Origin of the sequence: Streptomyces cyaneochromogenes, assembly GCF_003963535.1 — a bacterium.
In the GTDB taxonomy this organism is placed as follows: Bacteria; Actinomycetota; Actinomycetes; order Streptomycetales; family Streptomycetaceae; genus Streptomyces; species Streptomyces shaanxiensis.
Genome location: NZ_CP034539.1, coordinates 2798703 through 2855624 on the forward strand (window position 1 = coordinate 2798703; position 56922 = coordinate 2855624).

52 protein-coding genes, 3 pseudogenes and 1 riboswitch (2 of these 56 running past the window's edge) are annotated in these 56922 nt (G+C 69.8%); of the genes and pseudogenes, 24 read left to right on the forward strand and 31 right to left on the reverse strand.

From position 1 onward, the window contains the following. Positions 1 to 135, reverse strand: partial view of a MacS family sensor histidine kinase gene (gene macS, locus EJ357_RS12440; RefSeq protein ID WP_126391563.1) — the 5' portion only. It extends 1095 nt beyond the left edge of the window; the window shows 135 of its 1230 coding nt (coding positions 1-135); its start codon is at positions 133 to 135; its stop codon lies beyond the left edge, outside the window. Positions 136 to 178: 43 nt separating this feature from the next. Continuing rightward, the gene (locus EJ357_RS12445) at positions 179 to 910 is read right to left on the reverse strand and encodes a lysophospholipid acyltransferase family protein (protein ID WP_126399400.1); all 732 of its coding nucleotides are present in this window, start codon (positions 908 to 910) and stop codon (positions 179 to 181) included. A 136-nt stretch (positions 911 to 1046) separates the two neighbouring features. Here EJ357_RS12445 and EJ357_RS12450 point away from each other — a divergent pair, with 136 nt between their 5' ends. The 4 genes from EJ357_RS12450 (at position 1047) to EJ357_RS12465 (ending at position 4312) form a co-directional block, all read left to right on the forward strand. Beyond that, positions 1047 to 1826, forward strand: coding sequence for an alpha/beta hydrolase (locus EJ357_RS12450; RefSeq protein WP_126391565.1), 780 nt, complete (start codon positions 1047 to 1049; stop codon positions 1824 to 1826). Continuing rightward, positions 1819 to 2460: a hypothetical protein gene (locus tag EJ357_RS12455; protein WP_126391567.1), complete on the forward strand. Its 642-nt coding sequence runs from the start codon at positions 1819 to 1821 to the stop codon at positions 2458 to 2460. Before EJ357_RS12450 ends, EJ357_RS12455 begins: the two co-directional genes overlap by 8 nt. Positions 2461 to 2670: 210 nt before the next feature. Then, positions 2671 to 3294 carry an RNA polymerase sigma factor gene (locus tag EJ357_RS12460; protein ID WP_126391569.1) on the forward strand — a complete coding sequence of 208 codons (624 nt, stop codon included), beginning with the start codon at positions 2671 to 2673 and terminating at the stop codon, positions 3292 to 3294. Then, a complete protein-coding gene (locus EJ357_RS12465) occupies positions 3287 to 4312 on the forward strand; it encodes a CU044_5270 family protein (protein ID WP_126391571.1) in 1026 nt (341 codons plus the stop codon). The genes EJ357_RS12460 and EJ357_RS12465 overlap by 8 nt, the downstream gene beginning before the upstream one ends. On the opposite strand, the gene EJ357_RS12470 is transcribed toward EJ357_RS12465, so the two are convergent. From EJ357_RS12470 to EJ357_RS12495, 6 genes are all read right to left on the reverse strand, one after another. Continuing rightward, on the reverse strand, positions 4313 to 5071 hold the full coding sequence (locus EJ357_RS12470) for an endonuclease/exonuclease/phosphatase family protein (RefSeq protein ID WP_126391573.1): 759 nt from the start codon (positions 5069 to 5071) through the stop codon (positions 4313 to 4315). Between the two features lie 146 nt (positions 5072 to 5217). After that, positions 5218 to 6171 (reverse strand): ROK family glucokinase, encoded by a 954-nt coding sequence (locus EJ357_RS12475; RefSeq protein WP_126391575.1) that lies wholly within the window; start codon positions 6169 to 6171, stop codon positions 5218 to 5220. Between the two features lie 101 nt (positions 6172 to 6272). Further along, on the reverse strand, positions 6273 to 6779 hold the full coding sequence (locus EJ357_RS12480; RefSeq protein ID WP_126391577.1) for a DUF5304 domain-containing protein: 507 nt from the start codon (positions 6777 to 6779) through the stop codon (positions 6273 to 6275). A 57-nt stretch (positions 6780 to 6836) separates the two neighbouring features. Beyond that, positions 6837 to 8015: an ArsA family ATPase gene (locus EJ357_RS12485; protein ID WP_126391579.1), complete on the reverse strand. Its 1179-nt coding sequence runs from the start codon at positions 8013 to 8015 to the stop codon at positions 6837 to 6839. A 148-nt stretch (positions 8016 to 8163) separates the two neighbouring features. Continuing rightward, positions 8164 to 8604: an SRPBCC family protein gene (locus tag EJ357_RS12490; protein WP_126391581.1), complete on the reverse strand. Its 441-nt coding sequence runs from the start codon at positions 8602 to 8604 to the stop codon at positions 8164 to 8166. 143 nt (positions 8605 to 8747) lie between these two features. Next, the gene (locus tag EJ357_RS12495; RefSeq protein WP_175647813.1) at positions 8748 to 9503 is read right to left on the reverse strand and encodes a metallophosphoesterase family protein; all 756 of its coding nucleotides are present in this window, start codon (positions 9501 to 9503) and stop codon (positions 8748 to 8750) included. Positions 9504 to 9841: 338 nt separating this feature from the next. Between EJ357_RS12495 and EJ357_RS12500 the strand changes: the two genes are divergently transcribed. Continuing rightward, positions 9842 to 11638: an AMP-dependent synthetase/ligase gene (locus tag EJ357_RS12500; protein WP_126391584.1), complete on the forward strand. Its 1797-nt coding sequence runs from the start codon at positions 9842 to 9844 to the stop codon at positions 11636 to 11638. Positions 11639 to 11665: 27 nt separating this feature from the next. On the opposite strand, the gene EJ357_RS12505 is transcribed toward EJ357_RS12500, so the two are convergent. Together EJ357_RS12505 and EJ357_RS12510 are read right to left on the reverse strand one after the other, a co-directional pair. Next, positions 11666 to 13288, reverse strand: coding sequence for a GMC oxidoreductase (locus EJ357_RS12505; protein ID WP_456114838.1), 1623 nt, complete (start codon positions 13286 to 13288; stop codon positions 11666 to 11668). 140 nt (positions 13289 to 13428) lie between these two features. Further along, positions 13429 to 14571 (reverse strand): glycosyltransferase family 4 protein, encoded by a 1143-nt coding sequence (locus EJ357_RS12510; RefSeq protein ID WP_126391587.1) that lies wholly within the window; start codon positions 14569 to 14571, stop codon positions 13429 to 13431. A gap of 121 nt (positions 14572 to 14692) precedes the next feature. On the opposite strand from EJ357_RS12510, the gene EJ357_RS12515 reads away from it, so the two are divergent. Beyond that, positions 14693 to 15928, forward strand: coding sequence for a glycosyltransferase 87 family protein (locus tag EJ357_RS12515; RefSeq protein WP_126391589.1), 1236 nt, complete (start codon positions 14693 to 14695; stop codon positions 15926 to 15928). Here EJ357_RS12515 and EJ357_RS12520 read toward each other — a convergent pair. Further along, complete coding sequence (locus EJ357_RS12520) at positions 15889 to 17211, reverse strand: MATE family efflux transporter (protein WP_126391592.1); 1323 nt, start codon at positions 17209 to 17211, stop codon at positions 15889 to 15891. The two genes, EJ357_RS12515 and EJ357_RS12520, sit on opposite strands and share 40 nt — an antisense overlap. 90 nt (positions 17212 to 17301) lie before the next feature. Between EJ357_RS12520 and EJ357_RS12525 the strand changes: the two genes are divergently transcribed. Beyond that, positions 17302 to 17832: a PadR family transcriptional regulator gene (locus tag EJ357_RS12525; RefSeq protein WP_126391594.1), complete on the forward strand. Its 531-nt coding sequence runs from the start codon at positions 17302 to 17304 to the stop codon at positions 17830 to 17832. On the opposite strand, the gene EJ357_RS12530 is transcribed toward EJ357_RS12525, so the two are convergent. From EJ357_RS12530 to EJ357_RS12550, 5 genes are all read right to left on the reverse strand, one after another. Next, positions 17811 to 19010, reverse strand: coding sequence for a hypothetical protein (locus tag EJ357_RS12530; protein ID WP_126391596.1), 1200 nt, complete (start codon positions 19008 to 19010; stop codon positions 17811 to 17813). The two genes, EJ357_RS12525 and EJ357_RS12530, sit on opposite strands and share 22 nt — an antisense overlap. A gap of 63 nt (positions 19011 to 19073) precedes the next feature. Beyond that, a complete protein-coding gene (locus EJ357_RS12535) occupies positions 19074 to 20087 on the reverse strand; it encodes a C40 family peptidase (protein ID WP_126391598.1) in 1014 nt (337 codons plus the stop codon). A gap of 231 nt (positions 20088 to 20318) precedes the next feature. After that, the gene (locus tag EJ357_RS12540) at positions 20319 to 21353 is read right to left on the reverse strand and encodes a C40 family peptidase (protein ID WP_126391600.1); all 1035 of its coding nucleotides are present in this window, start codon (positions 21351 to 21353) and stop codon (positions 20319 to 20321) included. A gap of 211 nt (positions 21354 to 21564) precedes the next feature. After that, positions 21565 to 22908, reverse strand: a complete 1344-nt coding sequence (locus tag EJ357_RS12545) for an NYN domain-containing protein (protein WP_126391602.1) — start codon at positions 22906 to 22908, stop codon at positions 21565 to 21567. A gap of 97 nt (positions 22909 to 23005) precedes the next feature. Then, a complete protein-coding gene (locus EJ357_RS12550) occupies positions 23006 to 23245 on the reverse strand; it encodes a hypothetical protein (RefSeq protein WP_007493071.1) in 240 nt (79 codons plus the stop codon). A 168-nt stretch (positions 23246 to 23413) separates the two neighbouring features. On the opposite strand from EJ357_RS12550, the gene EJ357_RS12555 reads away from it, so the two are divergent. The 3 genes from EJ357_RS12555 to EJ357_RS12565 all read left to right on the forward strand — a co-directional run bounded on the left by EJ357_RS12555 (position 23414) and on the right by EJ357_RS12565 (position 24906). Further along, entirely contained in the window at positions 23414 to 24214 is an 801-nt protein-coding gene (locus EJ357_RS12555) for a rhomboid family intramembrane serine protease (RefSeq protein WP_126391604.1), read from the forward strand. Positions 24215 to 24255: 41 nt separating this feature from the next. Next, positions 24256 to 24537 carry an Lrp/AsnC family transcriptional regulator gene (locus EJ357_RS12560; protein WP_048585175.1) on the forward strand — a complete coding sequence of 94 codons (282 nt, stop codon included), beginning with the start codon at positions 24256 to 24258 and terminating at the stop codon, positions 24535 to 24537. A gap of 75 nt (positions 24538 to 24612) precedes the next feature. Beyond that, the gene (locus EJ357_RS12565) at positions 24613 to 24906 is read left to right on the forward strand and encodes a small secreted hydrophilic protein (protein WP_126391606.1); all 294 of its coding nucleotides are present in this window, start codon (positions 24613 to 24615) and stop codon (positions 24904 to 24906) included. Between the two features lie 276 nt (positions 24907 to 25182). Here the strand turns inward: EJ357_RS12565 and EJ357_RS12580 are convergent. After that, positions 25183 to 25677: pseudogene (locus tag EJ357_RS12580) on the reverse strand (HAMP domain-containing protein); the annotation flags it as partial. Between the two features lie 6 nt (positions 25678 to 25683). Here EJ357_RS12580 and EJ357_RS49280 point away from each other — a divergent pair. Together EJ357_RS49280 and EJ357_RS12590 are read left to right on the forward strand one after the other, a co-directional pair. After that, positions 25684 to 25920: pseudogene (locus EJ357_RS49280) on the forward strand (two-component sensor histidine kinase); the annotation flags it as partial. Further along, a pseudogene (locus EJ357_RS12590) lies at positions 25910 to 26431 on the forward strand (glycerate kinase); the annotation flags it as partial. The pseudogenes EJ357_RS49280 and EJ357_RS12590, both read left to right, overlap by 11 nt. On the opposite strand, the gene EJ357_RS12595 reads toward EJ357_RS12590, so the two are convergent. The 6 genes from EJ357_RS12595 to ctaE form a co-directional block, all read right to left on the reverse strand. Beyond that, positions 26386 to 27768 carry an aminotransferase class V-fold PLP-dependent enzyme gene (locus EJ357_RS12595; protein WP_126391610.1) on the reverse strand — a complete coding sequence of 461 codons (1383 nt, stop codon included), beginning with the start codon at positions 27766 to 27768 and terminating at the stop codon, positions 26386 to 26388. The pseudogene EJ357_RS12590 and the gene EJ357_RS12595 overlap by 46 nt on opposite strands. Before the next feature lie 145 nt (positions 27769 to 27913). Continuing rightward, a riboswitch (SAM riboswitch) is annotated at positions 27914 to 28030 on the reverse strand. Between the two features lie 85 nt (positions 28031 to 28115). Beyond that, positions 28116 to 29180 (reverse strand): anthranilate phosphoribosyltransferase, encoded by a 1065-nt coding sequence (trpD, locus tag EJ357_RS12600; protein ID WP_126391612.1) that lies wholly within the window; start codon positions 29178 to 29180, stop codon positions 28116 to 28118. Positions 29181 to 29322: 142 nt separating this feature from the next. Beyond that, entirely contained in the window at positions 29323 to 30960 is a 1638-nt protein-coding gene (gene qcrB / locus EJ357_RS12605; RefSeq protein WP_126391614.1) for a cytochrome bc1 complex cytochrome b subunit, read from the reverse strand. Beyond that, complete coding sequence (gene qcrA / locus EJ357_RS12610; protein WP_126391616.1) at positions 30957 to 32006, reverse strand: cytochrome bc1 complex Rieske iron-sulfur subunit; 1050 nt, start codon at positions 32004 to 32006, stop codon at positions 30957 to 30959. The genes qcrB and qcrA overlap by 4 nt, the downstream gene beginning before the upstream one ends. Continuing rightward, a complete protein-coding gene (gene qcrC / locus EJ357_RS12615) occupies positions 32003 to 32815 on the reverse strand; it encodes a cytochrome bc1 complex diheme cytochrome c subunit (protein WP_126391618.1) in 813 nt (270 codons plus the stop codon). Before qcrC ends, qcrA begins: the two co-directional genes overlap by 4 nt. A 79-nt stretch (positions 32816 to 32894) precedes the next feature. Then, complete coding sequence (gene ctaE, locus EJ357_RS12620) at positions 32895 to 33515, reverse strand: aa3-type cytochrome oxidase subunit III (RefSeq protein WP_126391620.1); 621 nt, start codon at positions 33513 to 33515, stop codon at positions 32895 to 32897. A 145-nt stretch (positions 33516 to 33660) separates the two neighbouring features. On the opposite strand from ctaE, the gene EJ357_RS12625 reads away from it, so the two are divergent. Next, positions 33661 to 34062 carry a response regulator gene (locus EJ357_RS12625; protein WP_126391622.1) on the forward strand — a complete coding sequence of 134 codons (402 nt, stop codon included), beginning with the start codon at positions 33661 to 33663 and terminating at the stop codon, positions 34060 to 34062. A 124-nt stretch (positions 34063 to 34186) separates the two neighbouring features. On the opposite strand, the gene EJ357_RS12630 is transcribed toward EJ357_RS12625, so the two are convergent. From EJ357_RS12630 to ctaC, 4 genes are all read right to left on the reverse strand, one after another. Further along, a complete protein-coding gene (locus EJ357_RS12630) occupies positions 34187 to 35452 on the reverse strand; it encodes a L,D-transpeptidase (RefSeq protein WP_126391624.1) in 1266 nt (421 codons plus the stop codon). A gap of 131 nt (positions 35453 to 35583) precedes the next feature. Continuing rightward, positions 35584 to 35982 (reverse strand): cytochrome c oxidase subunit 4, encoded by a 399-nt coding sequence (locus tag EJ357_RS12635; protein ID WP_126391626.1) that lies wholly within the window; start codon positions 35980 to 35982, stop codon positions 35584 to 35586. Beyond that, the gene (gene ctaD / locus EJ357_RS12640) at positions 35979 to 37715 is read right to left on the reverse strand and encodes an aa3-type cytochrome oxidase subunit I (protein ID WP_126391628.1); all 1737 of its coding nucleotides are present in this window, start codon (positions 37713 to 37715) and stop codon (positions 35979 to 35981) included. Before ctaD ends, EJ357_RS12635 begins: the two co-directional genes overlap by 4 nt. Further along, positions 37712 to 38677 carry an aa3-type cytochrome oxidase subunit II gene (ctaC, locus tag EJ357_RS12645; protein WP_126391630.1) on the reverse strand — a complete coding sequence of 322 codons (966 nt, stop codon included), beginning with the start codon at positions 38675 to 38677 and terminating at the stop codon, positions 37712 to 37714. The genes ctaD and ctaC overlap by 4 nt, the downstream gene beginning before the upstream one ends. A 288-nt stretch (positions 38678 to 38965) precedes the next feature. Between ctaC and EJ357_RS12650 the strand changes: the two genes are divergently transcribed. Continuing rightward, entirely contained in the window at positions 38966 to 40342 is a 1377-nt protein-coding gene (locus EJ357_RS12650) for a cysteine desulfurase/sulfurtransferase TusA family protein (protein ID WP_126391632.1), read from the forward strand. A 121-nt stretch (positions 40343 to 40463) separates the two neighbouring features. On the opposite strand, the gene EJ357_RS12655 is transcribed toward EJ357_RS12650, so the two are convergent. Further along, positions 40464 to 41438, reverse strand: coding sequence for a carbohydrate kinase family protein (locus tag EJ357_RS12655; RefSeq protein WP_126391634.1), 975 nt, complete (start codon positions 41436 to 41438; stop codon positions 40464 to 40466). 130 nt (positions 41439 to 41568) lie between these two features. Between EJ357_RS12655 and EJ357_RS12660 the strand changes: the two genes are divergently transcribed. Together EJ357_RS12660 and EJ357_RS12665 are read left to right on the forward strand one after the other, a co-directional pair. Then, positions 41569 to 41778 carry a hypothetical protein gene (locus EJ357_RS12660; protein WP_126391636.1) on the forward strand — a complete coding sequence of 70 codons (210 nt, stop codon included), beginning with the start codon at positions 41569 to 41571 and terminating at the stop codon, positions 41776 to 41778. A 169-nt stretch (positions 41779 to 41947) separates the two neighbouring features. Then, positions 41948 to 43744 carry a hypothetical protein gene (locus tag EJ357_RS12665; protein WP_126391638.1) on the forward strand — a complete coding sequence of 599 codons (1797 nt, stop codon included), beginning with the start codon at positions 41948 to 41950 and terminating at the stop codon, positions 43742 to 43744. Positions 43745 to 43838: 94 nt separating this feature from the next. Here EJ357_RS12665 and EJ357_RS12670 read toward each other — a convergent pair whose 3' ends face one another. Beyond that, positions 43839 to 44195: an iron-sulfur cluster assembly accessory protein gene (locus tag EJ357_RS12670; protein WP_030582488.1), complete on the reverse strand. Its 357-nt coding sequence runs from the start codon at positions 44193 to 44195 to the stop codon at positions 43839 to 43841. A gap of 337 nt (positions 44196 to 44532) precedes the next feature. Between EJ357_RS12670 and nadA the strand changes: the two genes are divergently transcribed. After that, a complete protein-coding gene (gene nadA, locus EJ357_RS12680; RefSeq protein WP_126391642.1) occupies positions 44533 to 45717 on the forward strand; it encodes a quinolinate synthase NadA in 1185 nt (394 codons plus the stop codon). Between the two features lie 19 nt (positions 45718 to 45736). Here nadA and EJ357_RS12685 read toward each other — a convergent pair whose 3' ends face one another. After that, the gene (locus tag EJ357_RS12685) at positions 45737 to 48070 is read right to left on the reverse strand and encodes a protein kinase domain-containing protein (protein WP_126391644.1); all 2334 of its coding nucleotides are present in this window, start codon (positions 48068 to 48070) and stop codon (positions 45737 to 45739) included. A 213-nt stretch (positions 48071 to 48283) separates the two neighbouring features. Here EJ357_RS12685 and EJ357_RS12690 point away from each other — a divergent pair, with 213 nt between their 5' ends. From EJ357_RS12690 to EJ357_RS12710, 6 genes are all read left to right on the forward strand, one after another. Next, positions 48284 to 48730 carry an SseB family protein gene (locus EJ357_RS12690; protein ID WP_228473032.1) on the forward strand — a complete coding sequence of 149 codons (447 nt, stop codon included), beginning with the start codon at positions 48284 to 48286 and terminating at the stop codon, positions 48728 to 48730. Continuing rightward, positions 48727 to 49368 carry a hypothetical protein gene (locus EJ357_RS12695; protein ID WP_126391648.1) on the forward strand — a complete coding sequence of 214 codons (642 nt, stop codon included), beginning with the start codon at positions 48727 to 48729 and terminating at the stop codon, positions 49366 to 49368. The genes EJ357_RS12690 and EJ357_RS12695 overlap by 4 nt, the downstream gene beginning before the upstream one ends. Continuing rightward, positions 49368 to 50462: a putative T7SS-secreted protein gene (locus tag EJ357_RS49285; RefSeq protein ID WP_228473033.1), complete on the forward strand. Its 1095-nt coding sequence runs from the start codon at positions 49368 to 49370 to the stop codon at positions 50460 to 50462. Before EJ357_RS12695 ends, EJ357_RS49285 begins: the two co-directional genes overlap by 1 nt. Next, positions 50438 to 54043 carry a DUF6531 domain-containing protein gene (locus EJ357_RS12700; protein WP_228473034.1) on the forward strand — a complete coding sequence of 1202 codons (3606 nt, stop codon included), beginning with the start codon at positions 50438 to 50440 and terminating at the stop codon, positions 54041 to 54043. The genes EJ357_RS49285 and EJ357_RS12700 overlap by 25 nt, the downstream gene beginning before the upstream one ends. A gap of 86 nt (positions 54044 to 54129) precedes the next feature. Next, positions 54130 to 54507 carry a barstar family protein gene (locus EJ357_RS48235; RefSeq protein ID WP_267132847.1) on the forward strand — a complete coding sequence of 126 codons (378 nt, stop codon included), beginning with the start codon at positions 54130 to 54132 and terminating at the stop codon, positions 54505 to 54507. 430 nt (positions 54508 to 54937) lie between these two features. Next, positions 54938 to 56113, forward strand: coding sequence for a DUF1266 domain-containing protein (locus EJ357_RS12710; protein ID WP_228473035.1), 1176 nt, complete (start codon positions 54938 to 54940; stop codon positions 56111 to 56113). Here EJ357_RS12710 and EJ357_RS12715 read toward each other — a convergent pair. Next, complete coding sequence (locus EJ357_RS12715) at positions 56094 to 56330, reverse strand: hypothetical protein (RefSeq protein WP_228473036.1); 237 nt, start codon at positions 56328 to 56330, stop codon at positions 56094 to 56096. The two genes, EJ357_RS12710 and EJ357_RS12715, sit on opposite strands and share 20 nt — an antisense overlap. Positions 56331 to 56590: 260 nt before the next feature. Between EJ357_RS12715 and EJ357_RS12720 the strand changes: the two genes are divergently transcribed. After that, positions 56591 to 56922, forward strand: the beginning of a protein-coding gene (locus tag EJ357_RS12720; RefSeq protein WP_126391657.1) for a helix-turn-helix domain-containing protein. The gene runs 514 nt beyond the window's last position; 332 of the gene's 846 nt are visible here — the first part of the coding sequence; the start codon lies at positions 56591 to 56593; its stop codon lies beyond the right edge, outside the window.

The window sequence follows — 56922 nt, forward strand, 5'->3', positions numbered from 1 at the left end:
GGGCCTGGCGACCTCGTCGTACGCGCTGATGAACAGCCCGATCGCGTACACCATGGTCAACACCCGGTAGCCGGTCAGCGCACGCCACAGCGGCTGCTCGACGGACATCCTCATGACCCGCTCACGCTCGGCCACTTGCCCCCACCCCTCGGCCCCCTCGGCTCAGCTGCGGCCGACTCTATTCGGGCTGTTCCTTTTTCTTGCGCGCCTGTTCCCGCTCGGCCTTCGCCGCCTCCGCGATCTGCCGCTTGGCGGCGGTCGCGTAGATGTCGACGTACTCCTGGCCGGAGAGCTTCATGATCTCGTACATGACCTCGTCGGTCACCGCGCGGAGCACGAACCGGTCGTGCTCCATGCCCTGGTACCGGCTGAAGTCCAGGGGTTCGCCGATCCGGATGCCCGGACGCATCAGCTTCGGCATGACCTTGCCGGGCGGCTGGATCTTCTCCGTGTCGATCATCGCGACCGGGATGACCGGCGCTCCGGTGGCGAGCGCCACGCGTGCGAGGCCGCCGGGCTTGCCCCGGTAGAGCCGGCCGTCGGGCGAGCGGGTGCCCTCCGGGTAGATACCGAACAGCTCACCGCGTTCCAGGACGTCTATCCCGCTCTTGATGGCCGCCTCGCCCGCCCCGCGCGCTCCGGAGCGGTCCACGGGCAGCTGGCCGACGCCCTTGAAGAACGCGGCCGTCAGCCGGCCCTTGACGCCCGGAGTGGTGAAGTACTCGGCCTTCGCGATGAAGGTCACCTTGCGGTCGAGGACCGCGGGCAGGAAGAACGAGTCGGAGAAGGAGAGGTGGTTGCTCGCGAGGATCGCGGGGCCCTCGGCGGGAATGTTCTCCAGGCCTTCCACCCAGGGCCTGAAGGCGACCTTCAACGGTCCCCCGATGGTCACCTTCATCGCGCCGTACAACAACCGAGTGCCTCCTGTGTCTGTCGATCAGACCTTAACCCGGAGCGCTGTCAAAGAGTCCGACGACCCTGGTCGGTGTCAGTACGGTCGCGTACGGTGAAGCACACCGTCCCTCTCACGAACAGGAGACCGTAAGGTGCCGGTCCTTCCTGGAGCCGAGCCATACCGCCATGAGGGCGGGGAGGTCGGGGTCCTCCTCTGCCACGGCTTCACCGGTTCCCCGCAGTCGCTGCGCCCCTGGGCGGAGTATCTCGCCGAGCGCGGGCTCACCGTCGCGCTGCCGCTGCTGCCCGGGCACGGCACGCGCTGGGAGGACATGGCGCTCACCGGCTGGCAGGACTGGTACGCCGAGGTGGACCGCGCCCTGCGCACCCTGCGCGACCGCTGCGAGCGGGTCTTCGTCGCCGGCCTCTCCATGGGCGGCGCCCTCGCGCTGCGGCTCGCCGCGAAGCACGGGGAGGACATCGCCGGCGTGGTCGTCGTCAACCCGGCGAACAAGGTGCACGGCCTGTCCGCGTACACCCTTCCGGTCTCCCGCCACCTCGTCCGCACGACGCGCGGGATCGCCAGTGACATAGCGAAGGAAGGCGCCGTCGAGCTCGGCTACGACCGGGTGCCCCTGCACGCGGCCCACTCCCTGCGGAACTTCTTCCGCCTGGTCGACGGCGAGCTGCCGCAGGTCACCCAGCCGCTGCTGCTCCTGCGCAGCGACCGGGACCACATCGTGCCGGCCGCCGACTCGGCCCGGATCCTGAGCAGGGTGTCGTCGACGGACGTAACGGAGGTCGTGCTGGAACAGAGTTACCACGTGGCGACGTTGGACCATGACGCGGACCGGATCTTCGAGGAGAGCCTCGGCTTCATCGGCCGGCTCGCAACCGGCGTGGGCAAAGAAGGGACGACCGCACGTGGCTGAGCACGACTCCGACCGCGAGAGGCGCGAGGACCGCGACGATCGCGAGCCGGAAGAGCAGCACGTCCCGTTCGACGAGGACGCCGCCTGGGCCGCGATCGTCGCCGGGTACGGCGACGAGCCGAAGGACCCGCCGGGCGCGAAGCCGTTCAAGTCGGTGGAGGACCTGGCGCTGCTGGAGTCCGACCCGGACGACGAGGAGGCGGGCGACCGGTCCGAGGACGCCAAGGGCAGCCGGGACGAGCAGGACGACAAGGACGGGAAGTCCAAGGAGGACAAGCCGGCCAGGCCGCTGGGCAGCTCCGTCTCCTTCGCGCCCGGCGTCGGCGCCGGACCGCGGGACTACAGCGCGCCGGAGCCGTCCGAGGACGACTTCGACATCGACGACGAGGGCCACTTCGTACCGCCGGAGCCGCCGCCGCTGCCCGCCGCCGACCCGACCGCGAAGTTCGCCTGGCTCGCCGTGGTCGGCGGGCCGGTGCTGCTGCTGCTCGCCGTCCTGTTCGGCTGGGACATGACGTGGTGGCTGGCCACGCTGGGCATCGGCGGGTTCCTCGGCGGATTCGCCACGCTGGTGATGCGGATGAAGACGGACGACGACGAGGACGACGACCCGGGACGCGGCGCGGTCGTCTGACACAGCCGGTGAGGGCCCGTCCGGAGACGCTCCGGACGGGCTTTCGCGCGTGCGGAGACGCTCCGGACGCGCCCTCGCGGGCACCTCGGACATCTGCGAACCGCCCCCCACCGAAAAAGGGAACTCGATTGCGGCGACCGGCGAAGTAGAGGTGAACAACCCGAACAAGCCCAAGCCTTCGAGGCGTTCAGAGGAACGAAAGGAGCCCCGATGACCGTCGGACCACCGGGCGTCGGCACCCGCGACGAGGATCGCGAGGAGAGTGATGCCCGAGTGATCGCGCGGTCCCGGGACGAGCCCGAGCTGTTCGCCGCGCTCTACGACCGGTACGCCGACGCCGTGCATCGTTACGCGGCCCGGCGGCTCGGTCCCGAGGCGGCGGAGGATCTGACGGCGGAGACCTTCATCACCGCCTTCCAGCGGCGCCACACCTACGACCTGGGGCGGGACGACGCCCGCCCCTGGTTGTTCGGCATCGCGACGAACCTCGTGGGCCGGCACCGCCGGGCCGAGGCGCGCCGGTTCAAGGCGCTCGCCCGGCTGCCGGAGCCGGTGGAGCACGAGGAGCCGGTCGCCGACCGGGCGGTTTCCAGGGCCGGTGCCACGGGGGTGCGCCGGGAACTGGCAGCCGCGCTGTCCGGGCTGTCCGCCCGGCACCGCGATGTCGTACTGCTGGTGGCCTGGGCCGGCCTCGACTACGAGGAGGCGGCCCAGGCCCTCGGCGTGCCCGTCGGCACGGTCAGATCCAGGCTGCACCGGGCTCGCAGCAGATTGCGCGAAGCACTGGGCGGATCCGATCCGACGGCATTCCGAGAGGCAGACGCCCATGCGTGACATCGACGAACCGCAAGAGCTGTACGAACTGAGAGAACTGAGGGACTTCGACCCGGGGGCCCCGCCCCTCGACGACGCGACCCGGCAGCGGGTGCGCTCCCGCCTGCTCGCCGCGATGGACCGGCCCGCTCCGGTCGTACGGCCGCGCCGCCCGGTCCTGCGCATCGCCCTGACCGGCGCGCTCGCCGCGGCCGTCGCCGCCGGGGTCCTGGTCGCCGTACGCGACGACGAAGGCGCGGGGCGGGGCCGGACGGCGAACCCGCCGGCGACCAGCGCGCCGGCCATGCGGAACGTGAGCGCGCAGACCGTGCTCAACGGGGCCGCCGCCTACGAGCGCCGGCACGAGCGGACGGTCACCCCGCGTGACGACCAGTTCATCTACACCAAGGAGATCATCAAGGAGACCGACCAGAAGACCGGTGCGACGAAGAGCTACGTCGACGAGAACTGGCGTTCGGTCGACGGCTCGAAGTCGTCCTGGATCATGGAAATCGGCCACGGGTGGTGGTCACCACCGCTGGAGGAGAACCAGAGCAGCTGGCCGCCGCAGGACTGGGGCACGCTGCGGAAGCTGCCGACCGACCCGAAGAAGCTGATCCTCGAGATCAACCGCGACTGGGGCATGGGCGGGAAGACCGACTCGCTGGACGACATCGAGGAGGAGTCCTGGTCGCACATCCACTTCAGCCTCGCCGGGCTGCTCAAGCTGGTGCCGGTGATGCCGGAGGGGCTGCGCCCGGCGGCGTACGAGGCGCTGGGGATGGTGCCCGGGGTGAAGGCGGTGCCGAACCAGCAGGACGCGAAGGGGCGCATCGGTGTGGCCATCACGTACGACGACCCGACGCAGCCGGGGACCGGGGGCTTCGGCGGCTACTTCGTCTTCGACCCGAGGACGTACCAGTTCCTCGGCTTCCGTGACGAGCGCACCTCGGGCGACGGCGCGTCCATGAAGACGTACACCCAGCTGTCGTACCTCGACAGCTGGGCGGTCGTCGACAAGGCGAAGCAGCGGCCGTAGCTAGGCGGTAGCGGGCACCCTGAGGGCGGCCAGGACCGGAAGGTGGTCCGTGGCCGCCCTCAGGTCCGTCTGCGTCACGCCGGGCCGGCCGAGGGGAACGCCGCAGCCGATCACCTCGATGCCCTTGGTGGCGAAGATCGCGTCGATGCGCTGGTGGGGGTCGATCGGGGTCGAGGTGTACTCGGTGCCCCAGGGGGCGGTCGCCCAGCAGTCCTGGAGGTCGGCGGCCATGCGTCGGAAGGTACGGCCGCCGGGCCGCTCGTTCAGGTCGCCGCCCGCGACCGCGTGTTCCACGCCCATGGCGGCCAGCCGGTCGAGGAGCATGCCGCCCTGCTCGTAGCGCTCGTCCTTCTGGAGGCTGAGGTGACAGCTGAGGACGCCGAGGCGGGCGCCTCCGTAACGGACCACGGCGGTCGAGAAGCCGCGGCGGTGCAGGCCCGGGGTGAGGGGCAGGAGGACGTCCTCGGTGCGTTCGACCGTCGCGCGCAGGGTGCAGAGGATGGCCGGGCCCGCGGCTGTGGCGCCGCCGGAGAGGATCACGAGGTTCGCCGCGCCGGCCAGGCGGGCGAGCTTCTTGCGCCAGCGGAAGAAGCGGGGGGCTTCCTGGACGAGGACCAGGTCGGGGGCGCAGGCGCTGATCACCCGGGCGAGGGCGGCGGTGTCGTCGCGCATCGAGCGGATGTTGTAGCTGAGGACGCGGATGACTGCGGAACCGTCGGGTTCGGTGGCGGAGTCGGGAAGCAGTGGAGGCGTCGGCATGCGGGTCAATTTACGCCGGGAGCGGGTTTGGGCGCCTGACGGCTCGGGGCGCGGGGATCGTGTGCGACTGCCGCTTCGTCGTGGCTTGTCGCGCAGTTCCCCGCGCCCCTGAGCAGGCACAGTGGCCGCACCTCGAGAAGCAGACGTCACATGATCGGGTCGGGCTCCCGGGCCAGGTCCGCCGCGCCCACCAGGCCCGCCTTGTTGCCGAGCTGGGCCGCGATCACGTCGGCCACCGGGCGCCAGTTGCCGCCGACCAGCCAGCGCTTGTAGGACTTGCGGATCGGGTCGAGGACCAGTTCGCCCTCGTCCGACAGGCCGCCGCCGACGATGAAGGCGGACGGGTCGAAGAGGGAGGCGAGGTCGGCGAGGCCGGCGCCGGCCCAGCGGGCGAGTTCGCGGTAGGAGTCGACGGCGACCGGGTCGCCCTGGCGGGCGGCCATGGAGATGTGCTTGCCCTCGATGCCGTCGGGGGTGCCGTCGCCCAGGCCGAGCAGGATCTCGGCGTTCTCGGGGGTGGCGTTGGCGCGCTGCTTGGCGTATCTGACGAGAGCGCGCCCGGAGGCGTACTGCTCCCAGCAGCCCTGGCTGCCGCAGCCGCACAGCAGGCCGTCCGGCACCATGCGGATGTGGCCGAACTCGGCGGCGACGCCGTAGTGGCCGCGGCGCAGCTTGTTGCCGATGATGATGCCGCCGCCGAGGCCGGTGCCGAGGGTGATGCAGATGACGTTGCGGTGACCCTTGCCCGCGCCGAACTTGTACTCGCCCCAGGCGGCCGCGTTGGCGTCGTTCTCGACGACGACCGGGAGGCCGACGCGGGTCTCGACCTTCTGCTTCAGCGGCTCGTTGCGCCAGTCGATGTTGGGGGCGAAGTAGACCTCGGAGCGCTGACGGTTGACGTATCCGGCCGCACCGATCCCCACGCCGACGATCTCGTGCCCGGCGCGCGCGCCCTCCACCGCGGAGGCGATGGCGTCCACGATCCCGTCGGGCGTGCCCGGGGTCGGCACCTTGTGGGTCGAGAGGATGTTGCCTTCCTCGTCGACCACACCGGCCGCGATCTTGGTACCGCCGATGTCGACGCCGATGGTGAGTCCCATGAATCCCTCAGTTCCGGTCGAGCCCCGCTATGGCCAACCGTACCCGAGGCCCTGTCACCGGGTTCCCGTCGTCCGCCCGGCGGACGGGCCCGAGGGGGACGTCAGTCCAAGTCGATGCGCTGGCCGGGGCCGGTGCCCTCGCCGGGGTCGCGCTTGTCGTCGTCGAGTTCGTCCAGTTCCTCGGCGTCGTTCGTGGGGCTCGTCCAGCGCCTTTCCTGGTTCTGGACCGCGGAGCGGTAGGCGGCGAGGAGCTCGTTGCCGGCGGCGGCCAGGTGGTCGAAGACGTCCGGGTTGCGCTCGATGACGGGCTCGACGGCGGCCTTGGCCTGCTCCACGACCTGCTTGACCACCTGCTGGGCGGCGGGTCCGGCGACCGCGCCGAGCAGCGGGGACTGGATGGTGGAGAGCTTGTCCGCGACGGCGTCGACGAGCTTGCGCAGTTCCTCGGCGGCCGAGCCCGGGGGCGGGCCGTGCTGCCCACGGCGACGTGCCTTCTCCGCCGCGAGGTCCTCGGCGCACGCCGTCGCCCAGGCGTCGGCGTCGGTCGCCCGCTCCTCGTCGGCAGCCTTCCGCTCGGTGGCTTCGGACGGGGGGAGCTCTTCGCTCATGACGGACTCCTGACTACGGTTCGTCTCTACGACGTTACCCGAACGGCCGTACCTGCTTCACCGTGTCCGCGGCCATAGATCCGGGTCCGGCGCGAACCGGATCCGCAGCTCGCCGTCCCGCAGCGCGGCCCCGTCCACCCCGCACCGGCGCAGGGCCGACGGCAGGGGCACGATACGCCGGAACTGTCCTGCGGTGACGACGAGTTCGTCGCCGCGCCGGATGAGATCGAGCTCGTCGCGTTCGGCGCCGGGCAGGGGGATGCTCCAGACGAGGACGCCGTCGTCGGCGAGCCGGTCGGTGACGGGCCACTCGACGGTGGACGAGGTGCGGTTGACGTGGGGCACGGCGAGGGCGGCGAGATCGTCGGTGCCCCGGGGATCCCGCCCGAGATGGGCGATGTCGTGGACCTCGTGGCCCTCCTCCCGCCACTCCTCCAGGACCTTGCGCTGCTGGGCGACGGGCCCGGCGAGCCAGCTCCCGGCCGCCGCCTCCGCCTCCGGCAGGACCCGGTTGGCGATCAGCAGGTCGGGGCGCAGGCCGCGCAGCGCGAGCGCGAGGCCGGCGGCGCGCACGGCGTCGGCGCCGCCCGGGCCCGGCTCGGCGACCAGCCGTACGACGGTGTCGCGGTCGGCGACGACGGCCTCCACGGCGGCGAGCTCGACGTCCCAGCGGGCCGCGGTCTCGTACAGCCACTCCGCGGGCATCGGCACCCCGGCCAGCCGGCCCAGGACGGGCCGCAGGGCACGGGCCGCCTGGCGCTCGGGCGGGAGCAGCCGGCGCAGATAGCGGCGCAGCTCCTCGGGGAGGGAGAGCAGGGCGAGGGCGTGCGGGGTGGCCGGCAGGTCGACGACGAGGAGGTCATGGGCCTCGGCGAGCGCGGCGTCGCGCAGGGCACGCAGCAGTGCGAGTTCCTCGGCACCGGGCAGGGGGGTGACCTCCTCCGGGTCGAGGCGGGAGGCGCCGAGGAGGTCGAGGGCGGAGGCGGCGCGTTCCTGGAAGGCGGCGAGGTCGTCCCGGAAGCCGGTGGCGGCGTCGGGGCGCCAGGCGGCGAGGTTCTCGGTGACCTTGGTGGGAGCCGCTCCCGTCCGCACGCCGAGTGCCGCGCCCAGGGTGTCGGTGCGGTCGGCGCTGAGGACGAGGGTGCGGGTGCCTTCGCGGGCGGCGGCGCGCGCCGTGGCGGCGGCGATGGTGGTACGGCCGCTGCCGCCAGGGCCCGTGATCAGGATCGTGCGCATGGGGGTGAACCGTAGCCGACCGTCCAGCCCGCCCGGCCTTTGAGGACGAGGCCCCTTCAGGGCCGAAGCGGGGGTCCGGGGGCCGCAGCCCCCAGGGACGGGTGGGGACGGCGGGGGTGAGGTATCCGTCAGCCGCTCCGCCGCGGGCCTACTTGCCCGACTCCACCCGCTTCTTCAGCCCGGCCAGCGCCCGGTCGATGATGACCTTCTCGGCCTTCCGCTTGATCATCCCCAGCATCGGGATCTTGACGTCCACCGTCAGCCGGTAGGTGACCTCGGTCGAACCCTCCCCCGCCGGCTTGAGGATGTACGAGCCGTCGAGCGAGCGCAGCATCTGGGACTTCACCAGCGTCCAGGAGACCTCGTGCTCGCCGGTCCAGGTGTAGCCCAGCACCTGGTCGTCCTTGATCGCGCCGGCGTCCATGACGAGGCGGACCTGCTCGGCGCGGCCCTGCGCGTCCGTCGCGAGGACCTCCGCCTCCTTCACCTCGCCGGTCCAGTCCGGGTAGCGGGCGAAGTCGGCGATCACCCCCATGACATCGGCCGGTGCCGCCTCGATCGTGATGCTCGAGCTGGTGTGTTCCGCCATCGCCGTGGCTCCTCCAGATGCGGGCCGGTATGAAGTCGTGGTGCGCACGCGTGTGCAGCGTGAAGGCTACCGCGCGTCCGACGGGCCGACTCCACCCCCACCTGCGCCGTCGTCGCGAAAACGCCCACCCCACCCGAATTCACTCACCATTCCAGCGCCCACGGCTTCCCCGACCCGGCGAAGTGCCCCACGTTCACGCACTCCGTCGCCCCGATGCGCATCCGCCGGGCCAGCGGCTGATGCACATGACCGAAAAGGGAGTAGCGGGGGCGGGTCCGGCGAATAGCCTCCAGCAGCGCCCGGCTCCCGCGCTCGAAGCGCCGCGCGACCGTGTCGTACACCAACTCCGGGACCTCCGGGGGAATGTGCGTGCACAGCACGTCCACCTCGCCCACGGCCTCGATCTTCGCCGCGTACTCCTCGTCGCTGATCTCGTAGGGCGTGCGCATGGGGGTACGCAGGCCGCCGCCGACGAAGCCGAAGACCCAGCCGCCGATCTCCACCCGCTCCCCGTCCAGCACGGTCGTGCCCGGTTGGGCGTACTCCGGCCACAGAGGCGGCATGTCGACATTGCCGTAGGTGGCGTACGTCGGTGTCGGGAACGCCGCGAACATCTCGGCGTACTGTTTGCGGACCGCCTTCTCGATCACCGCGCCCCGGTCCGAGCCGATCCCGGCCCACAGCCGCCGGCCGAGCTCCCGCGCCTCGTCGAAGCGCCGGGCGGTCCGCAGTTCCACGATGCGGTCGGCGTTCTCCACCCCGAAGAGGTCGGGGAAGATGCCGCGCGAGTGGTCGGCGTAGTCCAGGAACAGCACCAGGTCGCCCAGACAGATCAGGGCGTCCGCGCCCTCGCCGGCCGTGGCCAGGTCGCGGGCGTTGCCGTGTACGTCGCTGACCACATGGACGCGCGTCCTGCGGTTTCCCGTCGGTGTCGGTGCCATGACGATCAAGGGTAGGCGTGTGCGGCATACGTGAACAGTGCCGGGCGGACCGATGGTTACTGGCCAGTCGTCAGACCGCTCGACTACTGTGCGCGCAGAAGCACCAAACCGTGTGACGCAGCGAACATCTCGCCGGGACCCCCTGTCGAAGAAGCCATACCGGCGGGTAACGTCCGGTCGGTCCAGTCGTGCTCTGGATTTCAACATGTGAATTCCAGAGCACCTGCCCGAGCCTTGGACCGCACCGTCGCATCACACAACGTCGTGGCGCCGGCGCCCTATGAGGAGCAGCAGTCTTGCGCGAGTTCAGCCTTCCGGCTTTGTACGAGGTCCCTGCGGACGGCAATCTGACCGACATCGTCCGCAGAAACGCCGCGCAGCACCCGGACGTCGCCGTCATCGCCCGCAAGGTGGGCGGTGCCTGGCAGGACGTGACGGCCACCGCCTTCCTCGCCGAGGTGCGCGCGGCCGCGAAGGGGCTCATCGCCGCCGGGGTCCAGCCGGGCGACCGGGTCGGCCTGATGTCCCGCACCCGCTACGAGTGGACCCTCCTCGACTTCGCGATCTGGTCGGCGGGCGCGGTCACCGTGCCGGTGTACGAGACCAGCTCCCCGGAGCAGGTGCAGTGGATCCTCAGTGACTCGGGCGCCACCGCCGTGATCACGGAGCTGGACAACCACACGGCCGCCGTCGAGTCGGTGCGCGACCAGCTGCCCGCGCTCAAGCACGTCTGGCAGATCGAGGCCGGGGGCGTGGAGGAGCTGGGGCGGCTCGGGCAGGACATCGGCGACGCCACGGTCGAGGAGCGCAGCTCGCAGGCGAAGGCCGACGACCCGGCGACGATCGTCTACACCTCCGGCACCACCGGGCGCCCCAAGGGCTGTGTCCTCACCCACCGCAGCTTCTTCGCGGAGTGCGGCAACATCGTGGAGCGCCTGCGTCCGCTGTTCCGCACCGGCGAGTGCTCCGTCCTGCTCTTCCTCCCTCTCGCCCACGTCTTCGGCCGACTGGTGCAGATCGCGCCGATGATGGCGCCGATCAAGCTGGGCACCGTCCCGGACATCAAGGACCTCACCGACGAGCTGGCCGCGTTCCGCCCGACGCTGATCCTGGGTGTGCCGCGCGTCTTCGAGAAGGTCTACAACTCGGCGCGCGCCAAGGCGCAGGCGGACGGCAAGGGCAAGATCTTCGACAAGGCGGCGGACACCGCGATCGCCTACAGCAAGGCGCTGGACACCCCGTCGGGCCCGTCCGTGGGCCTGAAGATCAAGCACAAGGTCTTCGACAAGCTCGTCTACAGCAAGCTGCGCGCGGTGCTCGGCGGCAAGGGCGAGTACGCCATCTCCGGCGGTGCCCCGCTGGGCGAGCGCCTCGGGCACTTCTTCCGCGGCATCGGCTTCACGGTCCTGGAGGGCTACGGGCTGACCGAGTCCTGCGCCGCGACCGCCTTCAACCCCTGGGACCGCCAGAAGATCGGCACGGTCGGCCAGCCGCTGCCGGGCTCGGTCGTGCGCATCGCAGACGACGGTGAGGTGCTGCTGCACGGCGAGCACCTGTTCAAGGAGTACTGGAACAACCCGGGCGCGACCGAGGAGGCGCTGGCCGACGGCTGGTTCCACACCGGCGACATCGGCACCCTCGACGAGGACGGCTACCTCAGGATCACCGGCCGCAAGAAGGAGATCATCGTCACCGCGGGCGGCAAGAACGTCGCGCCGGCCGTGATCGAGGACCGTATCCGGGCGCACGCGCTGGTTGCGGAGTGCATGGTGGTGGGCGACGGGCGGCCGTTCGTGGGCGCGCTGGTCACCATCGACGAGGAGTTCCTGGGCCGCTGGGCCGCCGAGCACGGCAAGCCCGCGGATGCCACCGCGGCGTCACTGACCGGGGACGCGGACCTGAACGCGGCGATCCAGGCCGCGATCGACGACGGCAACGCCGCGGTGTCGAAGGCGGAATCGGTGCGGAAGTTCCGCATTCTCTCCTCCCAGTTCACGGAGGACTCGGGCCATCTGACGCCGTCGCTCAAGCTCAAGCGCAACGTCGTGGCGAAGGACTTCGCGGACGAGATCGAGGCGATCTACCAGAAGTAGTACGCCCGCTCAAAAGCGGTACGACGGTTATGGCGCGGTGTCCTCCACGAGGACCCGCGCCATCGTGCGTTCGGCGAGCGCCGTGATCGTCACGAACGGGTTCACACCGATCGACCCGGGCACGAGCGAGCCGTCGGTGACGTAGAGCTTCGAATACCCCTTGACCCTTCCGTAGTTGTCGGTCGCCTTCCCCAGCACACAGCCGCCCAGCGGGTGGTACGTGAAGTCGTCGGCGAAGACCTTGCTCGACGAGCCGAACAGGTCGTACCGGTAGATGGTGGCGTTGGCCGAGTTGATCCGGTCGAACAGCTTCTTGGCCATGCCCACCGACACCGCGCTCTGGGCGGCGCTCCAGCCGAGTCTCACGGCTCCCGTGCCGCTGTCGTACGAGAACGACGCCCGCGACGGATTCTTGGTGATCGCCAGATAGAGGCTGACCCAGTGCTCCAGCCCCGTCGGCAGGGGCGCGATCTCGGCGAAGACGGGGTTGGCGGTGTTGGCCCAGTCGTCGATGCCCATGACCGGCATGGTCGACTGGTTCGCCCCGACCGTGTCCCACAGGTGGTTGGCCCGCCCGAGCATCACGTTGCCGTTGGTGCCCCACCCGGTTCCGACGCTCGCGTCCAGGGCGGACAGGGTGCCCGACTCGCGGGCGCGGACGAGGAGTTCGGTGGTGCCGATGCTGCCGCCGCCGAGGAAGAGGTACGTACAGCCGTACTCCTTGGTCTCCACGACGGCGCCGGTGTCGTCGATCCGGTCGGCGGTCAGGACGTACGTCCCGTCGGCGGCCCTGCTGATCGACTTGACCCGCTCCAGGGTGTGGATGGTGACGTTCCCGGTGCCGAGCGCGGAGGCCAGGTACGTCTTGTCGAGGGTGCGTTTGCCGTGGTTGTTGCCGTAGATGACCTCGCCCGCCAGTGCGGACCTGGTGGCCGTGCCGGCCGCCTCGCGCTGCATGTACCCGAAGTCGTAGACGTTGGGCACGAAGGTGGTCCTCAGACCGGTGTTGGCCGCGTGTCTGCGGGAGATCCGGGTGAAGCGGTACCACTCGGTCGACTCGAACCACGCGGGGTCGATGGTGTTGACGCCCAGCATGGAGCGGGCGCGCGGGAAGTACGTGCCGTACATCTCCGCGGTGTCCACGGTCGGGAACTGCTCGGCGAAGTAGGACTGGAGCGGGGTGACCGCCATGCCGCCGTTGACCAGGGAGCCGCCGCCGACGCCCCGGCCGACGTACACGGACATGTGGTCGTAGCGGACGCGGTCCAGGACTCCGGGGTAGGAGCTGATGTCCTTGTTGACGACGTCCAGCCAGAGGAAGGTGGCGAGCGGGGCCTCGGTACGGGTGCGGAACCACATGGAGCGGTGGTCGGGGGCGCTGGTGGAGCAGAAGAGCTTGCCGTCGGGGCCGGGGGTGTTCCAGAGGCGGCCCATTTCGAGGACGACCGTGCGGATGCCCGCCTGGCCGAGGCGCAGGGCTGCGACCGCGCCGCCGTAGCCGGAGCCGATGACGATCGCGGGGGCGGATTCGACTGCGTCGGGCTCGGCGGCTTGGGCGGACTGGAGGGCGATGCGGGTGAAGCCGAGGGCGGCGGCCGTCTGTAGTGCCGCCATTCCGAGGATTTGACGTCTTGTCAGCTGACGCTGCATCAGGTTTGATGTCATGTGCGCAGCATGTGCGGATTATTGGGTTCCGCCTAGTGGGGTGGCGCGTATTCGCCGTGGGCGCGTGCGGGTCGTCCGTGGCTTGTCGCGCCGTTCCCCGCGCCCCTGAAAGAGAGGGCGTTGCACTACAGCAGCGTTTTCAGGTTCTCCGCCAGTAGGTCCCAGCGCCACTTCTCCTCGACCCATTCGCGGCCCCGCTCGCCCATCCGGCTGCGCAGCTCCGCGTCTCCCAGGAGCGTGACGATGCGGTCGGCCGCCTCGTCCGGGGAGCCGCCCCTCACCACCCAACCCGTCTCGCCGTCGAGCACCGCGTCCGGGGCACCGCCCGAATCCCCGGCCACGACCGGCAGGCCCGTCGCCGAGGCCTCCAGGTAGACGATGCCGAGGCCCTCGACGTCGAGTCCCCGCCGCCTCGTCCGGCACGGCATCGCGAAGACGTCCCCGGCGCCGTAGTGCGCGGGCAGTTCGGACCAGGGAACCGGACCGGTGAACCGGACCGAGTCGGCGACGCCCGTCTCGTGGGCAAGTCGGCGCAGGTCCTGCTCGTACGGGCCGCCCCCGACGATCAGCAGGACGGCCTCCGGCTCGGCGGCGAGGATGCGGGGCATGGCCAGGATCAGCGTGTCCTGGCCCTTGCGCGGCACCAGCCGGGAGACGCAGACCACCACCGGCCGGTCCGTCAGCCCGAGCCGGGCCCGGATCTCGGCGCCGCCGGACTCCGGATGGAAGGTCTTCTCGTCCACCCCCGGCGGCAGCTGCACCATCCGCGAGGCCGCCTGAGGCGTCAGTGCGGTCGCGATGCGCGAGCGCGTGTACTCGCCGAGGTAGGTGATCGTGTCCGTCGTCTCACCGATCCGCCCCAGCAGCTGCCGGGCCGCGGGCAGCTGGGCCCACCCCGCCTCGTGGCCGTGGGTCGTGGCCACCAGCCGCTCGGCGCCCGCCCTGCGCAGTGCCGGTGCCATCAGGCCGAGCGGTGCCGCCGCCCCGAACCAGACCGACGTACAGCCGTGCTCGCGCAGCAGGCCGACCGCCCGCCGGGTCGCCCCGGGGGTGGGCAGCAGCATCGTCGTACGGTCCCGGACGACCTTGAAGGGCTGTTCCGCGTCGAAGGCGGCCGTGGCCTCGACGCCCTCGCGGCCGCGCTTCCAGGTGGAGGCGTAGACGACCAGCCGCTCCGGGTCGAGCCGCAGTGCCATGTTGTGCAGGAACGCCTGGATACCGCCGGGGCGGGGCGGGAAGTCGTTGGTCACGATCAGGGTCTTGTGCATCGCCGCCGACCTTACCGAAGCCGCTGTTCACAGCCGGGGCCCGGCCATGCTTATGGCCCGCTCACAGTTGGAGGAGACATCATGTTCTCCTCAAGGCGGGATGCGAACGGCAGGGGATCCGGTGGAGACGACGGGCACGCGGCGGTCCCTGGCGTGGCTTGTGGGGATCTGGGGCCTGACCAGGGTGCTCCTGCTGCTCTTCGTGTTCAAGGTGTACATCTTCCCCGGCCCCGACGTCACCAGCGACGTGTCGGTGATCTACCAGGGCTGGTACGAGGTGCTGCGCACCGGAACGTTCCCGCTGGACGACGTCACCTGGCAGTACCCGCCCGCCGCCGCCCTCGCGATCCTCTCCCCCGCGCTGGTGTTCTGGCTGGACTACCCGTCGGCGTTCTTCGTCCTCGCCTTCGCCGCCGACCTGGCCGTGCTGCTGCTCCTGCTGTACGCGGGCGTGCGCCCGGGCCGGACGCTGCGCGGGGCCTGGGTGTGGGTGGTGGGCGTACCGCTGCTCGGGCCGACCGTGTACGCGCGCTACGACGTGATGGTCACCGCCGTCGCCGTGGCCGCGCTGCTCGCGGGCGCCCGGCGTCCCCGGCTGATGGGCGCGCTGACCGCCTTCGCGGCGATGCTGAAGGTGTGGCCCGTGCTGCTGCTGGTCGCGGCCCGCAGACGCGCCGCCTGGGGCTGGGCGGCGCTGACCGCCGGCGCCCTCGCGGCGGTGTTCGCCCTCACCATGCCCGGCGCCTTCGCCTTCCTGACCTTCCAGCGCGACCGCGGCACCGAGGTGGAGTCACTGGGCTCGCTGGTCTTCCATGTGGCCCGGCAGTACGGCTGGGACGGCCAGGTGCTGCTGAACTACGGCTCGGTGGAGTTCCTCGGCCCGTACGTCGACGTCGTCAGCACGGCCGCCCTGGCCCTCAGCGGGCTCGCCTTCGGGTGGCTGCTGCTGTGGCGGCTGAAGGCGCGGCGGTTCCTGTCGCACACGCTCGCGGACGCGGCCTTCGTGGCGGTGCTGATGTTCGTGACGACGAGCCGGGTGATCAGCCCGCAGTACATGGTGTGGCTGGTCGGCCTCGCGGCCGTGTGCCTGTGCTTCCGCGGCAGCCGGATGACGCTGCCCGTCGGCCTGGTCCTCGCGGCGTCCCTGGTGACGGTGCTGGAGTTCCCGGTCTGGTTCGCGCACGTCGTCGCCAGCGACGACCTCGGTGTCACCCTCCTGTTCCTGCGCAACGGCCTGCTGGTCGTCGCCACGCTCCTCGCGGCCCGCGTGCTCTGGCGCTCGACGGTGACCCGGACCGCCCCATTCCCCCTGCCGCCTCAGGCCACCCGCACCAAGGAGACGTCCCCGCCCTCCTGACGCCGGGCCCGCCGCCGCAGCCACAGCACCGCCGCGCACTGCACCCCCATGGCGAGCGCCAGCGCCAGGCACACGCCGGGCAGGCCGAGGCCGGACAGCACGAACGCGAGCGGCAGCTGCACGGCCGTGCCGAGCACGGTCACCCGCAGCAGCACCGGCGCCTGCCCGCTCCCCTCGAAGACCCCGCCGAGCGCGATGAAGCAGGCCATCACAACGAGATACGGCCCGACGCAGCGCAGGAACAGCACCCCGTCGTCGGCCACGGCGGGCCCGGCGCCGAACGCGGCCATGATCCACGGGGCGGCGATCCCCAGCGCCGCGGCCGCCACCAGCCCCGCGCTCCCGGACACCAGCACCGCCTGCCGCCCGATCGCCCGCCGCTCGTCCCGGCCGGCGCCGAGCAGGTGCGCGGTGTGGATGGAGGCGGCCTGGCGTACGGCGTAGAAGGCCATGGTGGCGACGTACATGACCTTGTACGCGATCGAGTACGCCGCCACCGCCGTCACCCCGAGCCGCGCCACGATCGCCACCAGCACCAGCGCGCCCGCCTGCCGCACGGTGAAGTCGGCCGACATGGGCAGCCCGGTGCGCAGCGTCCGCCGTGCCGCCCCGGCGAGCGACCCGGCGGGCCGCGCCCCGGCGGCCGCGCGCAGCAGCCCGTTCCGGCGCAGGGCGACCAGCCCCACCCCCAGGGCCAGGCTCCGGCACAGCACGGTCGCGGCGGCGGCGCCCTGGACGCCGTACAGGTGGATCAGGAACGGATCGCAGACCAGGATCAGCCCATTGGCGAGCAGCGCGAGCCGCATCGGGGTCCTGGTGTCGCCGGCGCCCTTGAGGATCCCGTCGACCAGTTGCTGCGCGAAGAACACCGCCGTCCCCGGCAGCGAGATCGCGAAGTAGCCCACCGCGAGCGGCACCGCCGCGCCCTCCCCGCCGCCGAGCACCAGCCGCGCCAACGGCTCCCGCAGCAGGAACCCGCCCACCACGACCACCGGCGTGACCAGCGCCCACACCGCCCAGCCCCCGCGCACCGCCGCCCGCACCGCCGCCGCGTCCCGCGCGCCCCTGGCGTGCGCGACCAGCACGGTCGTACCGGAGCCGAAGACGAGCGCCACGCCGAGCAGGACGTTCTCGGTGTTGGTGGCGACCGCCACGGCGGCCACGGCCGGACCGCCGAGCCGGGACACCCAGACCGTGTTGATGATCCCGGCGGCGACGGAGGCGAGGAGCGAGAGGTAGACGGGGTGGGCCAGCGAGACGAGGTGCTTGCGGTGCGTGTTCACGGAGCGTCCTCCTTGGCCTTCCGGAGCTACCTCGATTCGAGGTAGCTCGATAAGAGGTACCATCGACTCGTCACGCCCGCAAGGAGGACCATGCTGGAGCTGTCGATCCTGGGATTCCTGGCCGAAGAACCCCTGCACGGCTATGAGTTGAAGGAGCGCATCAAGGCGCTGAGCGGTCACGTCCGCCCCGTGAGCGACGGCGCGCTCTATCCGGCGATCACGCGGCTCATCAAGGCGGGCAAGCTCGACGAGCACACGGAGCCGGGCGCGAGCGCCGCCCCGCGCCGGATCCTGTCGCTCACCGACCGGGGACGCGCGGACCTGCTGGAACACCTGCGCCACCCCAAGCAGGTCGAGATCACGGACCAGGTGCGCTTCAACACGGTCCTGTCCTTCCTACGGCACCTGCCGGACCGCCGCGAACAGGCCGAAGTGCTGCGCCGCAGGCTGGAGTTCCTCACTGCGCCGACGAGCTTCTTCTACGAGGACGGGAAGCCCGTGCGGGCGGAGGAGGCCGAGGACCTGTTCCGGCAGGGCATGCTGCGGGTGGCCCGGGCGACCGGCGAGGCGGAACGCGCGTGGCTCACGGATGCGATCGCTCAGCTCGATCCGCCGAACTGAGCCCGCAGGTACTCCCGCCACTCCCCCGTGAACTCCGCCGGCGACGTCCCGAGTACGTCCTCCAGCGCGCCCTCGACCGCCCCCGCCCGCTCCTTGTGCGCGCCCACGGCCCGGTAGAACTCGACGAGTCCGACCTCGCCCCAGCGCTCCGCGATCATCCGGCAGGCCATCCACCCGCTCTCGTAGGCCCGCGCCAGCCTGCCCGAGTCGCCGGTGAAGCCGAAGTCGGCGTCGGCGGGGAGCTCCCGCGGTACCCGGCCCTCGGTCACCGCATGCCGCAGTTCGGGCGCGGCCTGGGACGGGGAGCGGCCGCTGCCGAGGTAGCCGACCCAGTCGGCGTACCCCTCGGAGAGCCACAGCGGGGTGGCGGCGGTGGTGTGGGCGCGGGTGGCGACATGGGTGGCCTCGTGGGTGAGGACGACCTGTTTGCCGGTGGCACCGAGCACGCCGTACGCGTCGGGGTTGACGATGATCCGGTCCGCGGGCGCGTTCGCCGGGGCGCCGGTCTCGCCGGTGGTGACCGCGGCGATCCCACGGTAGGAGGAGGCGGGCGAGGCGAGGAGCCCCGCCATGTCGGCGAGCGAAGCCGGCACCAGGACCACGATGCGCCGGGCCCAGTCCGTGCCCCACGCCTGTGACACGGCGGGCACCGCGTCGTCCGCCAGCTCCGCGTACTTCCGCAGCGCGGCGGACTGCCCGGCGCCCATGACGAGGCTGCGCTCCCCCCGTACGACGTTCACCTGGCCCTGGTCCCACAGTTGTTCGGCGGAGCCCTTCGCGGGCCGGTCGGCCTCGACGTACCAGCCGCCTCCCGCGTCGAGGCTCAGGCTGAGCGTGCGGCCGGCCGTGACGGGAGCCCGGTCGTAGCCCTGGACGCGATAGCGCAGCTCGGCCTCGGCGGTGGCGGTGTCGCCGGTGTGGTGCAGGCGGGTCAGGCGGTACGACCAGTCGGCGAGGGGCACGGCGCGCAGGTTGCCGAACCAGTCCTGGGCGCCCGTGCGCAGAAAGGCCGCCCGGTCACGGTCGAGTACCGCGGCCGCCCGCACGTCGAGGACGCGCTGCACCTCGGCCCGCGCGCTGTCGGTGGCGGGCCGCCCGCCGCACCCCACCAGGGAGACGAGCAGCAGACAGAGCGCCACGACGACCCGCGTTCCCGACGCCCGCCTTCGACCAGCCACTTCCCGATCGTACGGCGGCGCGGGCGCGGAGGTCAGACCCGTGCCGGACCCTGATGACCGCCGTCAGACCCGGGTGACCGTCGCGCCCGGCATCATGCCGACCGGGTCGTAGCGCACGGGTGCGCCGGGGTAGGGCGCGTGGATCACCTGGCCGTTGCCGACGTACATCCCGACATGACTGGCGTCGGAGCGGTAGGTGACGACGTCGCCGGGCTGGGCCTCGGAGAGCGGGACCTGCCGGCCGGCGTACCGCTGGCCCTGCGAGGTGCGCGGCATGGCGACGCCGGCCTGGGCGTACGACCACTGGATCAGGCCCGAACAGTCGAAGCCGGAGGGGCCGTTGGCGCCCCAGATGTACGGCTTGCCCACGGCGGAGTGGGCGGCGGCGAGGGCGGCCGCGGCACGGCCCGAGGGCGGGAGGGCGCTGCCGAAGTCGGGCATGAAGTCGCGGCCGGAGCGGGAGGCGCGGTCGTAGGCGGCGCGGTCACTCGCCGTCAGGGTGTTGAGGAGCCTGCGGGCCTGGGCGAGTTTGCGCTCGACGGTCCGCTTGTGGGTGGCGACGGCCTTGCGGCTCCGGTCCAGTTCGAGGAGCTTCTTCGCCGCCTCGGCGCGCTCCTGGGCGAGGACGCGCATGGCGTCCTGGAGGTCCTGCAGCTCGCCGGCCTGGTGGGCGCTGATCCGGGCGATCCGGGCGGCCTTGTCGAGGTAGTCGGCCGGGTCGTCGGAGAGCAGCAGGGCCAGGGAGGGGTCGATGCCGCCGGAGCGGTACTGGGCGCCGGCCAGCAGACCCAGGGCGTCCCGCATGGAGTTGATGCTGTCCTGCTGGCGGGCGATCCGGTCCTGTGTCCGGCCGACCTGGTCGCGGAGCTTGTCGGCGCGCTCGTCGGCCTTGTTGTAGGCCTCGGTGGCCTTCTCGGCCTCCTCGTAGAGGCGGTCCACCTTGGTCCGGGTGTCGTCGTGCGGCGTGGCCGTGGCCGGTGCGACCCCGAGGGCCGTGGCGGCGGCTGACATGACACAGAGCGCTGCACCGGCGCCCCGGTCGAACCCGGACGATGCAAGACGGCGATGGGACCCCACGGGAAGCCGCTCTCCTTCCGCTCGCGGACAAGGACCGTTCCCCCGGCAGCGGGGGAAACGCGGCAGACAGTAACTCCGTGGCGGCGTGACGACCAACGACCTCCGTGGCCACGCAAAGTGACGCCCCGCCTCTGACGCAGGTCATCGGCGGGGCGCGGGGTCAGCGAGCGCTGTCGTGATTCGCCCGTTCGGGCGGCACGGCGTGTTGATCTTGGAGGCGTTCGGCCGGGGTCAGATCCGGACGCCGAACTGGAACGGCATGTTGTTGATCGACTCGTAGCGGACGACCGTGCCGCTGCGCGGGGCGTGCAGGATCTGGCCGTTGCCGGCGTAGAAGCCGACGTGGTGCAGGTCGCCGTAGAAGATGACCAGGTCACCGACCCTGAGCTCGCTCTGCGAGTAGATCCTGGTGCCGGCGTTGGCCTGGGCCTGCGAGGTGCGCGGGATGGAGACGCCGGCCTGGGCGTAGGCCCAGGAGGTCAGGCCCGAGCAGTCGTAGGAGGCGGTGCCGGTGGCGCCGTAGACGTACGGCTTGCCGATCTGGCTCTGGGCGGCCTGGAAGGCGGCCTGGGCCCGGCCGGAGGCGGAGCCGACGTTGCCGAGGTCCACGCGGTCGGCGGCGGAGCGGCTGGCGCGGGCCTCCTCGGCGGCGAGGGCGGCCTTCTCCGCGGCCGTCAGGGTGTTGAGCAGCTTCTGCGCCTCGGCGAGCTTGGCCTGGACTTCCTTCTTCTTCTTGCCCAGCTCGGTGCGGGTGGAGGAGAGGTCCTTGAGCTTGTCGGCGGCCTCGGCGCGCTGCTGGGACAGCTCGCGCTGCTTCTCCTGGATCTTCTTCAGCGAGTCGACCTGCTGGGCGCTCAGCTGGTCCATGGTGGACGCCTTGTCCAGGTAGTCGTCCGGGTCGGACGACAGGAACAGCTGGACGGAGGAGTCGATGCTGCCCGTGCGGTACTGGGCGGCGGCCGCCAGGCCCATGGCGTCGCGCAGCTCGTTGAGCTCTTCCTGGCCGCGCGCGACGTTGTCCTGGATGGTGGAGATCTCCTTCTGGAGCTTCTCCTGCTTCTCCTTGGCCCCGTTGAACTTCTCGGTGGCCTGCTCGGCCTGCTCGTAGAGCTTGTCGACCTTGGCCTTGACCTCGTCCTTGCTCGGCTTCTCGCTGGGGGCCGCGTTGGCCGCCTGCGAACTGATGGCCACGGCAGCAGCCGCCGCGGTGGTCAGCACGGTCACACGTGCTCGGCTCGGCTGCTTGGGTCGACGGTGGGACGCCACTGAGGTGAAACCCTTCTTGTGAGTGATCACCCGCTCGGAGGTTCGACGCCAGACCCTAGTGACCCTCTTGTGATCAGATCAAATCCTCACACGAAAAATCTCGTCACACCGGCCATTCTTTACACACAACTCACATGTGGTGACGCGGGCTTGACACTACGTTGCGCGTCAGCTAGGTCAATTCGGGCATTGCCCCTGTACGTTGACCTATTCAGGACAGTCGCTTGAGAAGCACCGCAGAAGCCACCGGCCGCGCTCCGGCCCGGGCCACCCCGTCGGCCACCTCGCGGTCGGTCGAGGCGACGATGACCGGACGGCCCGGCGGCTCGGCGCGCACCAGCTGGCGGATCAACTCGTCGGCGGTCACACCGGGCTTGGAGAACAGCACCCGCACCCCGCGCGGCGGCGCGAGCAGCACCGGCGCGGCCAGCTCGGCCCCGTCGAAGACACAGGTCACCTCTGCCCCGGTTTGGGCGGCGAGCTGCGAGAGCTGGCCGAGCAGCCTGAGGCGCTGCTTCTCCAGCGGCATCTGGGGATAGCCGGTCTTGGTGACGTTGTAGCCGTCGACCACCAAGTGCGCCTGAGGCAGGGCGAGGAGCTGGTCGAGGATCGCGGGGTCGTTCTCGGACAGGGCCCGGGCGGCGATGTCCTTCGGGGTCATACGTCCCGGTTCGACCGCGTCGACGGTCTCGGCGGGCCGTACGGAGACCGGCGGCAACGCCAGTTCCCGGCGCAGCCCTTGGGTGGCGTCCAGCAGGGTGTCGAGCAGCAGCCGTACGCGCATGTCCTCCACGCTGCGCCCCTCGCGTGCCGCTCTGCGCGTGGCCTCCAGGGCCGCCTCGGCCTCCCCGAGCCGCGCCTTGAGCCGCCGGGTCTCGCTCTCGGCCGCGGAGAGCTGGGTCTGCCCCTCGGCGCGCACGGCCTCCATCTCGGCCTGGACCTTGCGCAGGGCGGCCTCGCCGCGCTTGACGTCGCTGACGGCGGCCCGCAGCTTCCGGTGAAGCGATTCGGCTTCCTTCTTCGCCGCGTCCAGCTCGGTGCGCAGCCGCTCGGTCTCGTGCCGGGTGTGCTCCCGGGCGTGGGCGAGCTCCTCGCGCAGCCGCTCCAGCTCGGCGCGGCTCTCCTCGCCGGCCCGCTCGGCGTCGGCCCGCTCGGCCTCCTCGCCGGCCGCGGTGACCAGCTTGACCCAGCCGGTGGGCCGCAGAACATAGGCCGCGGCCGCCACGTCGAGCGGATCCGCGGCCGGAGGCGCCGAGCCTGAGTCGAGAGCGCCGGAGAGCTCCGGCTGGGCCTCTCTGAACTTCTCCCCGATGCGCTGCCGGAACAGCGGATCGGTCTCCAGCGCCGCGGCCATCGCGTTGCCGGCGAACTTGGCCCGGCGGTTCGGTGCGAACCGGGCGTACTGCCGCAGTTGCGCGGGCAGTTCACCGACGGTCAGCCCGCCGAACCCGTCCGACACGATCTGCACGACCTTGCGCCGCACGCCGTCGGGCAGCGGACGGTCGAGCACCTCAGCGGCGCCGTCGCCCGGCCCCCCGCCTTGTGTCTCCACCATCCGTAACACCCCAATGCCTGTGCGGGATCCCCGTGGGGATCACCTGTACAGGGGCCCTCCCCCTCTCGAATTCGCTCGAGCGGGGGGACCCCCACCGTCAGGAGCCGGCGCCCGGCCTGTCCACGAGTTCCACCTTGTCCACCGCGTTGCACCAGCGGCAGCGCACCGACTCGATCGTCTCACTGAGCACCTCGCGCTCCTCGACCTTGGGCTCACCGGCCAGATCGAGGTGGACGTACTCCACGACCTTGGACGAGCGCGTCACGTCGAAACGCGTGAGGTTGCCGCAGAGGGTGCAGCGCCAGCGCGTCGCGGCGGTGGGCAGGGGAACCGTCATCGTGACCGTGCTCTTTTCCTTCTAGGTCTTCTATTGTCGGTGACGCTCCCGGACTCCCCGGTGCGTGTGGCTCGTAACCCTACGGCCTGGCGGGTACTCACCGCCTGTCCGTCTCGGGCGGCGAGGCGGTCTGGGCGGCTGCGTCCCGTTACGTCATGCTCTGTGTTCATGATCGGCAACTGGAGTGTGGCGTATTTCGGGACTCGGTTCGCCAGAGCGGGCCGATCGGCCCTGCGGTCGCCGGCGCCGGTGACCCACGGCCTGATCCTCCTGTGCTCCCTGCTCTTCCTGATCGGCCCGGCCGCGGGGCTCAATCCGGCGTACGGCTCCGGCGAGGGGCTGCTCGCCGCGCAGCGGGCCTACTTCCACCACTGGGGCGTGGTCCCCGCGGAGCTGTTCGAGGGGGCGCCCCGGGCCGCCCTCACACCTGCCACGGCCCTCTTCGTGCACGGCAGCTGGGTGCACCTGCTCGGCAACATGCTCTTCCTCTACGTCTTCGGCGCGATGACCGAGGAACGGATGGGCCGCGTCCAGTTCGCGCTCTTCTACCTGGGCTGCGGCTACCTGGCCCTGCTGGGCTACGCGGCCGCCAACGACGACTCCACCCAGTCCCTGGTCGGCGCGTCCGGGGCGATCTCGGCCGTCCTCGGCGCGTTCCTGTTCCTCTTCCCCGGGGCACGCGTGACAAGCCTGCTGCCGTTCCTGCTCTTCCTGCCGCTGCGCTTCCCGGCCTGGGTGGTGCTGCCCTTCTGGGTGGCCCTGCAGTGGGTGGCGGCGGGGCGGGCGGACCAGGGGCCGGGGGTGGCCTATCTGGCGCACCTGGTGGGCTTCGGTCTGGGCTTCGGCTTCGCGTGGGCCCGCTTCGCCCGGCCCGCTGCTGTGTCTTCCCGGGGGGCGCAGCACCCCACAGCGGCTCCGCCGCGGGCCGGACCCCCGGCAGAAAAACCAGGCCGGCCGGACCGCGAGTAGGGTGAGAGCCCCAGCAGCGGCCCCCGAGGAGAGAACCAGCCGTGATCACCGCGATCGTCCTCATCAAGACCAGCGTGGACCGGATCCCCGAGATCGCGGAGCGGATCGCTTCGCTGGAGAGCGTGACGGAGGTCTTCTCGGTCACCGGCACGTACGACCTGATCGCCATGGTGCGGGTCAAGCAGCACGAGGATCTCGCCGAGGTCATCCCGGGCCGGATCAGCAAGATCCCCGGCGTCGAGGGGACGGACACCCACGTGGCGTTCCGTACGTACTCCCAGCACGACATCGAGGCCGCGTTCGCCATCGGCCTGGACAGCTGAGCCCGTCCCCAGGATGAAGAGTTCTTCATCCTGGGCTCATCCTCACGGCCGGGCGCCCGCGGCAGGCTCGGCCGTATGGTCTTCTCGCATCGGATCGCGGCCCTGGCCGCCGTAGTGGCGATCCCGCTCGGCATCGCCGCGACCAGCTTCGCCCTCACCGACAGTCCCCAGTCCCCCAAGGTCCCGGCCAAGGTGGAACTGGACAGCGGCTCCCCCACGCCGACACCCACCCGGCCCGCACCGACGCCGAGCGACGAGGTCGTGTCCCGGCCGCCCGTGACCGACAGCACCGCGAGCGACGACGATGACGACGCCCCCGACCGGGAGACCGGAGACGACGACCGTGGTGAGCCCGGGGACGACGGCTGAACCTGTGCGCCGTCGTATCTCCGCCCGGGTCCGCATCCTGCTCTGGCTGCTGCTGGTGATGGCCGTGGGACTCGTGTCCGGCCCACCAGGCCGATCAGCTCTTCGTCCGGGTCGGCGTACTGCCGTACCAGGAACTCCCGCAGCAGCCGCGAGGGATCCGTGAAGGGACGGCCGGTCTCGGGGTCGACACTCCGCTCCTCGAAGTTGGCGAACTCACCGGCCTCCTGCGCGAGCAACCCGTTCACCCGGTGGTCGACGTCCCGCAGCAGGATCGAGCGCGTGGTCGTCGCCACGGCGCTGGGCGGCGAAGGCGCGCTCCAGCCGGTCGAGCATCGCGTTGAAGGTCTCGGCGAGCGCGGCGATGACGTCGCGTCCGTGCACCGGGATACGGCGGGTGAGGTCCTGCTCGGTGAGCTGCGCGGCAGCCGTGCGCACCAGGCGTACGGGCTTGAGGATGCGCCCGGAGACCGCCCTGCCGATGCCGGTCGTCATCAGCAGGGCGACCCCGGAGATGGCCAGCAGGATCCGGAACTCGTCGTTCACGGCGGCCTGTTCGCGCCCCGGGTGGAAGGCGACCACGAACGCGGCCTCCGTCGTGCCGCCGGCCCGGGCGACGGCCACCTTCGCCCAGCGGATCTCGCCCGACGCGCGCCGCAGCGTGCCCGTGGAGTCGGCGGAGTCGAAGACACGGCGACGGGCGTCGGCGTCCTCGTGCAGGGGGAGGGCGACGGGGATGTCGCGTGGCTGGATGATCTGCGCCGGGGTGTGGCCCGGCCCTTCGTCACCCCGGAGCCGGTCCAGCTGGCCGAGCTCACCGCCGACGTCTACGTCAAGGCCCGCACCCTCGGCGAGCGCGACTGGCAGCTCGCCGAGGTCGCCGACGTCGAGGCCGAGCTGGACCCGCAGCGGATCACCCAGGCGATGGTCCAGCTCGCGCAGAACGCCGTGCAGCACACCGCACCCGGGCAGACCGTCCGTATCGGCTCGCGCGCCGACGGACCGGGCGTCGAGCTTGGAGAACTGGGCGCACGTCCTCACCCGTGACCTGGGGGCCATGCGCACCGACCTGCGCCACGGCCCCGGCACCGGCGCCTCCGGCGGCCTGGGCGCCGGCCTCGCCGCGCTGGGCGCCCGGCTCCTCCCCCGCTTCGACGTGCTGCTGGACCACCTCGACCTGGACGCCCGCCTGGCCCGCGCCGACCTGGTCGTCACCGCCGAGGGCGCCCTCGACCACCAGACGCCCAGGGGCAAGGTTCCGGCCGAGGTGGCCCGCCGGGCCAAGCTGTACGGCCGCCCGGTGCTCGTGCTGGCGGGCACACTCGGCGAGGGCCACCAAGAAGTGCCGGGCGTGGACGCGTTCAGCGGGATCCTGCCGGCACCGATGGCCTTGGCGGAGGCCCTGGTGCGGGCCTCCGAACTCCTCACGGACGCGGCCGAGCGCGCCCTGCGTATGATCCTGCTGGGCGCCCGGCTACCGGCTCATGCGGAGGTGTCCGGCACGCAACGCCCGTCCTCCGTGCGGTAGTTCCACTGCGCGCCGTGCTGGACCAGTTCCTTCACCGCGCCCACGAACCGCTCGACGTGCTCGTCCGGCGTACCCGCCCCGAAGCTCACCCGGATCGCGTTGAGGGACTTCTCACCGGGAGCGGCCTCCGGGGCGCCGCACTCGCCCTGCGTCTGCGGGTCGCTGCCCAGCAGCGTGCGGACCAGGGGGTGGGCGCAGAACAGCCCGTCCCGCACCCCGATGCCGTACTCGGCGGAGAGCGCGGCGGCGAAGTGGGAGCTGTTCCAGCCATCGACGACGAAGGAGATGACACCGACGCGCGGGGCGTCGTCACCGAAGAGGGAGAGGATCCGTACCTCGGGAACCTCGGCGAGTCCCGCCCGCACCTTGTCGATGAGGTACTGCTCGCGGGCGACCAGGTCGTCGAACCCGGCCTCGGTGAGCGCCTTGCAGGCCGAGGCGATGGAGTAGGCGCCGATGACGTTGGGCGACCCGGCCTCGTGCCGCGCCGCGCTCTCGTGCCACTCGACGTCCACTCCCCCGTCCTCACGCCGGGAGACCTTGCGGCTGGCACCGCCGCCCGCGAGGTACGGCTCCGCCTCGCGCAGCCAGTCGGCACGGCCGGCCAGGACGCCCGAGCCGAAGGGGGCGTACAGCTTGTGGCCGGAGAAGGCGACCCAGTCGACGTCGAGGTCCTGGACGCTCACCGGGTGGTGCGGGGCCAGCTGGGCGGCGTCGAGCACGATCCGGGCACCGTGCGCGTGGGCCGCGGCGGCCAGCTCACGGACCGGCCACAGCTCACCGGTGACGTTCGAGGCGCCGGTGACGCAGACCAGGGCCGGGCCGTACACCTCTTGATTGGATGCAGTGCGGTCGGCGAGGGCGCGCTCCAGGGTCTCGACGGCCTGACGGGGGGTGCGGGGCGCGTTGAGGTAGGTGACGCGAGCGTCGCGCCAGGGCAGCAGGGAGGCATGGTGCTCGGTCTCGAAGACGAAGACCTGGCAGTCGGCCGGGAGGGCGGCGGCGAGGAGGTTGAGCGAGTCGGTGGTGGACCGGGTGAAGACGACCTGGTCGGTGTCCCGGCAGTCGAGGAACTCGGCGACCGTCCTGCGGGCGTTCTCGAACAGGTCGGTGGAGAGCTGCGAGAGGTACCCGGCGCCGCGGTGGACGCTGCCGTAGTACGGCGCGTAGGCGGCGACGTCGTCCCAGACGCGCTGCAACGCCGGCGCGCTGGCGGCGTAGTCGAGCGCGGCGTAGGTGACCTCGCCGCCGGTGACCAGCGGGACGGTGACATCACGGCCCAGAACGGGCAGCGGGCAGCAAATGGTCTGGGCGGCGGCAGCGGTGGAGGCAGACATGGCGAACTCCCGTGAGAGGCATGCGAGTTGAGTGCATGCGGGAAAGAGAAAAAGGGTGCGCGGAGGCGGGGCTCGGGCGGCCCTATCGCATTCGCTTGCTCACGGAAGACTCCCTCGAACGACCAGGACCCCTGGTTTCGAGAGGGGCCCGCGCTTGCCGTAGACCTCGCTGCCTACGGCCTGGTCTTCACCCGGGGCACCCCGCCACGGACGGAGGGTTGCCGGACAGTCGGCCGGGGCCTCATGACTGTCACTCATGACCTGGTCCAATATCCTGCCACACGATCATCAGCACGCAAGGCGCAGTCCAGAATCCGGACTGCGCCTTGCGTCACATCACAGGGAACTCAGGCGTTGCTGGCCGCCACCCAACGCTCCAGCGTCCGCTTCGCCGCTCCCGAGTCGATCGACTCCGCCGCCCTCGCCATGCCGAGCCGGATCTGCTCGGTGAGCGGAGCGTCCGTCGGCTCCAACGCCACCAGCGCCGCGGCCGAGTTGAGCACCACGGCGTCCCGTACGGGCCCGGTCTCGCCCTCCAGCAGCCGCCGGGCGACCTCAGCGTTGTACGAGGCGTCCGCACCCCGCAGCGCCTCCACCGGCACCAGCTCGATACCGACGTCACGCGGGTCGAAGCCCTCCTCGGTCACCTTGCCGTCCCGTACGACCCACACACGCGAAGTGGCCGTCGTCGTCAGCTCGTCGAGACCGTCGTCGCCCCGGAACACCAGCGCGGACGAGCCGCGTTCGGCGAGGACGCCGGCGATGAGCCCCGCCATCCGGGTGTCGAAGCAGCCGACGGCCGAGGAGGTGACGCGAGCCGGGTTGGTCAGCGGGCCGAGGAGATTGAACGAGGTCGGGATCCCCAGGTCCCGCCGGACACCGCCGACGAAGCGCATCGAGGGGTGGAACTTGGCCGCGAAGCAGAAGGTGATCCCGGCCTCGTCCACGACCCGGGCCACGCCCTGCGGCGACAGGTCCAGGTTGATGCCGAGCTTCTCCAGCACGTCGGACGAGCCGCTCGCCGAGGACGACGCCCGGTTGCCGTGCTTGACGACCTTCGCCCCGGCGCCCGCGATCACGATGGCCGACATCGTCGAGATGTTGACCGTCTTGGCCCGATCCCCACCCGTGCCGACGATGTCGACGGCCGGGCCGGGAATGTCCAGCGGCTGCGCGTGGGCGTACATCGCCTCGACGAGACCGTTGATCTCCTCGACCGTCTCGCCCTTGGCCCGCAGGGCCACCATGAAGCCGGCGATCTGGGCGTCCGAGGCCTCGCCGCTCATGAAGCGGTCCATCGCCCACGCCGTGTCTCCGGCGCTCAGGTCCCGTCCGGCGAGCAGCGCGCTCAGCACCTCGGGCCAGGAGCGGCCCGCCGCGGTGTCGCCTCCAGCGGGGATCACAGCGCTCATAAGCCGCTCCAGGGTCAGGCGTCCCGCACTACGGGACGAGAGTCTCAACGAGGTCCACCCTATCCAGCCCCGGGACACGGAGAAGGGCCCCGTCCGAAGACCGGACGGAGCCCTTCTGCCGTGGCGTGGCGAAACGCAGCGATCAGTGGTGGCCGTGGCCGCTCGTGATCTCCTTGTACTCCTCGACGGTCGGCTTGGGGATCTGACCGTCCTCGCCGAAGTACGACTTGCTGAGCTTGGCGCGGAGCTTCTCGGAGCCCTTCACCTTGCGCTCGACGCCGTTCTCGTCGACCTTCGGACCGATCTCGGCCGGCTGGTACTGCTCGTGCGCCGTGAGCGTGTACAGCGCGTCCTGGCTGAGCGGCTCGTGGACCTCGATGAACTCACCGTGCGGCAGGCGCTTGATGATGCCCGACTCGCGGCCGTGCAGCACCTTGTCCTTGTCCCGGCGCTGCAGGCCGAGGCAGATCCGCTTGGTGATGATGAACGCGATGACCGGTCCGGCGAAGAACCCGATCCGGACGAACCAGGTGACCGCGTTGATCGACAGGTGGAAGTGGGTGGCCCACAGGTCGTTGCCACCGCCGACCAGGCCGATCATGTACACCGTGATCCAGGCGACGCCGAACGCGGTACGCGTCGGGGCGTTGCGCGGACGGTCCAGGATGTGGTGCTCGCGCTTGTCGCCGGTGACCCAGGACTCGATGAACGGGTAGACCGCGATGGCCATCAGCACCAGGCCGAAGAGGACCAGCGGGATGAACACGCCCAGGACGAGCGTGTGACCCCAGAAGTCGATCTCCCAGCCCGGCATGTAGCGGACCAGACCCTCGGCGAAGCCCATGTACCAGTCGGGCTGGGCGCCCGTGGACACCTGGTCCGGCCGGTAGGGACCCATGGCCCAGATCGGGTTGATCTGCGCGACCGCGGCGATGACCGCGATGACGCCGAAGACCAGGAAGAAGAAGCCTCCGGCCTTGGCCATGTAGACCGGCAGCAGCGGCATGCCGACGACGTTCTTGTTCGTCTTTCCGGGGCCCGCGAACTGCGTGTGCTTGTGGTAGAAGACCAGGATCAGGTGGCCGACCACCAGGCCGAGCATGATGCCCGGCAGCAGCAGGATGTGGATCGAGTAGAAGCGGGCCACGAAGTCGGTGCCCGGGAACTCGCCGCCGAAGAGGAAGAACGAGATGTACGTGCCGACGATCGGCATGGACAGGATCGCGCCCTCGGTGAAGCGGACACCGGTGCCGGAGAGCAGGTCGTCCGGGAGCGAGTAGCCGGTGAAACCGGTGAACATGCCCAGGACGAACAGCAGGAAGCCGAACAGCCAGTTGATCTCACGCGGCTTGCGGAACGCGCCCGTGAAGAACACGCGCATCATGTGCACGAACATGCCCGCGAGGAAGATCAGCGCGGCCCAGTGGTGGATCTGCCGGATGAGCAGACCACCGCGCACGTCGAAGGAGATGTGCAGCGTCGAGCTGAACGCCTCCGACATGAGCTGTCCCTGGAGCGGGACGTAGGAGCCGTGGTACTCCACCTCGTTCATCGACGGGTGGAAGAACAGCGTCAGGTACACACCCGTGAGGATGATGATGATGAAGCTGTAGAGGCAGACCTCACCCAACATGAACGACCAGTGGTCGGGGAAGATCTTGCGCATGTTGGCCTTGGCCAGGGAGTAGATCCCCAGCCGGCCGTCGGCCCAGTCGGCGACGCGCTCGCCGGCCGGTGCCTTGTCGCGCGAGCGCGACTCGGTGGTGGACTCAGTGCTCATCCGCGCTCCCAGAATGCAGGACCGACGGGCTCTTCGAAGTCGCCGAGCGCCTCGAGGTAGCCCTCGTCGTTCACGCCGATGCGCAGCTGCGGCAGGGCGTGGCCGGCGGGGCCGAAGATCACTCGGGCACCGTCGGCGAGGTCGAAGGTGGACTGGTGGCAGGGGCAGAGCACATGGTGCGTCTGCTGCTCGTACAGGGAGATCGGGCAACCGACGTGGGTGCAGATCTTCGAGTACGCGACGATGCCCTGGTAGGACCAGTCGAGTTCCTGCTTGTCCTTGATGTCGTCGGGCTGGAGCCGGACGATCATCAGGGCGGCCTTGGCGATCTCGTTCTGGAAGTCGTGGTCGTGCTCCTCCAGGCCCTCCGGCTTGGCGAAGGTGAGGGAGCCGACCGCGACGTCCGAGGGACGCAGCGGCTCGTTGGTGTTCATGTTGACGAGCAGCTTGCCCTTGGACCACAGGGTGTGGCGCAGCTTGGTGCCGGGCAGCGGACCGAGGTCACGCAGCAGGACGACACCGGAGAGCGGGAACAGGGCCAGCGCACCGAACATCGTGTTGCGGATCAGCTTGCGGCGACCCAGCGCGGACTCCTTGGCGCCCTGCCGGAAGTCGGCCATGACCTTGGCCTTGACCTCGGGCTCAGCCGCGATCGCGTGACGGTCGTCCGCGACCTCCTCGTCCGACATCAGGGTGCGGGCCCAGTGGACCGCGCCCGCGCCGATGCAGAACAGCGCACCGCCGAGGGTCAGACCCAGCGCGAAGTTCAGCGCGTTGAGGTGACCGATCGGGAAGACGAAGATCGACTTGTCGTGCGGGATGGCGACGTACGAGGCGATGAAGCCGACGGTGGCCAGCATCGAGACCGTGAACAGCAGGGCGACCGTGCGCTCGGACCGCTTGGCGGCCCGCTCGTCGATGTCCTGGATCCGGTGCTCGTGGGGCGGCAGGCCGGGGTCGGCGAAGGGGTTCTTCTCGTCCGCTACCGCGACGTGGGCGTCCTGCTCAGCGGGCAGGTTCTCTTCTGGAATGTCTTGGCTACTCATGACTTCTTGGCCTTTGCGGTCCGAGCGGCGACCCAAACAGCGACCGCGATCATTGCGCCGAGACCGAAGATCCAGGAGAAGAGGCCCTCGGTGACCGGCCCGAGGCCGCCCAGCTCCAGACCACCCGGATTCACCGTCTCATCGCTGTTGACCGCGTGCAGGTACGCGATGATGTCCTTCTTGTTCTGCTCCGACAGCGTGGTGTCGGGGAACGAAGGCATGTTCTGCGGGCCGGTCTGCATGGCCTCGTAGATGTGCTTCGGGTCGACGCCCTCGAGGCTCGGCGCGTACTTGCCCTTGGTCAGAGCGCCGCCCTTGCCGGTGAAATTGTGGCACTGGGCGCAGTTGTTGCGGAAGAGCTCGCCGCCCTTGGCGATGTCCGCGCCCTCGGGGCCGTACTTCTCCTCGGACGGGACGGACGGACCGGCGCCCAGCGAGGCGATGTACGCAGCGAGCTGGTCGATCTCGGCCTGCGAGTAGATGTTCTTCTTCTTCGGGACCTGGGCGCCCTGGGAGGTGGCGGCAGGCATACGTCCCGTCGAGACCTGGAAGTCGACGGCGGCGGCGCCGACACCCACCAGGCTCGGACCGTCGGAGGTGCCCTGACCGCCGGTGCCGTGGCAGCTGGCGCAGCCGACGGCGTAGAGCTTCTTGCCCTCCTCGATGGTGAGGGACTGGGCGGTTTCCTCGGCCTGCGCCTTGTCCGCGGGCGCGAACACGGCGTACAGCCCCCCCGTGCACGCCAGCGCGAGGAGTAGGACGACGACCGCCGCCAGCGGATGGCGTCGTCGTGCGGAGAGCTTTTTCACGGATTACCCCGGTGTCAGGATCTTCTGCGTCGATGCTTCGGTAAGTGCGTTTGTTGAACGCGCGCGGGATCGGGCCCGGCTACTTGATCATGTAGATCGTGGCGAAGAGGCCGATCCAGACGACATCGACGAAGTGCCAGTAGTAGGACACGACGATCGCGGCGGTCGCCTGCTCATGCGTGAACCTCCGGGCCGCGTACGTGCGGCCGAGGACCAGCAGGAAGGCGATGAGACCGCCCGTCACGTGCAGGCCGTGGAAGCCGGTGGTCAGGTAGAAGACCGAGCCGTACGGGTCGGACGAGAGCGAGAGGCCCTCGTGCTTGACCAGCTCGGTGTACTCGTACACCTGACCGCCGATGAAGATCGCACCCATGATGAAGGTGACGATGAACCAGCCCCGGAGCTTCTTGACGTCACCGCGCTCGGCGGCGAACACGCCGAGCTGGCAGGTGAGGGAGGAGAGCACCAGGATCGTGGTGTTCGTCGCCGAGAACGGGAAGTTCAGGGCTTCGGCCTTCTCGTGCCAGAAATCCGGCCCGGTCACCGATCGAAGGGTGAAGTACATCGCGAAGAGGGCCGCGAAGAACATCAGCTCGGAACTCAGCCAGATGATGGTTCCGACGCTGGTGAGGTTCGGTCGATTGACCGACGGGTGCGCGTGACCCTTGTCTACTGTCGTTGCTGTCGCCACGACCGACATTATGTCGGTCGCTTATCCCGCCCTCACTCCGGGGGGTGCCGTTCGGAGTGTCTTCCCCGTTCATACCGGTGTTGACGTGGTGTTCAAGGGAGTAGCATCCGGCCCAACGGGCCTGTCCTTACGACGCAGACGTCACGGAGGAACAATGCAGCCGACCGCCACGGTGCTGGTCTACAGCGACGACTCCAACACCCGCGAGCAGGTGCGGCTTGCCTCCGGTCGGCGACCGGCTCCTGATGTGCCCTTGGTCAGGTTCGTGGAGTGCGCCACGCCCGCCGCGGTGCTGCGCGAGCTGGACAAGGGGGGCATCGACGTCTGCGTGCTGGACGGTGAAGCCGTGCCCATGGGGGGCATGGGGCTGTGCCGGCAGATCAAGGACGAGGTGTTCAACTGCCCGCCGGTGCTGTTGCTCATCGGGCGGCCGCAGGACGCGTGGCTGGCCACGTGGAGTCGGGCCGAGGCGGCGGTGACGTTGCCTGTGGAGCCCGTGGAGTTCGCGGGGGCGTTGGCTTCCCTGTTGCGCACGAAGCGGCTTCAGAGCGCCTGAGAGCTCGGGAGCTTGGTGTTCACGGGCGACTGCGGGTCCGGTTGCGGCTGGTCGCGCCCACGCGGCGGAGCCGCAAATCGATGCAGACCCGCACCCCTGAAGGGGCGCTGTCCCTGAGGTCGCTTCATATGCTCTGTGGCCTCAGTCTTGCCTTCTCCGACGGGCTCGGGCCCTCCGGTGTGCCGCCCACCAGCGCACTGCCGTTGCGCCAGTTCTTCCACTCCAGGTTCCAGTCGCCGAAGCCGTTGCCGAACGGTTCCATCGTGTTGCCGTACGAGTTGATGACCTTGACGATGTCGCCCTCGCGTATGTTGTCGAAGAACCACGAGGCGTTGGCCGTGCTCATGCCGGTGCAGCCGTGGCTGACGTTGGCGTAGCCCTGGGAGCCGACCGACCAGGGGGCCGCATGGACGTACTCGCCGCTCCAGGTCACGCGGGTGGCGTAGTAGACGGGTAGGTCGTACGACTCCGAGGAGCCCGCCGCTATGCCTATGCTCGTGCCGCGCATGCGTACGAAGTACTCCTTGGCCAGTACGACCTTGACTCCGTTGCGGGTCTCGAAGCCGGGCTTGCCGGTGGTGACCGGGACCGACCTGACCTCCTCGCCGTTCCGGTAGAGCGTCAGCCGGTGGGACGCGGCGTCCGTGACGGCTATGACCTGGTCGCCGATGGTTATTCGCAGCGGCTTGACCTTGCCGCCCCACAGGCGTTCGCCGATCTTCACGCCGTCGAGGTTGCTGTGGGCTCGGATCGTGGCGCCGGAGGGCCAGTACTCCTTGGGGCGGTAGTGGAGTTCCTTGTCGTCCACCCAGTGCCAGGTGCCCTCCACGGCGGGCGTGGAGTCGACCTTCAGGGCCCGCTCGACTATGGCGCGCTGCTTCTTGTCCTTGAGGGGCTGGTTCAGTGCGGCGGTGATGGGCTGGCCCACGCCGTACGTGCCCGTCCTGGGGCCGAACTCCACCGTCAGATGCTTCTTGGTGGTCGGCCGGCTGGTGTCGAAGGTGAGGACCTTGCGGCCGGGGGCGCCGTCCTCGTCCTCGGTGCTCACACGCACCGTGTAGCGGGCGTTGGCGGCGAGCGGGGAGGTGCTGTGCCAGCGGGTGCCGTCGACGGAGAGTTCGCCCGCGACGTAGCGTCCTGCGGCGTCCCTGGCGGTGACGTCCGTGATACGGCCGTCGGAGTCCTCCGCGGTGACTTCCAGGGGCTTGTCGGGGTCGGCCTTCTTGCCGTCGCCCGAGGGGCCGTTGAAGGCGATCTGGTCGGCCGCGTCGTAAGGGTCGGCGGCCAGCGGGTTGCCGTCGCTGCTGCAGGCGGCGGCACTCGCGCCGAGTGCGGTCAGCAGGAGCGTGCAGCCTATGACGGTCTTCGTGCGCGGTGCTCTGTTGCTCATGGCTTCACGCTAGGAAGCGGCGTCATCGGCGGCGCGCCGGGTGACTCGTACGGGTGATTCGGATTACTGCAAAAGCGGGAGCCCGGACACTCCTGGCGGAGTGTCCGGGCTCCCGATGAGCTCGGCTCGTGCTACTGGGTGCGGTTCTCACCGCGGTAGTACTCGAAGACCCAGCCCCAGATGCCGATGAGGACCAGCGGCGCGGAGAAGTACATCAGCCACCAGCCGATCGCGATCGACAGGAAGGCGAGGGCGCCACCGATCGCGAGGGAGAGCGGCTGCCAGCTGTGCGGGCTGAAGAACCCGACCTCGCCGGCGTCGTCCGCGACGTCCGCTTCCTTGTTGTCCTGCGCACCCGTGTCGACCCGCCGGGCGGTGAAGCCCAGGTAGAAGCCGATCATGATGGCCAGACCGAACGCCAGGAAGAGTGCCGTGGTACCGGCCGGCTCCTTCGACCACACGCCATAGACGACCGCCATGGCAAGGATGAAGACGCTCAGCCAGATGAACATCTTGCCCTGAACCTTCACTTGCCGGCCTCCTTGCCACCAGCCAGAGCCTTGTCACCGTGAGGTGCGTTCTCGAGCTGGTCGAGGGCGGCGATCTCAGGGTGGTGCAGGTCGAACGCCGGGGATTCGGAACGGATCCGCGGCAGGGTGAGGAAGTTGTGCCGCGGCGGCGGGCAGGACGTGGCCCACTCCAGCGAGCGGCCGTAGCCCCACGGGTCGTCGACGCCGACCGGCTTGCCGTACTTGGCCGTCTTCCACACGTTGTAGAAGAAGGGCAGCAGCGACGCGCCGAGGACGAACGAGCTGATCGTCGAGATCGTGTTCAGGGCGGTGAAGCCGTCGGCCGCGAGGTAGTCGGCGTAACGACGCGGCATGCCCTCGGCACCCAGCCAGTGCTGGACGAGGAAGGTGCCGTGGAAGCCGACGAACAGCGTCCAGAAGGTCATCTTGCCGAGGCGCTCGTCGAGCATCTTGCCCGTCCACTTCGGCCACCAGAAGTGGAAGCCGGAGAACATCGCGAAGACGACGGTGCCGAACACCACGTAGTGGAAGTGCGCCACCACGAAGTACGAGTCGGAGACGTGGAAGTCCATCGGCGGCGAGGCCAGGATGACGCCGGTCAGACCACCGAAGGTGAAGGTGATGAGGAAGCCGGTCGCCCAGAGCATCGGTGTCTCGAAGGACAACGAGCCCTTCCACATCGTTCCGATCCAGTTGAAGAACTTCACGCCTGTCGGTACGGCGATGAGGAACGTCATGAAGGCGAAGAACGGCAGGAGCACACCGCCGGTGACGTACATGTGGTGTGCCCACACCGTCACGGACAGGCCCGCGATCGCGATGGTGGCCGCGATCAGACCCATGTAGCCGAACATCGGCTTGCGGGAGAAGACCGGGATGACCTCGGAGATGATGCCGAAGAACGGCAGCGCGATGATGTACACCTCTGGATGGCCGAAGAACCAGAAGAGGTGCTGCCACAGCAACGCTCCGCCGTTGGCCGAGTCGAAGATGTGGGCGCCGAACTTGCGGTCCGCCTCCAGCGCGAACAGCGCCGCGGCCAGCACCGGGAAGGCGAGCAGGACCAGAACACCGGTCAGCAGGACGTTCCACACGAAGATCGGCATGCGGAACATCGTCATGCCGGGGGCGCGCATGCAGATGATCGTGGTGACGAAGTTGACCGAGCCGAGGATGGTGCCGAAGCCGGAGAAGGCAAGGCCCATGATCCACAGGTCGGCGCCGATGCCCGGGCTGCGGACCGCGTCCGACAGCGGGCTGTAGGCGAACCAGCCGAAGTCGGCCGCGCCCTGCGGGGTGAGGAAGCCGCCGACCGCGATGAGCGAGCCGAACAGGTACAGCCAGTAGGCGAACATGTTCAGCCGGGGGAAGGCCACGTCCGGCGCGCCGATCTGCAGCGGCATGATCCAGTTCGCGAAGCCGGCGAACAGCGGCGTCGCGAACATCAGCAGCATGATCGTGCCGTGCATCGTGAACGCCTGGTTGAACTGCTCGTTCGACATGATCTGCAGACCAGGACGGGCGAGCTCGGCGCGCATGAGCAGCGCCATCACGCCGCCGATCACGAAGAACGCGAACGACGTGACGAGGTACAGCGTTCCGATCGTCTTGTGGTCGGTGGTGGTGAGCCACTTGACCACGACGTTGCCGGGTTGCCTGCGCCTGACCGGCAGCTCGTTCTCGTACGAGTCCTCAGCTGCGGCGGCACCCTGGGGTTCGTTGAGGATGCTCACAGGTTGTTCGTCTCCCGGTTCTTCTCGTGGCTCGTCTGCGCGATGCCGGCGGGAACGTAACCGGTCTGCCCCTTCTTGGCGAGGTCCTTGAGGTGCTGCTCGTAGCGCTCGGGGGAGACGACCTTCACGTTGAACAGCATCCGGGAGTGGTCGACGCCGCACAGCTCGGCGCACTTGCCCAGGAAGGTGCCCTCACGGTTGGGGGTCACCTCGAAGGCGTTGGTGTGGCCCGGGATGACGTCCTGCTTCATCAGGAACGGCACCACCCAGAAGGAGTGGATGACGTCACGCGAGGTGAGGACGAAGCGGACCGTCTTGCCCTTGGGCAGCCACAGGGTCGGGCCGGGGTTGCCGGTCTGCGGGTTCCGCGTGCCGGGCGTGCCGACGTCGTAGACACCGCCGGCGTTCGCCGGGAAGTCCTCCTTGAACCGGTCCGGAATGGCGTCCAGGTTCTTGTCGGTCTTCGCGTCGCCCGTGGAACCCTCGACGGGCTCGACGTAGTTGAAGCCCCAGCTCCACTGGTAGCCGACGACGTTGATGGTGACGTCGGGCTTGTCCTTGAGGCTGAGGAGCTTCGACTCGTCGCGGGCCGTGAAGTAGAACAGCACCGAGACGATGATGAGCGGGACCACGGTGTACAGCGCCTCGATGGGCATGTTGTACCGGGTCTGCGGAGGGACCTCGACCTTGGTGCGGCTGCGCCGGTGGAACATGGCGCTCCACAGGATCAGACCCCACACGAGCACGCCGACGGCGAGCGCAGCCGCCCAGGAACCCTGCCACAGGGAGAGGATCCGCGGAGCCTCTTCCGTGGTCGGGGTGGGCATACCAAGGCGGGGGAAGTCTTCCCAGTTGTACGAGCAACCGGTGGCTGTCGCCAGGACCAGGCCCGCGGTCATTGCCTGCAGCAGCTTCCGCCGCATCGGGCGCCGCGGCGAGCGGTCGGAGCCGTTGGGACTCACGTAGCGCCTTCCCGAGAGTCTCGCCCGCGCGGTATGGCTGCGGCCTGGCCTTCTCGCTGGTCGGTCGCCGCCCTGCGACGGGCAGGGGTTTGGATGTTTATGCGGACCAAACCCTAGCCGACGCCCTCCGGGGGTTCGCGGGGAGGGGTGCCTATGGGGTGGGGTGGTTCGCTTGTTTGGCGGCTGCGGGTTCGTTGGGGCTTGTCGCGCCCCGCGGCGGAGCCGCTGATGTCACCGCCCCGCGCCCCTGAGGGGCGCCCCGGTCACCGGACGTTTTAGCGTTGCTGTGTGGGCTACTTTGACTCTGCTTCCAGTGCTCCTCTTCATCCTGTTGCCCGGCAGGCGCTACAGGCCTCCCTTGATGAAGGGTGGGCCGATCCTGCCCGTCTCTATCGGGAAGGGCGGCGGGCGCGGTTGTTGCTGGATGCCGCTCGGGAGGCCGCCGCTGAGGCTGTCGGTTGTCGTGCCGATGAGTTGGTGTTCACCTCGTCGGGGACTCGCGCCGTCCATTCGGGTGTCGCCGGGGTGTTGGCGGGGCGGCGGAGGGTCGGACGCCACCTGATCGTGTCCGCGGTCGAACACTCCTCTGTGCTCCATGCGGCTGACGCGCACGAGGCCGGGGGCGGTTCCGTCACTCAGGTCGCGGTGGACCGTGCGGGGGCGGTGAATGCGGGTGCGTACGCGGCGGCCCTGCGGCCGGACACCGCGCTCGCCTGCCTCCAGTCGGCCAACCACGAGGTGGGGACCGAGCAGCCGGTGGCGGAGGTGGCCGCCGTGTGCCAGGAGGCGGGCGTGCCCTTGCTGGTGGACGCGGCGCAGTCGCTCGGGTGGGGGCCCGTCGAGGGTGCCTGGTCGGTGTTGACCGGGAGCGCACATAAATGGGGCGGGCCGTCGGGGGTCGGGCTGCTCGTCGTACGCAAGGGCGTGCGGTTCGCCGCGCAAGGGCCCTCGGACGAACGGGAGTCGGGGCGGGCGGCCGGGTTCGAGAACATCCCGGCGATCGTCGCCGCGGCGGCCTCGCTGCGGGCCGTGCGGGCGGAGGCGGCCCAAGAGGCGCTGCGGCTGCGGGAGCTGACGGAGCGGATCCGGGCGCGGGTGCCGCGGGTGGTGCCGGATGTGGAGGTGGTCGGCGATCCGGTGCGGCGCCTTCCCGGCATCGTCACCTTCTCCTGTCTCTATGTCGACGGAGAGGCCTTGCTGCACGAACTGGACCGCGCCGGCTTCTCGGTCTCCTCCGGTTCGTCCTGCACGAGCAGCACGCTGACGCCCAGCCATGTGCTGAAGGCGATGGGGGTGCTCAGCGAGGGGAATGTGCGGGTGTCCCTGCCGTTCGGGACGCCGGCGGAGGATGTCGAGCGGTTCCTGGAGGTGCTGCCGGGGGCGGTGGCAGGGGTGCGGGAGAAGCTGGGGGCTCCGGTCACCGAGACGGTCGTACGGGACGACGTGCTGGTCGTGGACTCCCTCGGCAAGCTGTGCCCGATCCCGGTCATCGAGCTGGCGAAGGTCATCGGCGAGGTGCCGGTGGGCGGCCTGGTCCGGGTCCTCGCCGACGACGACGCGGCCCGCCTGGACATCCCGGCGTGGTGCGAGATGCGGGGGCAGGAGTACGTGGGCGAGGAGCCGGCGGAGAAAGGAACGGCATACTTGGTCCGCCGGGTCAGCTGACCCACCTGAGGGGCGCGGGGCTGTGTCGATATGCGGCTACCGCCGCGGGGGCGCGACCAGCCCCCGCGCACCCGCAGCCGACCACGAACCTGCCGAGGCGGACGAGTAGTCGCACCCGGCCTCAGCCGAGGTGCTTGCGGACCTCCTCAGCGGCAGCGTCGCCGTACGCCTTGGTGAACCGGTCCATGAAGTGCGCCCGGCGCAGCTGGTACTCCTGCGTGCCGACCGTCTCGATGACGAGCGTCGCCAGCATGCAGCCGACCTGCGCGGCCCGCTCCAGGGACACACCCCACGCCAGCCCGGACAGGAACCCCGCGCGGAAGGCGTCGCCGACGCCCGTGGGGTCGGCCTTGCGCTCCTCCTCGGCGCAGCCGACCTCGATGGGGTCCTCGCCCTGCCGCTCGATGCGCACACCCTGCGAGCCGAGGGTCGTGACGCGGTGGCCGACCCTGGACAGGATCTCCTCGTCCGTCCAGCCGGTCTTGGACTCGATGAGGCCCTTCTCGTACTCGTTGGAGAAGAGGTACGTCGCCCCGTCCAGCAGTATCCGGATCTCGTCGCCGTTCATCCGGGCGATCTGCTGGGAGAAGTCGGCGGCGAAGGGGATCGCGCGGGAGCGGCACTCCTCGGTGTGGCGGAGCATCGCCTCGGGGTCGTCGGCGCCGATGAGGACGAGGTCGAGGCCGCCGACGCGGTCCGCGACGGTCTTCAGCTCGATGAGGCGGGCCTCGCTCATCGCACCCGTATAGAACGAGCCGATCTGGTTGTGGTCGGCGTCGGTGGTGCAGACGAAGCGGGCGGTGTGCAGGGTCTCGGAGATGCGGACCGAGCCGGTGTCGACGCCGTGGCGGTCCAGCCAGGCCCGGTACTCGTCGAAGTCGGAGCCCGCGGCGCCGACCAGGATCGGCTTCGTGCCCAGCTGCCCCATGCCGAAGGCGATGTTCGCGCCGACGCCGCCCCGGCGTACGTCCAGGTTGTCGACCAGGAAGGAGAGCGAGACCGTGTGCAGCTGGTCCGCGACGAACTGGTCGGCGAAGCGGCCGGGGAAGGTCATGAGGTGGTCGGTGGCGATGGAGCCGGTGACTGCGATGCGCACGGCTGGAGTCTCCTGCGGGGAGGTGGGATTGACATTCCACGCTACCGTGCGTGACCGGGACTCTGAAGTAGCCAAAACTACCTGATAGTAGATCTTTCTTCGCGGGCTTCGGCGTGCATACGGTGCCGCTATGACGAAAATCGAGGTCCATGCCCCCGCTTCGGCCGACCTGGAGGTCGACCTGGCGTCGCTGCTCGGTGACTGCGCGCGGATGGCTCCCCACTGGACCGCCCCCGATCGCGTCCATTCCCTTCCGGTCTCCCCGTCACTCATCCACGGGGTGACCGTGCCGCCGAAGTCCGCGCGCCTGGTGGACGCGATGTCGGACTACGGCGACTGACCGGAGCACGGCGACCGAATCGGCGCCCTTCAGGGAACCGTGCGCTCCCCTGCTGCGTCCCATCGCTGTCCCCCGTAAAGGGGATGCGGGATACGACCCCGTGGGCCGACCTTTTTGACAGGGTCGGGTCAGGGTCCTGGGACATGTGCGCAGCCGAAGGAGCGATGCGGTGAACACCGAGCGACCCGAGAACGACGACACGGGCGCCGACGGCTCCGCCGAGGAGCAGGGCGTCCGGGAGGAGAAGGACGCCGTCGGTGCCGAGGGGCTCGGAGCCGGCAGTGAGGCGGCGGCCGAGGCCGCGGCGGGCGAGGACGGTCCGGAGAACTCGGAGGAGGCCGCCCCTGAGGAGGCTTCGGAGGCATCCGCCCCTGAGGCGGCTTCGGAGGAGACTTCGGTCCCGGCCTCGTCGGCCGCGGACGCTCCCGTCGCCCCCGCCGTCGAGCGCCCCGGCGCCACCCCCGCCCCGGCCGGCGAGTCCGAGGACGTCCAGGACGGCGCCCGGCGCCGCTCCCCCGCGGTCATCGCCTCCGTCGCCGCCGCCGTACTGCTCGTCGGGGGCGGTGGGGCCTACCTCGCCGCGAACGCGTCCGGCGGGTCGGACGGCGGTACGACGTCGGCGGCGCCCGGGGGTGACACTCCCCCGCCGCTCCATCTCGACGGTTACACGGGCGGCGACGGCGGGGGCGGCACCGGCGGTATCGCGCCCGGGGAACCGAACCCGTACGGCGTCACCTACAAGGCCGACGGGGAGCTCGCGGACGGGCCCGGCTCGGCGCCGGTGTACCGGGCGGGCGGCGAGGTCGGCGCGGACGAGGTGGCCCGGCTGGCCAAGGCGCTCGGGGTGGACGGGACGCCGGTGGCACAGGGGCAGACCTGGAGGGTCGGGGCGAGGGACGGGGCGGGGCCCAGTCTGCAGGTGAACAAGCAGGCGCCGGGAACCTGGACGTTCTACCGGTACGCGCCGGGCACCGACAACTGTCAGAGCACCACCGTGTGCCACAAGGGCTCCGCCGAGTCGACCGCCGACCCGATCGGCGAGGAGGCCGCGAAGAAGGCCGCCGCCCCGGTTCTCAAGGCGGCGGGTCAGGATGACGCGAAGCTCGACGCGAGCCAGGTCATGGGCGCCCAGCGTGTGGTGAACGCCGACCCCGTCGTCGGCGGGATGCCCACGTACGGCTGGACGACCGGGGTGACCGTGAGCGCCCAGGGCGAAGTGGTCGGCGGAAGCGGCCAGTTGAAGGCGCCGGTGAAGGGGGACACGTACCCCGTGCTGAGCGCCGAGAAGACGCTCGGGCTGATGAACGCGACACCGGGGACCGGCGGCCGCATGGGCATCGGCGGCTGCGCCAGCCCCGTACCGCTGAAGGACCGTCTTGAGGCGCCCTGCGGTGCCCAGGCGTCGACGGGGACCCCCTCGAAGGACACCGTCACCGTGGAGAAGGCGGTGTTCGGGCTGGCCTCGCACTATGTGGACGCGCGGCAGGCTCTGGTGCCGTCCTGGCTGTTCGAGGTGAAGGCGCCCGGCGCGCAGGACAGCTTCACGGTCACGTATCCGGCGATCGACCCGAAGTACCTGGCCTCGGCCGCGCCGTCCGAGGAGCCGACCGGGCAGCCCACCCCGCGGCCGACCGATCCGAAGGACGAGCCGACCTCGGCGCCGGTCACCCGGAACGTGACGGTGGACGGCTACACGGTCGACGGCAGGGAACTGACGGTGGCCTTCACGGGCGGCGTGTGCGCCGACTACAAGGTGACGGCGAGCGAGAGCGACGACGAGGTGACGGTCCGGGTGACCGAGACCTCGCAGCCGGAGAAGGTCTGCATCCTGATCGCCAAGGTGTTCCACAAGACCGTGCAGCTGGACGAGCCGCTCGGTGACCGCAAGGTCGTGGGCACGGACGGCCAGGCGCTCCCGAAGGAGAAGCCGGGGGCGGGGGTGCCGGAGACGTCCGGGGCCCGGTAGGGCCTACGGACACGGGAAGGCGGCGGCCCCGTCGGAGGGGGTCGCCGCCTTCTCGTATGTCAGCCGGATCGGCTGTCGGCCGTTTGGGCGAGGCTCAGCTGAAGGAGTCGCCGCAGGCGCAGGAGCCCGTCGCGTTCGGGTTGTCGATCGTGAAGCCCTGCTTCTCGATGGTGTCGACGAAGTCGATGGAGGCACCGCCCAGGTACGGGGCGCTCATGCGGTCGGTGACGACCTTGACGCCGCCGAAGTCCTTGACCACGTCGCCGTCGAGGGACCGCTCGTCGAAGAAGAGCTGGTAGCGCAGGCCGGAGCAGCCACCGGGCTGAACGGCGACGCGCAGGGCCAGGTCGTCACGGCCTTCCTGGTCGAGCAGGGCCTTGACCTTCGCCGCTGCGGCGTCGGACAGGATGATGCCGTCGGTGACGGTGCTGGTCTCGTCCGATACGGACATCTACATCTCTCCCGGGTTGTACGGAGACTGCTTGCCGACGGTTGCAACCATCGGGGCCGCGGATTCATTCCGGGCCGGGCGCTTGTCTTTCGGTCCTTCTTCATGCTCGCACACGGCGCATGGAGCGGAAAATGCCTGATTCGGGAGTGCGGGCACGCCTCGGGCCCCCTCGCCGGGATTCACGTCACATCGACACGATGGCCATCGTCAAACTGACGTGAACCGGTTATGATAGATAGCGTCAAATCGACGAGAAGTCGATGAAGGTGTCCCGCATGACCCGCCGGGTCCGGATTCTCCGGCCCCGGCGAGCCGCAGAACAGAAAGGGTGCGTGTCGTGACCACCGCCCAGACCCAGGAGCTCGACGTCCAGCCGACGCCCCTCGCCCTGCTGCTCCTCGGCCGCGAGGCCGACCCGAGGAGCGAGCGCGGCGTCGAGTGTCCCGGCGACCTGCCCTCGCCGTCCGACCCGGACCTGGTCGAGCGCGCCCGCGCGGCCAAGGAGAAGCTCGGCAGCAAGGTCTTCGTGCTCGGCCACCACTACCAGCGCGACGAGGTCATCCAGTTCGCGGATGTGACCGGCGACTCCTTCAAGCTGGCCCGGGACGCGGCGGCGCGCCCGGAGGCCGAGTACATCGTGTTCTGCGGTGTGCACTTCATGGCCGAGTCGGCCGACATCCTGACCACCGACGACCAGAAGGTCGTCCTCCCCGACCTCGCCGCCGGCTGCTCGATGGCCGACATGGCGACGGCCGAGCAGGTGGCGGAGTGCTGGGACGTGCTGACCGAGGCCGGCATAGCCGAGCAGGTCGTCCCCGTCTCGTACATGAACTCCTCCGCGGACATCAAGGCGTTCACGGGCAAGCACGGCGGCACGATCTGCACCTCGTCGAATGCCAAGCGGGCGCTGGACTGGGCCTTCGAGCAGGGTGAGAAGGTCCTGTTCCTGCCGGACCAGCACCTCGGCCGCAACACCGCCGTCCGGGACATGGGCATGTCCCTGGAGGACTGCGTCGTCTACAACCCGCACAAGCCGAACGGCGGGCTGACGGCCGACGAGCTGCGCGCCGCGAAGATGATCCTGTGGCGCGGCCACTGCTCGGTGCACGGCCGCTTCAGCCTGGAGTCGGTGGAGGACGTACGCGCCCGGATCCCCGGGGTCAACGTGCTGGTGCACCCCGAGTGCAAGCACGAGGTCGTGGCGGCGGCGGACTACGTCGGTTCGACGGAATACATCATCAAGGCCCTCGAGGCGGCCCCGGCCGGCTCCAAGTGGGCCATCGGCACGGAGCTGAACCTGGTCCGCCGCCTGGCGAACCGTTTCGCGCCGGAGGGCAAGGAGATCGTCTTCCTCGACAAGACGGTCTGCTTCTGCTCGACGATGAACCGCATCGACCTGCCCCACCTGGTCTGGGCGCTGGAGTCGCTCGCCGAGGGCAAGCTCGTCAACCGCATCGAGGTCGACAAGGAGACCGAGGCGTTCGCGAAGCTGGCGCTGGAGCGGATGCTGGCGCTGCCGTAGGCCTCGCCCTTCCCCGCTGTCACCCCGAGACGGGTTTCCGCTCGGGGTGCGCGGGGTCGAGGCTGAAGACGGTGCCGTCGGGAGCGGTGACCACCAGCGCACCCTGGTTGAGCAGGACCTCGGGCCCGACCGTGCCGCCGGAGAACACCCGGGCGACCCGCGGCAGCGTCTCCCACAGCAGCGTGCCCTTGCGCGCGTCGAGGGCGGCCACCCGGCCGCTGTTGCTGGCCACGTAGAGGGTGCGCGTCCGCGGGTCGTACGTCGCCTTGCCCGGGTTCTCCAGGCTGGTGGGGGTCTGCCACAGCTGCTTGCCCGTGCGGGCCGACAGGGCGGTCACCCGGCCGTTGCCCGACACGGTCCACAGGGTGCCGTCCGCCAGCGACGACTGCCCCGTGTAGATCTTCTCCAGCTTCGTCGTGCCGCGGGTCGCCGAGTCCGGGTCGATCAGCAGGAGCCGGCCGTCCGCCGAGCCCGTCGCGGACGTCTCGCTGCCGTCGATCCACTCGGCTACCGCCACCCGGCCGTCGACGCTCCCGACGATGCCGCTCTGGTACGGCACCGTGAAGCGCTGTACCGAGCCGTCGGTCCGGTCCACCGCCAGGACCAGGGACCTCTCGGGGTCGTCCAGGGTGCAGTGGGCGTACAGATCCGAGCCGAACGTGTCGAACGTGCAGTAGTAGCCGGCGGGCACCTCCATGGTCCAGCGCTCGGCGCCGGTGCGCGGCGTGCGGGCCGTCACCGTCCGGCCGTCGGCGTCGGCCGTCAGGACCACGTCCCCGGACAGGGTGAGGTCGACGTTCTCGTCGTTCATTTCGCGGGACCACAGCTTGGCGCCGGTCTTGGTGTCGAGGGCGATCACCTGGATCGTCTCGGAGTTGCTGTCCTCCTGGGTGATGCTCTGCCGGATGAGCATCGCGCCGTCGCGGACGCCGAGGAGCGAGGCCCAGTAGTACGCGCCATCGGTGCCGGCCGGCGCGAGGTCGGCGCGCCAGACGGTCTTGCCGGTCAGGCCGTCCAGCCGTACCGGGAGAACGCCCTGGCCGGCGCAGTAGGCGGCGAGGTCGTACATCAGGCAGGCGGAGTCGCCCTCGAATCCCTCCGCGACCGCCTTGGGCGCGCCGAGCGGCGCCTCCTCGTTCACGGTCGTCTGCCAGGCCCGCCAGCCCTCGGGCGGCTCCGCCCACCGGGAGGACGCGGACGGTGAAGCGGAAACCGCGGAGGAACGGACGGTCCCGCCCCCGCTTTCCTCCTCCCAGTTCGGCCCGACCAGCGCATAGCCCGTCAGCCCCAGGGCGAGCGCGCCGACCGTGCCGGTCGCGGCCCACAGGGGACGTCTGCCCCGGCGGCGGCCGAAGCGGGAGGTGTACGTCCGCCCGGACAGGCTCCCCAAGTCGTTGCCGGCCGTCCGCCCGGACAGGCTCCCGGAACCGCTGCCGGCCGTCCGGTCGGTGCCGTGACCGGAGCTGCTCTCCCCCTCCACCCCCTCGACCGCCTTCAGCCCGTCCAGGCGCAGGCTCACGGTCTGCGGTTCGCCCTCCGCGGGCTCGGGCAGGACGGCGGCGAACTCCCCTGCCAGCGCGTCGAGTTCGGGCCGGTCCGCGACGTCCTTGGCCAGGCACCGCTCCAGTACCGAGCGCAGCGGCTGCGCCAGCCCGTCCAGCACGGGTTCGTCGTGGACCACCCGATATGCCGTCAGATACGGGCTGTCCGCGTCGAAGGGACCGCGTCCGGTGACGGCGAACACCAGCAGCGCCCCGAGCGAGAAGACGTCGGAGGCGGGGCCGACCTTGCGGGCGTCGGTGAACTGCTCCGGGGACATGAAGGGCGGAGTGCCGATCATCTGGCCGGTCTCGGTCACCGTCTGGTGGTTCTCCGCCGCTCGGGATATGCCGAAGTCGATGACGCGGGGACCGTCCTCGGCCATCAGGACGTTGGCCGGCTTCAGGTCCCGGTGCACGACCCCCGCCCGGTGGATGTCCCGCAGCGCCTCCACCAGCCCCAGGGCCAGCTGCCGCAACTCGGCGCCGCGCATCGGGCCGCGCTCACGGAGCCGGTCGGCGAGCGAGCGCCCCGGCACGTACTGCGTCGCCATCCAGGGCCGTACCGCCTCCGGATCGGCGTCCAAGACCGGCGCGGTGAAGGCACCGCTCACCTTGCGGACGGCCTCGATCTCCTGCCGGAAGCGGGTACGGAAGACGGGGTCCTCGGCGTACTGGGCGTGCACCACCTTGACGGCGACCTCACGCCCCGAACGCGACCTGCCCCGGTAGACGGCGCCCATGCCACCGGCTCCGAGCCGATCGAGCAGTTTGTACCCGCCGACCGACTTCGGGTCGTCCTTGCGCAGTGGCACGCCCGAATCCCCTTTCAGCGCGGAGTGGTTCGAGGGCACAGAATACGTAACGGCGATGACGGCAGCGGCCGGGCCACGACCCTGGGGAGCGCCGGGTCCGCCCCTGGCCGAAACGCGGAGGTCGGCGGGCTCCTGGGTTCACCTGATCTCAACGCACTAGCATGATCGTTCGCTTGTGCGATGAGTGGCGAAGTTTTCGACGGGGGGGCTGACGTGAGCGCCGACACCTTGAGGCTGCGGCTGACGGATCTGGCGGAGAGCGGGCAGGGCGATCTGCGTGCGGTCGTAGGGGAGTTCCGGCGCAGCGAGGTGCTGGTGCCGGTGGCGGACGGTTCGCTGCTGTCGGTCGAGGCGGGCGGTATCCGCTGGCTGTTTGCGTTCACGGATGAGGCGGCGCTGGAGCATTTCGCCCGGGCGCGTGGTGAGGCTGTGCCCGAAGGCATGCCGGTCTACGGGGCTCGGTTGCTGGATCAGGTGGTCCCGAGGGTGGCGAAGGTGGGTGGGCCGGTCGGGGTCGCGGTGGATGCGGGCAGTCCGGCGGGCATGGTGCTGCCTCCGGTGAAGGGCATCGTGCCGGACGCCGTGGCTCTGGACACTTCGGCTGAGGACATGACGGCTGCGGACATGACGGAGACGGACGCGGACGGGGCGGACGCGTGAGCGGCGGTGACGGCTACCAGGTCGATCCGGAAGCGCTGGAGCGGATCACCCGGGGCATCAACCAGGCGATCGGCGAGCTGCAGGAGTTGGGCTTCGACATCGAGGCGAGCCAGGGCCGCGGCTTCGACGACTTGGAGCTGGCGGGTCTGGAGGTGGGGGATTCGGCGCTCCGTCAGGTGTTCTCCGACTTCTGCGAGCGGTGGGGCTGGGGGGTGTACTCCCTGGTTCAGGACGCCAACGAGTTCGCGGGGCGGCTGAACCTGTCGGCAGGGCTCTACCACGAGCAGGAGCAGTACGCCTCGAACACCCTGAAGAGGGTGTGGACGGCGACGGCGGGCAACCCGGGCCTGACGCCGGAGGAGGTCAACGCACGTTCCTGGTCGGAGACGTTGGAGGACAACCCCGTATCCCACGTCATGAACGCGGACTTCAGCGAGGAGTCCCAGCGGGAGGGCGAGGAGGCGGCCCGGCAGGCCTGGAGGCAGGCGGCCGAGGACGTGCGGACCTCGACGGTGATCCCGGGCGCGGCCTCCGATCCGCGGACGGAATGGCAGCGGCTCGACCCTTCGCCGGCCGCGGAGCCTTCAGAGTCCTCCGCGTCTTCAGCGTCTCCGGAGTCCGGGGAGGGTGAGCGCTGATGGGCTTCGGAGACATGGTCAACAGCGTCAGCGACGGTCTGGACAGTGCTGTCGACGGCGTGACCAAGGCCGCCGGCGAAGCCGTCGACTGGACTGCGGACAAGGCGGCGGACGGCTTGTCGGCGGTCGGCGCGGACAGCGCGGCCGAGGGCGTACGCGACTTCGGCGAGGGGGTGAGCAACCGGCTGGGCGGCGATGTCGCCGAGCGCGGGCTGGGCGAGAGCGAGGACCCCAGGGAACTGATCCATGGCAGCGTGGAGGCATTGCAGGCGCGGGCGAAGCATCTGCATGACTTCTCCAAGGCGTTCGAGAACGTCGGCCAGGGCATGCGCTCGCTGGGCGGCGACGGCTGGCAGGGCAAGGCCGCGGACGCCTTCCGCGAGAAGTTCGACATGCATCCCAAGCAGTGGCTGACGGCGGCCGACTCCTGTGAAGCAGCGGCCGGGGCGCTGGGCACGTACGCGGAGACCGTCCGCTGGGCGCAACAGCAGGCACAGCTGGCCATCGACACCTACCGCCGCGCCCAGGAGACCTCCCAGCGGGCGACGGACGCGCACAACGCCCGGGTGAAGGCGTACAACCAGGCCGTCGATCAGTACAACGCAGCGGTTTCGGCGGGAGGCGACCCGGGCCCGAAACCGACCGAGCCGGGCACCTTCGTCGATCCGGGTGTGGCGGGCCGGCGCGACGCCGAGGAGACCCTGGCCGAGGCGCGCCGCCAGCGCACCGACGCCGCCCGTGACGCGCAACGCAAGGTGGCCGAGGCTCTGGAGACGGCCCCGCCGAAGCCGGAGTTCACGGAGCGGTTGAAGGCCGACGCCATGGACGCCGTCGTGAGCACCGCGCTGAACCAGGCCCACGTGGTGGGCGGTTTCGTCAAAGGCGTCGCGGACGTGGTGCAACTGGTGCGCACGGTCAACCCGTATGACCCGTACAACATCACCCACCCCGGCGACTATGCGAAGAACTCCAACATGGTGCTGGCCGGCCTGGTCGGCACCGCCGCCCATCCCGAACGCCTGCCCAAGCCATCATCGGCAGCGGCTGGAGCAGCGACCCGGGCGACGCGATGGGGTACCTGGCCTCGAATCTGATCGGGGGCAAGGGCGCGACCGGGGTGGCGCGCGGGGCGGCGCGAGGAGCCGCCAAGGGCGCGGCCACGGGAACGGCGCGCAGAAGCGTCGGCGAGGCGATCAAGGATTTCGCCAGGGAAAAGAAGTGCAAGTGGTTCGGCGACCCGATCGACATGGCCACCGGCCGGATGGCGCTGCCGCAGACCGACGTGACCCTGCCCGCCAAGCTGCCCCTGATCTTCTCCCGGCAGTTCGAGTCGTCCTACGAGGCCGGCCGCTGGTTCGGCCCGAAGTGGACCTCCACCGCCGACCAGCGCCTGGAGGTCGACGCTGAGGGCGTCATCCTCATCCGCGAGAACGGCGCCCTGCTCGCCTACCCGCACCCCGCCCCAGGCGTACCGACTCTTCCGCTGGAGGGCGCCCCGCACCCCCTGACGGTCGACGCCTACGGCGACTACGCCGTCACGGACCCCGCCTCCGGCCGTACCTGGCACTTCGCGGCCCCGGGCGGCGACGGCAACGGGATCGCCCTGCTGGAGCAGATCACCGACCGCTCCGGTCAGTGGCTCACCTTCGAGTACGACCACCAGGGCGCCCCCACGGCGATCGTGCACTCGGCCGGCTATCACCTCAAGATCGAGTCGACCGGGGAGCGAATAACCGCCCTGCGCCTGGCGGGGGCGGCAGCCGATGGCGGCGATGTCGAGCTAATCCGCTTCGGCTACGACGAGTACGGCCACCTGGCGGCGGTGACGAACTCCTCCGGCATCCCGACCCGCTTCACCAACGACTCCGCGGGCCTGATCACCGCCTGGACCGACACGAACGACTCGTCCTACCGCTACGTCTATGACGACGAGGGCCGCTGCACCTCCCAGTCAGGCGACGCGGGACACCTGCGCAACACCTTCGTCTACGGCGACATCGACCCGCGGACCGGCCACCTGGCCATCACGGCGACCAACTCCCTGGGCCACAGCACGCGCTACCTCGTCAACAGCGACCTGCAAGTGATCGCCGAGACCGGCCCCGACGGAGCGACGACCCACACGACATACGACCGCTACGAACGCCCGCTCACCATCACGGACCCCCTGGGCCGGACGCTGAGCTACGGGTACGACGAGGCAGGCCGCACGGTGCTGGCCATCCGCCCCGACGGCCGCTACACCAGCATCGGCTACAACGACCAGGGCCTGCCCGTCGCCATAGCCGGCCCGGACGGCACCCACGTCACCCAGCAGTACGACGAGTACGGCAACCGCACGGCCGTAACCAACGCGTCCGGAACCACGACCCACTTCACCTACGACGCCCTCGGCCACCTGGCGACGGTCACGGACGCGACAGGCGCGACAACCACGGTCCGCTGCAACCCGGCAGGCCTCCCCTTGGAGATCACGGACCCGCTGGGTGCCGTGACCCGCTACGAACGCGACGCCTTCGGCCGCCCTACGACGATCACGGACCCCATGGGCTCGGTGACCCGCCTGGAATGGACAGTGGAAGGCCGCCCGTCCCGCCGAACAGCCGCCGACGGCACCACAGAATCCTGGACGTACGACGGCGAAGGCAACTGCACCAGCCACACCGACGCCATGGGCGCCGTCTCCCGCTACGAATACACCCACTTCGACCTGATGTCGGCCCGCACCGGCCCGGACGGCGTCCGCTACGAGTTCGACCACGACACGGAACTACGCCTGACGAAGGTCACGAACCCGCAGGGCCTGACCTGGAGTTACGAGTACGATGCGGCCGGACGCCTGGTCGCAGAGAGGGACTTCGACGACCGCAGGCTGACGTACGAACACAACACAGCAGGCCAACTGACCGCCAGCACCACGGCCTCCGGCCAGACGATCCGCTTCGACAGGGATGTCCTGGGCCGCGTGGTGCGGAAGGACGCGGCCGGAGCGGTCTCGACGTACACGTATGACGCCACGGGCGGCCTGGCCCAGGCGACGGGCCCGGACGCGGTCCTGACGTTGCAACGGGACGAGATGGGCCACCTGTTGTCTGAGACAGTCAACGGCCGCACACTCACCTACACCTACGATGCGCTCGACCGTCGCACCGGCCGCACGACACCGAACGGCGCGACCAGCACCTGGACCTACGACGCGGCCGGCAACCGCACCGAACTGACCACCTGCGGCCGCACCCTCACCTTCACCCACGACGCGGCTGGCCGCGAACTGACCCGCCACATCGGCGAAACGCTGACCCTCACGAGCGCCTTCGACCCTCTGGGCCGCCTGACGAAGCAAGAGCTCACCGGCCCTGCCAACCAACGCCTCCAGCACCGCGCCTACACCTACCGCGCCGACGGCAACCTGACCGCCATCGACGACCACCTGGGCGGCACCCGCCGCTTCGAACTCGACACCGCCGGCCGGGTCACCGCGGTCCACGCCGTGAACTGGACGGAGTCCTACGCCTACGACGCCGCAGGCAACCAGACCCACGCCACCTGGCCGGACTCCATGCCAGGCCAGGAAGCGACCGGCGACCGCTCCTACACCGGCACCCGCATAACCCGCGCGGGCAACGTCCGCTACGAACACGACGAAGCCGGTCGTATCATCCTGCGCCAGAAGACCCGCCTGTCCCGCAAACCGGACACCTGGCGCTACACCTGGGACACCGAAGACCGCCTCACGCAGGTTGTCACCCCGGACGGCACCACCTGGCGCTACCGCTACGACCCACTCGGCCGCCGCATCACCAAACAACGCATCGCCACCGACGGCGAAACGGTCGCGGAGCAAGTGGACTTCGCCTGGGACGGCACCACCCTCACCGAACAGACCACCCACACCCCCGGCACCCCCCAGCCTGCCATCACCCTCACCTGGGACCACCAAGGCCTGCATCCCCTGACCCAGACCGAACGCAAGACACTGGCCGACGCGCCCCAGGACGAGATCGACCAGCGCTTCTACGCCATCGTCACCGACCTCGTCGGTACCCCCACCGAACTCGTCGACGAACACGGCCACATCGCCTGGCGCACCCACACCACCCTCTGGGGCACCACCACCTGGAACCGCACCGCCACCGCCCACACCCCCCTTCGCTTCCCCGGCCAGTACCACGACCCCGAAAACGCCCGCTACGTCAGCCATGACCCACTTGGCCTGACCCCAGCGGACAACCCCACCACGTACGTCCACAATCCTCACACCTGGACCGACCCCCTCGGTCTTTCCCCATGCTCTGCGGCCCCCAAGGCGGGAACTACGCTTGGCGATACGAGTAAGCTGAGTGGTTGGATTCCAACAAAAGTCCCAGATGAGACTTTGCAGGCAGTCGCTGATGTCAAGAAATATGGGCTTGACGCGACAGGTTGGGGCACACAATGGCACGGCCCGAACTGGAGCCTGGAACCTTTCAACAACAGCGGAAGGAATGGCGCTCACATCCTCCCGACGCATGACCCGTCAGGAAATCCAATAACATATAAGGAGTATGGGGCTCCTGCAGCAAAGGACAACCCAAAGCCAGGCGGGGAGAGAACCGTATGGGGAAGCGACGGGTCCATCTACTACACTCCGACGCATTACCAGACCTATATCGTCGTGGAGGGTCCGAAGTGGTGATCAGAGAAGGGGCCTGGCTTCCAGTAAAGCCCTGGCTTCACCTCGTGGAGCCAGATACTCGACTCCAAACTGGAGCCCTGCTCCCCATGCCAGGATTGACATTCACAGCCTGGCTGGACGGTAGCGAGATGAGGGATCTCGACGGGCTATTTCAACAATTTTATGACGGCTTTAAGCTGCCCGACTATTTCGGATGGAACTTCCCAGCACTAAACGACTGCCTTCGCGACCTGAGCTGGCTGCCGGCTAATCAGTATGTGCTTTTCATCGAAGGAGTGGAAAAGATCCTGCCGGAGGATCCTGACGGAGTCCGCGAACTCATCGGAATCCTCTCAAGAACTGGAGCGAAATGGCCCGTCAAAAAGTTCCCTGATGGCACAGAAAGGGCAAGCTTTCAAACCATCCTCGCAAGCAGCAAGGAACAGTTCTCAAGCATGACTAAAGTCATCACGCATTCAACATGAACCCGGTTTGCCAATTCTAGAAACATGCCAGGATTCTTCCATCGTCCATACGGATCGGAAGTGGCTGGAGTCTCGGCGATGCCGCTCCGCCTCACCTCTCGCAGTGTCCTGGTTGCGGTACACGTTGAAAGCCGGTTCATGCTTGACGGAAGATCCGCCCGCTCACACTCGCCCGAGCCTTGACGGAGGCACCGCACCGTCAAACAGCATCTGACCCCTGACCGGCGAAACGGTCCACGCATGGCCAATCATGGAAAGAACTGACCGTGCAGTCAGGGCTCCGGCGTGGTGAAGGTCGTAGAAAAGTCCAGAGATGCTCGTCAGTTCCCTAAAACCTGATAGGTAAGTAATGTCGTTCGGGCCGCCTCCCGCAGCCTTCGGGCCTCCCACTCCACCGGCCTGGACCCCTCCGACGGAAACAGAGCAGGCCTTGCTCGACGCCAAGTCCCGTGAGGACTGGCCGACGTACTTCGAGACGCTCGCGCGGAATCGGTTGTACTTCGAGGTGCGGCGGGACACGGCGGATGCCAGGTTCGGTAGCGCCCTTGCATTGTTCGAGCCTGATCCCCGGGTCGTCGGCGGAATGGTCTGGGCGGTGTACACCGAGGGCATGCTGCCCGCGCCCGAACCGCACCGCGCGTTCGACTGGAAAAAGTTCGGATGGCTCAGGGAGGATTGGAAGCCTGACTATCCGACGATGATCGTCGTGAATCCGGGCAGTCCGTGCGAGGCGTTCCTGCCCACCGCGCGGCCGTACTCCAACACCTGGGCCCAGTACGCCAAGCGGACCGAGGGCCCCTCGGACAAGGCGGCGCTGCGGACTCTACGGGTGGGCGGCTCGCTGCAAGGGCCTGTGGCCCACGGGCTGGCCTGCGGTGCCCATCTCATCGTCCATCAGGGCCGACTCTGGAACGCCCTGGCCTATCACGGCCACGGCTATCGCACCGAGCGCCGGATGCTGCGAAAGTCGTGGGGCATCACCAGCCACCAGGAGTGGCAGGTACAGCAACATGCCCTGCTGGCGACCGACGGGGCCAACCCGGTCTGGGAGTTCGCCCTCGGCCTGCGCCGCGCCATCGCCCGGGACTTCGGCGGCTACGTCGAGACCGGCTACTGGCGTGACGCCGCCGCCCGCGTACTGCGCCAGCGGGCGAAAGGTGAGACCGTCCTCACCGCCGACGGCGTCGTCAAGACCACTCCCACCCCCGCCGCCGATACCGAGACGCACATCAAGGGCGTCCAGCACCTCATCGGCCGTATTGCCCGCTACGAGGCCCGCATGCGCGCCGACGGCATCCTCGGCGACGGCCAGTACGTCACCTCCGCCGACGCCTGGGACCTCGGCCGGGCCTCCTGTATGGCGCGCTGGGGCCTGAGCACTCGCTACTGCACCCTGGCGGAAGCCGAGGCAGCCGTCGTCGAAGCCGGGTACAGCGCGGCACGTTGCTACGACTCCTGGCAGGACTTCTCCGCCGGCTTCATCCTCGGCCGCTGCCTGCAATTCGACAACGAGAAGTTCGGCAGCTGGTACGAGGACATGGTCACCGTCCACCGGATCCTGATGTCCGACCCCGGCAGCCCCTGGCTCAACATTCCCTTCCAGTAAGGCCGGTCGGGCCGTACGGCGACTCCTCCCACAACCGCGCGCCCCTACTCTCCGCGATCCTCAGCGCATCCCCGAGCGCCTCAGCCAGCCGCACACCCGCGAAGCGCAACTCCCTTCTCCCCGTGCCCGGTTCATCGAGCAACGACTTGGCCGCGTCCAGGACGTACGCGGCCGAGCCGAGCAGTTCAGCCTCCAACTCGTCCGCCATGCGGGACATGCGGCTCCCGGCGTGGTCCGCGCTGAGGTAACACGGGCGGCCGTCCGGTGTGGTCCAGGGCAGCAATCGCAATGGGGTGCCCGTTCCCTCGCGCATCATCCTCCGTCGCTCCCTTCGAACCAGTCCCTGTAGCGGGCTTGAACACCGATGGTTACCGTGTGTGTTTCCATCGTTGCGCTCCGGTAGGCCGCTCAACAGGAGCGCCCCGTCCCGACGTTGGGATCGGGACGACGGCAACCGACAGCAGAAAGGCGAGACCGATGACGTTCAAGCCACAGGCCCTGACCCCATACCTCTCCGCCCGTCACTACTTCGGCGCCGAGCAGCGCCGCCACCGCGAGGGCGCGGGGCTCTCGCTCGTGCAGCTCGCGGGCATCGTGAACTCCAGCAAGAGCACGCTCGCGCGTATCGAGACGGCGGAGTTGATGCCTCCGCCGGACCTGCCTGGTCGGCTCGACGCCGCGTTCGGCGCGGACCGCCACTTTCATGGGCTGTACGAGTTGGCCAAGCGGGAGGCGCATCCGGACCAGTACCGGCGGTTCATGGACTTCGAGGCGCAGGCGGAGGTCATCGAAAACTTCGGATCGCAGGC

Bases quoted from the DNA above. Each gene is read 5' to 3' on its own strand.
- EJ357_RS12545 (WP_126391602.1), bottom strand. From the start codon at position 22,908: ATGGTGGAGACACAAGGCGGGGGGCCGGGCGACGGCGCCGCTGAGGTG.
- qcrB (WP_126391614.1), bottom strand. From the start codon at position 30,960: ATGAGCACTGAGTCCACCACCGAGTCGCGCTCGCGCGACAAGGCACCG.
- EJ357_RS49285 (WP_228473033.1), top strand. From the start codon at position 49,368: ATGGGCTTCGGAGACATGGTCAACAGCGTCAGCGACGGTCTGGACAGT.
- EJ357_RS12485 (WP_126391579.1), bottom strand. From the start codon at position 8,015: ATGCGCACGATCCTGATCACGGGCCCTGGCGGCAGCGGCCGTACCACC.
- EJ357_RS12505 (WP_456114838.1), bottom strand. From the start codon at position 13,288: ATGCAGCGTCAGCTGACAAGACGTCAAATCCTCGGAATGGCGGCACTA.
- EJ357_RS48235 (WP_267132847.1), top strand. From the start codon at position 54,130: ATGCCAGGATTGACATTCACAGCCTGGCTGGACGGTAGCGAGATGAGG.
- EJ357_RS12525 (WP_126391594.1), top strand. From the start codon at position 17,302: ATGCTGGAGCTGTCGATCCTGGGATTCCTGGCCGAAGAACCCCTGCAC.
- qcrA (WP_126391616.1), bottom strand. From the start codon at position 32,006: ATGAGTAGCCAAGACATTCCAGAAGAGAACCTGCCCGCTGAGCAGGAC.
- EJ357_RS12630 (WP_126391624.1), bottom strand. From the start codon at position 35,452: ATGAGCAACAGAGCACCGCGCACGAAGACCGTCATAGGCTGCACGCTC.
- EJ357_RS12465 (WP_126391571.1), top strand. From the start codon at position 3,287: ATGCGTGACATCGACGAACCGCAAGAGCTGTACGAACTGAGAGAACTG.
- EJ357_RS12565 (WP_126391606.1), top strand. From the start codon at position 24,613: ATGGTCTTCTCGCATCGGATCGCGGCCCTGGCCGCCGTAGTGGCGATC.
- EJ357_RS12625 (WP_126391622.1), top strand. From the start codon at position 33,661: ATGCAGCCGACCGCCACGGTGCTGGTCTACAGCGACGACTCCAACACC.
- EJ357_RS12700 (WP_228473034.1), top strand. From the start codon at position 50,438: ATGGGGTACCTGGCCTCGAATCTGATCGGGGGCAAGGGCGCGACCGGG.
- EJ357_RS12670 (WP_030582488.1), bottom strand. From the start codon at position 44,195: ATGTCCGTATCGGACGAGACCAGCACCGTCACCGACGGCATCATCCTG.
- EJ357_RS12555 (WP_126391604.1), top strand. From the start codon at position 23,414: ATGATCGGCAACTGGAGTGTGGCGTATTTCGGGACTCGGTTCGCCAGA.
- EJ357_RS12595 (WP_126391610.1), bottom strand. From the start codon at position 27,768: ATGTCTGCCTCCACCGCTGCCGCCGCCCAGACCATTTGCTGCCCGCTG.
- EJ357_RS12550 (WP_007493071.1), bottom strand. From the start codon at position 23,245: ATGACGGTTCCCCTGCCCACCGCCGCGACGCGCTGGCGCTGCACCCTC.
- EJ357_RS12490 (WP_126391581.1), bottom strand. From the start codon at position 8,604: ATGGCGGAACACACCAGCTCGAGCATCACGATCGAGGCGGCACCGGCC.
- EJ357_RS12460 (WP_126391569.1), top strand. From the start codon at position 2,671: ATGACCGTCGGACCACCGGGCGTCGGCACCCGCGACGAGGATCGCGAG.
- EJ357_RS12480 (WP_126391577.1), bottom strand. From the start codon at position 6,779: ATGAGCGAAGAGCTCCCCCCGTCCGAAGCCACCGAGCGGAAGGCTGCC.
- EJ357_RS12510 (WP_126391587.1), bottom strand. From the start codon at position 14,571: ATGCACAAGACCCTGATCGTGACCAACGACTTCCCGCCCCGCCCCGGC.
- ctaE (WP_126391620.1), bottom strand. From the start codon at position 33,515: ATGTCGGTCGTGGCGACAGCAACGACAGTAGACAAGGGTCACGCGCAC.
- EJ357_RS12715 (WP_228473036.1), bottom strand. From the start codon at position 56,330: ATGTCCCGCATGGCGGACGAGTTGGAGGCTGAACTGCTCGGCTCGGCC.
- EJ357_RS12660 (WP_126391636.1), top strand. From the start codon at position 41,569: ATGACGAAAATCGAGGTCCATGCCCCCGCTTCGGCCGACCTGGAGGTC.
- EJ357_RS12475 (WP_126391575.1), bottom strand. From the start codon at position 6,171: ATGGGACTCACCATCGGCGTCGACATCGGCGGTACCAAGATCGCGGCC.
- trpD (WP_126391612.1), bottom strand. From the start codon at position 29,180: ATGAGCGCTGTGATCCCCGCTGGAGGCGACACCGCGGCGGGCCGCTCC.
- EJ357_RS12470 (WP_126391573.1), bottom strand. From the start codon at position 5,071: ATGCCGACGCCTCCACTGCTTCCCGACTCCGCCACCGAACCCGACGGT.